At 39.7% G+C, this 52,098-nt stretch carries 47 protein-coding genes (1 of these 47 running past the window's edge); 21 read left to right on the top strand and 26 right to left on the bottom strand.

Annotation, left to right across the window (positions count from 1 at the left end; genetic code table 11):
- The 5 genes from B9Y87_RS17980 to B9Y87_RS17960 form a co-directional block, all read right to left on the bottom strand.
- Nucleotides 1-553, bottom strand: a 553-nt coding sequence (locus B9Y87_RS17980) for a DUF7133 domain-containing protein (RefSeq protein WP_449371715.1), incomplete at its 3' end; no start/stop codon positions are given.
- Between the two features lie 79 nt (nucleotides 554-632).
- On the bottom strand, nucleotides 633-1,043 hold the full coding sequence (locus B9Y87_RS17975) for a cupin domain-containing protein (protein ID WP_085500347.1): 411 nt from the start codon (nucleotides 1,041-1,043) through the stop codon (nucleotides 633-635).
- A 7-nt stretch (nucleotides 1,044-1,050) separates the two neighbouring features.
- Entirely contained in the window at nucleotides 1,051-1,911 is an 861-nt protein-coding gene (locus tag B9Y87_RS17970; protein WP_085500346.1) for a phosphoenolpyruvate hydrolase family protein, read from the bottom strand.
- Nucleotides 1,912-1,959: 48 nt separating this feature from the next.
- Nucleotides 1,960-3,099 carry a glycerate kinase gene (locus tag B9Y87_RS17965; protein ID WP_085500345.1) on the bottom strand — a complete coding sequence of 380 codons (1,140 nt, stop codon included), beginning with the start codon at nucleotides 3,097-3,099 and terminating at the stop codon, nucleotides 1,960-1,962.
- A gap of 110 nt (nucleotides 3,100-3,209) precedes the next feature.
- A complete protein-coding gene (locus B9Y87_RS17960) occupies nucleotides 3,210-4,028 on the bottom strand; it encodes an alpha/beta hydrolase (RefSeq protein WP_085500344.1) in 819 nt (272 codons plus the stop codon).
- Between the two features lie 669 nt (nucleotides 4,029-4,697).
- Between B9Y87_RS17960 and B9Y87_RS17955 the strand changes: the two genes are divergently transcribed.
- Genes B9Y87_RS17955 through B9Y87_RS17940 form a run of 5 tightly spaced genes read left to right on the top strand, consistent with a single transcriptional unit; the run spans nucleotide 4,698 to nucleotide 8,269 of the window.
- On the top strand, nucleotides 4,698-5,663 hold the full coding sequence (locus B9Y87_RS17955; RefSeq protein WP_085500343.1) for a D-2-hydroxyacid dehydrogenase: 966 nt from the start codon (nucleotides 4,698-4,700) through the stop codon (nucleotides 5,661-5,663).
- 37 nt (nucleotides 5,664-5,700) lie between these two features.
- The gene (locus B9Y87_RS17950; protein ID WP_085500342.1) at nucleotides 5,701-6,513 is read left to right on the top strand and encodes an HpcH/HpaI aldolase family protein; all 813 of its coding nucleotides are present in this window, start codon (nucleotides 5,701-5,703) and stop codon (nucleotides 6,511-6,513) included.
- Between the two features lie 55 nt (nucleotides 6,514-6,568).
- Nucleotides 6,569-6,733 (top strand): hypothetical protein, encoded by a 165-nt coding sequence (locus B9Y87_RS22010; RefSeq protein ID WP_176225666.1) that lies wholly within the window; start codon nucleotides 6,569-6,571, stop codon nucleotides 6,731-6,733.
- A gap of 13 nt (nucleotides 6,734-6,746) precedes the next feature.
- Nucleotides 6,747-7,709 carry a metallophosphoesterase family protein gene (locus B9Y87_RS17945; protein WP_085500341.1) on the top strand — a complete coding sequence of 321 codons (963 nt, stop codon included), beginning with the start codon at nucleotides 6,747-6,749 and terminating at the stop codon, nucleotides 7,707-7,709.
- 47 nt (nucleotides 7,710-7,756) lie between these two features.
- Complete coding sequence (locus B9Y87_RS17940) at nucleotides 7,757-8,269, top strand: MepB family protein (RefSeq protein WP_085500340.1); 513 nt, start codon at nucleotides 7,757-7,759, stop codon at nucleotides 8,267-8,269.
- 96 nt (nucleotides 8,270-8,365) lie between these two features.
- Here the strand turns inward: B9Y87_RS17940 and B9Y87_RS17935 are convergent, their stop codons facing one another.
- Both B9Y87_RS17935 and B9Y87_RS17930 read right to left on the bottom strand, forming a co-directional pair.
- Entirely contained in the window at nucleotides 8,366-10,864 is a 2,499-nt protein-coding gene (locus B9Y87_RS17935; RefSeq protein WP_085500360.1) for an ABC transporter permease, read from the bottom strand.
- Nucleotides 10,865-10,911: 47 nt separating this feature from the next.
- Entirely contained in the window at nucleotides 10,912-11,601 is a 690-nt protein-coding gene (locus tag B9Y87_RS17930; RefSeq protein WP_085500339.1) for an ABC transporter ATP-binding protein, read from the bottom strand.
- A 71-nt stretch (nucleotides 11,602-11,672) separates the two neighbouring features.
- Here B9Y87_RS17930 and B9Y87_RS17925 point away from each other — a divergent pair, with 71 nt between their 5' ends.
- Both B9Y87_RS17925 and B9Y87_RS17920 read left to right on the top strand, forming a co-directional pair.
- Nucleotides 11,673-12,362: an arylesterase gene (locus B9Y87_RS17925; protein ID WP_085500359.1), complete on the top strand. Its 690-nt coding sequence runs from the start codon at nucleotides 11,673-11,675 to the stop codon at nucleotides 12,360-12,362.
- A 391-nt stretch (nucleotides 12,363-12,753) separates the two neighbouring features.
- Complete coding sequence (locus tag B9Y87_RS17920) at nucleotides 12,754-14,604, top strand: Xaa-Pro dipeptidyl-peptidase (RefSeq protein WP_085500338.1); 1,851 nt, start codon at nucleotides 12,754-12,756, stop codon at nucleotides 14,602-14,604.
- A 343-nt stretch (nucleotides 14,605-14,947) separates the two neighbouring features.
- On the opposite strand, the gene carB is transcribed toward B9Y87_RS17920, so the two are convergent.
- Both carB and rpmH read right to left on the bottom strand, forming a co-directional pair.
- Nucleotides 14,948-17,800, bottom strand: a complete 2,853-nt coding sequence (carB, locus tag B9Y87_RS17915; RefSeq protein WP_085500337.1) for a carbamoyl-phosphate synthase large subunit — start codon at nucleotides 17,798-17,800, stop codon at nucleotides 14,948-14,950.
- 103 nt (nucleotides 17,801-17,903) lie between these two features.
- A complete protein-coding gene (gene rpmH, locus B9Y87_RS17910; protein WP_026809253.1) occupies nucleotides 17,904-18,065 on the bottom strand; it encodes a 50S ribosomal protein L34 in 162 nt (53 codons plus the stop codon).
- A 206-nt stretch (nucleotides 18,066-18,271) separates the two neighbouring features.
- Here rpmH and B9Y87_RS17905 point away from each other — a divergent pair, with 206 nt between their 5' ends.
- Both B9Y87_RS17905 and B9Y87_RS17900 read left to right on the top strand, forming a co-directional pair.
- Nucleotides 18,272-19,156 carry a DUF6263 family protein gene (locus tag B9Y87_RS17905; RefSeq protein ID WP_085500336.1) on the top strand — a complete coding sequence of 295 codons (885 nt, stop codon included), beginning with the start codon at nucleotides 18,272-18,274 and terminating at the stop codon, nucleotides 19,154-19,156.
- 1 nt (nucleotide 19,157) lies between these two features.
- Nucleotides 19,158-19,673, top strand: coding sequence for a hypothetical protein (locus tag B9Y87_RS17900; protein WP_085500335.1), 516 nt, complete (start codon nucleotides 19,158-19,160; stop codon nucleotides 19,671-19,673).
- A 42-nt stretch (nucleotides 19,674-19,715) separates the two neighbouring features.
- Here the strand turns inward: B9Y87_RS17900 and cls are convergent, their stop codons facing one another.
- The 3 genes from cls to B9Y87_RS17885 form a co-directional block, all read right to left on the bottom strand.
- Complete coding sequence (gene cls / locus B9Y87_RS17895; RefSeq protein ID WP_085500334.1) at nucleotides 19,716-21,179, bottom strand: cardiolipin synthase; 1,464 nt, start codon at nucleotides 21,177-21,179, stop codon at nucleotides 19,716-19,718.
- Complete coding sequence (locus tag B9Y87_RS17890; protein ID WP_085500333.1) at nucleotides 21,179-22,135, bottom strand: lytic transglycosylase domain-containing protein; 957 nt, start codon at nucleotides 22,133-22,135, stop codon at nucleotides 21,179-21,181. The genes cls and B9Y87_RS17890 overlap by 1 nt, the downstream gene beginning before the upstream one ends.
- A 128-nt stretch (nucleotides 22,136-22,263) precedes the next feature.
- Complete coding sequence (locus B9Y87_RS17885; protein WP_245808741.1) at nucleotides 22,264-22,941, bottom strand: alpha/beta fold hydrolase; 678 nt, start codon at nucleotides 22,939-22,941, stop codon at nucleotides 22,264-22,266.
- Nucleotides 22,942-23,091: 150 nt separating this feature from the next.
- On the opposite strand from B9Y87_RS17885, the gene B9Y87_RS17880 reads away from it, so the two are divergent.
- Nucleotides 23,092-23,385: a GNAT family N-acetyltransferase gene (locus B9Y87_RS17880; protein WP_085500332.1), complete on the top strand. Its 294-nt coding sequence runs from the start codon at nucleotides 23,092-23,094 to the stop codon at nucleotides 23,383-23,385.
- A 99-nt stretch (nucleotides 23,386-23,484) separates the two neighbouring features.
- Here B9Y87_RS17880 and mtaB read toward each other — a convergent pair whose 3' ends face one another.
- The 3 genes from mtaB to B9Y87_RS17865 all read right to left on the bottom strand — a co-directional run bounded on the left by mtaB (nucleotide 23,485) and on the right by B9Y87_RS17865 (nucleotide 26,434).
- Entirely contained in the window at nucleotides 23,485-24,813 is a 1,329-nt protein-coding gene (gene mtaB, locus B9Y87_RS17875; protein ID WP_085500331.1) for a tRNA (N(6)-L-threonylcarbamoyladenosine(37)-C(2))-methylthiotransferase MtaB, read from the bottom strand.
- A 126-nt stretch (nucleotides 24,814-24,939) separates the two neighbouring features.
- A complete protein-coding gene (locus B9Y87_RS17870; protein WP_085500330.1) occupies nucleotides 24,940-26,115 on the bottom strand; it encodes a GlmU family protein in 1,176 nt (391 codons plus the stop codon).
- A gap of 67 nt (nucleotides 26,116-26,182) precedes the next feature.
- Complete coding sequence (locus tag B9Y87_RS17865; RefSeq protein WP_085500329.1) at nucleotides 26,183-26,434, bottom strand: type B 50S ribosomal protein L31; 252 nt, start codon at nucleotides 26,432-26,434, stop codon at nucleotides 26,183-26,185.
- Between the two features lie 168 nt (nucleotides 26,435-26,602).
- On the opposite strand from B9Y87_RS17865, the gene B9Y87_RS17860 reads away from it, so the two are divergent.
- The 4 genes from B9Y87_RS17860 to B9Y87_RS17845 are packed head-to-tail and all read left to right on the top strand — an operon-like array spanning nucleotide 26,603 to nucleotide 31,694.
- On the top strand, nucleotides 26,603-27,127 hold the full coding sequence (locus B9Y87_RS17860) for a DUF4199 domain-containing protein (protein ID WP_176225665.1): 525 nt from the start codon (nucleotides 26,603-26,605) through the stop codon (nucleotides 27,125-27,127).
- Between the two features lie 35 nt (nucleotides 27,128-27,162).
- Nucleotides 27,163-28,119: a glycosyltransferase family 2 protein gene (locus B9Y87_RS17855; protein ID WP_085500327.1), complete on the top strand. Its 957-nt coding sequence runs from the start codon at nucleotides 27,163-27,165 to the stop codon at nucleotides 28,117-28,119.
- A gap of 45 nt (nucleotides 28,120-28,164) precedes the next feature.
- A complete protein-coding gene (locus tag B9Y87_RS17850; protein WP_085500357.1) occupies nucleotides 28,165-29,874 on the top strand; it encodes a phospho-sugar mutase in 1,710 nt (569 codons plus the stop codon).
- A complete protein-coding gene (locus B9Y87_RS17845; RefSeq protein WP_085500326.1) occupies nucleotides 29,874-31,694 on the top strand; it encodes an ABC transporter ATP-binding protein in 1,821 nt (606 codons plus the stop codon). Before B9Y87_RS17850 ends, B9Y87_RS17845 begins: the two co-directional genes overlap by 1 nt.
- A gap of 73 nt (nucleotides 31,695-31,767) precedes the next feature.
- Here B9Y87_RS17845 and B9Y87_RS17840 read toward each other — a convergent pair whose 3' ends face one another.
- Nucleotides 31,768-32,817: a DUF6340 family protein gene (locus tag B9Y87_RS17840; RefSeq protein WP_139827280.1), complete on the bottom strand. Its 1,050-nt coding sequence runs from the start codon at nucleotides 32,815-32,817 to the stop codon at nucleotides 31,768-31,770.
- Between the two features lie 298 nt (nucleotides 32,818-33,115).
- Nucleotides 33,116-34,165, bottom strand: a complete 1,050-nt coding sequence (locus B9Y87_RS17835) for a DUF6340 family protein (protein WP_085500324.1) — start codon at nucleotides 34,163-34,165, stop codon at nucleotides 33,116-33,118.
- Nucleotides 34,166-34,408: 243 nt separating this feature from the next.
- Between B9Y87_RS17835 and B9Y87_RS17830 the strand changes: the two genes are divergently transcribed.
- The 3 genes from B9Y87_RS17830 to fumC all read left to right on the top strand — a co-directional run bounded on the left by B9Y87_RS17830 (nucleotide 34,409) and on the right by fumC (nucleotide 38,497).
- Nucleotides 34,409-36,580, top strand: a complete 2,172-nt coding sequence (locus B9Y87_RS17830; protein ID WP_085500323.1) for an endonuclease MutS2 — start codon at nucleotides 34,409-34,411, stop codon at nucleotides 36,578-36,580.
- 23 nt (nucleotides 36,581-36,603) lie between these two features.
- Complete coding sequence (locus B9Y87_RS17825; RefSeq protein WP_085500322.1) at nucleotides 36,604-37,008, top strand: thiol-disulfide oxidoreductase DCC family protein; 405 nt, start codon at nucleotides 36,604-36,606, stop codon at nucleotides 37,006-37,008.
- Nucleotides 37,009-37,099: 91 nt separating this feature from the next.
- Nucleotides 37,100-38,497, top strand: a complete 1,398-nt coding sequence (fumC, locus tag B9Y87_RS17820) for a class II fumarate hydratase (RefSeq protein WP_085500321.1) — start codon at nucleotides 37,100-37,102, stop codon at nucleotides 38,495-38,497.
- 74 nt (nucleotides 38,498-38,571) lie between these two features.
- Here fumC and B9Y87_RS17815 read toward each other — a convergent pair whose 3' ends face one another.
- Nucleotides 38,572-39,459, bottom strand: a complete 888-nt coding sequence (locus tag B9Y87_RS17815; protein WP_031443886.1) for a hypothetical protein — start codon at nucleotides 39,457-39,459, stop codon at nucleotides 38,572-38,574.
- A 170-nt stretch (nucleotides 39,460-39,629) separates the two neighbouring features.
- Between B9Y87_RS17815 and B9Y87_RS17810 the strand changes: the two genes are divergently transcribed.
- Nucleotides 39,630-40,094, top strand: coding sequence for a GNAT family N-acetyltransferase (locus B9Y87_RS17810; protein WP_085500320.1), 465 nt, complete (start codon nucleotides 39,630-39,632; stop codon nucleotides 40,092-40,094).
- A gap of 51 nt (nucleotides 40,095-40,145) precedes the next feature.
- The gene (locus B9Y87_RS17805; RefSeq protein WP_139827279.1) at nucleotides 40,146-40,907 is read left to right on the top strand and encodes an MBL fold metallo-hydrolase; all 762 of its coding nucleotides are present in this window, start codon (nucleotides 40,146-40,148) and stop codon (nucleotides 40,905-40,907) included.
- Between the two features lie 102 nt (nucleotides 40,908-41,009).
- Here B9Y87_RS17805 and ettA read toward each other — a convergent pair whose 3' ends face one another.
- From ettA to B9Y87_RS17790, 3 genes are all read right to left on the bottom strand, one after another.
- The gene (gene ettA, locus B9Y87_RS17800) at nucleotides 41,010-42,701 is read right to left on the bottom strand and encodes an energy-dependent translational throttle protein EttA (RefSeq protein ID WP_085500318.1); all 1,692 of its coding nucleotides are present in this window, start codon (nucleotides 42,699-42,701) and stop codon (nucleotides 41,010-41,012) included.
- Between the two features lie 137 nt (nucleotides 42,702-42,838).
- On the bottom strand, nucleotides 42,839-43,021 hold the full coding sequence (locus tag B9Y87_RS17795) for a CAL67264 family membrane protein (RefSeq protein ID WP_031443882.1): 183 nt from the start codon (nucleotides 43,019-43,021) through the stop codon (nucleotides 42,839-42,841).
- A gap of 229 nt (nucleotides 43,022-43,250) precedes the next feature.
- Nucleotides 43,251-44,234 carry a Gfo/Idh/MocA family protein gene (locus tag B9Y87_RS17790; RefSeq protein ID WP_085500317.1) on the bottom strand — a complete coding sequence of 328 codons (984 nt, stop codon included), beginning with the start codon at nucleotides 44,232-44,234 and terminating at the stop codon, nucleotides 43,251-43,253.
- A 73-nt stretch (nucleotides 44,235-44,307) separates the two neighbouring features.
- On the opposite strand from B9Y87_RS17790, the gene B9Y87_RS17785 reads away from it, so the two are divergent.
- Nucleotides 44,308-45,936, top strand: coding sequence for an acyl-CoA carboxylase subunit beta (locus B9Y87_RS17785; protein ID WP_085500316.1), 1,629 nt, complete (start codon nucleotides 44,308-44,310; stop codon nucleotides 45,934-45,936).
- 219 nt (nucleotides 45,937-46,155) lie between these two features.
- On the opposite strand, the gene B9Y87_RS17780 is transcribed toward B9Y87_RS17785, so the two are convergent.
- Genes B9Y87_RS17780 through B9Y87_RS17770 form a run of 3 tightly spaced genes read right to left on the bottom strand, consistent with a single transcriptional unit; the run spans nucleotide 46,156 to nucleotide 49,218 of the window.
- Nucleotides 46,156-47,241, bottom strand: a complete 1,086-nt coding sequence (locus tag B9Y87_RS17780) for an AMP-binding protein (RefSeq protein WP_085500315.1) — start codon at nucleotides 47,239-47,241, stop codon at nucleotides 46,156-46,158.
- The gene (locus B9Y87_RS17775) at nucleotides 47,216-48,175 is read right to left on the bottom strand and encodes a CPBP family intramembrane glutamic endopeptidase (protein WP_085500314.1); all 960 of its coding nucleotides are present in this window, start codon (nucleotides 48,173-48,175) and stop codon (nucleotides 47,216-47,218) included. Before B9Y87_RS17775 ends, B9Y87_RS17780 begins: the two co-directional genes overlap by 26 nt.
- Nucleotides 48,166-49,218, bottom strand: coding sequence for an o-succinylbenzoate synthase (locus tag B9Y87_RS17770; protein WP_085500313.1), 1,053 nt, complete (start codon nucleotides 49,216-49,218; stop codon nucleotides 48,166-48,168). Before B9Y87_RS17770 ends, B9Y87_RS17775 begins: the two co-directional genes overlap by 10 nt.
- A gap of 48 nt (nucleotides 49,219-49,266) precedes the next feature.
- Between B9Y87_RS17770 and B9Y87_RS17765 the strand changes: the two genes are divergently transcribed.
- The gene (locus tag B9Y87_RS17765; RefSeq protein WP_394334969.1) at nucleotides 49,267-50,061 is read left to right on the top strand and encodes an SDR family oxidoreductase; all 795 of its coding nucleotides are present in this window, start codon (nucleotides 49,267-49,269) and stop codon (nucleotides 50,059-50,061) included.
- Here the strand turns inward: B9Y87_RS17765 and B9Y87_RS17760 are convergent, their stop codons facing one another.
- Nucleotides 50,062-50,742, bottom strand: a complete 681-nt coding sequence (locus tag B9Y87_RS17760) for a metal-dependent hydrolase (RefSeq protein WP_085500311.1) — start codon at nucleotides 50,740-50,742, stop codon at nucleotides 50,062-50,064.
- Between the two features lie 24 nt (nucleotides 50,743-50,766).
- Nucleotides 50,767-52,098, bottom strand: the 3' portion of a protein-coding gene (locus B9Y87_RS17755) for a sensor histidine kinase (RefSeq protein WP_245808740.1). It continues 594 nt past the right edge of the window; only the last 1,332 of its 1,926 coding nucleotides appear in the window; its start codon lies off the right edge, out of view; the stop codon is at nucleotides 50,767-50,769.

Below are 52,098 nucleotides of genomic sequence, written 5' to 3'. Positions count from 1 at the left end.
CATAGCGCAGGTTGGATGGCCCTGCATGGGTGTCCCAGGTTCCGAAACCATCGAACAGCACCGTGCTTTTGTCCATCTTGTCGTCCCCATCGGTGTCCTGCAAAAAGACCATATTGGGGGCTTGGGACACAATGGCCCCGCCTTTTACCAAGGTGATTCCCGTTGTAAGATTTTGCTCGGTGGCGTAATCCGTAAATTTATCTGCCCTGCCATCCCCATTGGTGTCCTCGCAAATAGTGATCCTATCACCGCCAACATCATTGGCCAGCCCGTGTGGATAGTCCTTGGACTGTACCACCCAAAGTCTGCCCCTTTCGTCCCAGGTAAAGGCTATTGGGTTGATGATATCGGGCTCGGCGGCATATAGCTCCGCCTTGAATCCTTCCGGAAGTTGGATATGCTTTTGGGAATCCTCCGGACTTAAAGGATCCTGGACCCTTGGGTTCTCTCCCGTATAGGTCAAAGGAGGGGGCGGTTCCTTTTCCCCTGAACAGCTGGATAAAAGTGCCATTCCACAAAATAGCAAAGTAAGATAAGCGGTTATATTTTTCATTTTTTAAATTTTAATTTAATTGTTCAGTAGGGTCATTTATGAAACAATGTTTTTTTAGATAAAAACAAATGACACCCTATTATATCCTAGGTCGATAGTCCGAATATGGGGTATTTTCGCTTACATCCACGGTGCCGGCTTCCCAGCCCTCTGGAGGTGACAGGATGGCCAAAAATTCCAATTCGCCTTCTCCGGCGTTAAAAGTGCCATGGGCAACATTGGCACCGATATATACCGAGTCGCCCTCCTCCAAAATTTGCATCTCATCCTCTATCCATTGTTCGGCCGTACCTTTGAGTACATAAAGAATTTCATGCATTTCGGGATGAACGTGAAAGTTGTGTCCGCCGCCTTCCGGCATCACTACCTTTACCATATAGGAGTCGGCCTGTTTTATAATCTCGGGATGATAGTGCCAATGATGGTCACGCCCGAAGGCCCTTTCGAACATTTGGTCCTTTTCCTTGACAAATTTCCAATACCTTTCCATACTCGAGCTATAGGGTCAATGCCTTGAATTCCTTGGTCAAATTGGTCAAGGATTGTTCTATGCCCATTCTTTCCAAGGAAGATGCCCCCACAAAGCCGTGTAGGCCGTTGCAATGTTCCAATACGTATTTTACGTCCGCCGGGGTATTTATAGGTCCGCCGTGGGCCAATAAAAATGCATTGGGATTGGCCTTCTTTACGGCATCCACAATTTTTTGTGTACGCTCCAACGCATCGTCCATGGAGGCGGTGGCACTGGTAACCCCAATGGATCCCCCTACGGTTGTTCCTACATGGGCAATAATGGCATCGGCACCCACATCGGCCATTTGTACGGCCTCTTCAGGTTTGCCCACATATACAATGGAAAACAGGTCCATTTTGGTAGCCAGATCCACCATATCCACTTCTTTTTGAAAACTCATTCCCGTTTCTTCAAGGACATTTCTAAAATGGCCATCGATAATGGAATGTGTTGGGAAGTTATTTACCCCTGAGAATCCCATATCCTTTACCTTTCCCAGAAAATGCCACATCCTTCTTCGTGGGTCGCTTCCGTGCACACCGCAGATAACGGGAATTTCCTCCACTACTGGCAAGACTTCGAACTCGCCGATCTCCATGGCCACGGCGTTGGCATCCCCATAGGCCATCATACCGGCAGTGGAACCGTGTCCGGACATTCTAAACCTGCCGGAGTTGTATATTATTATTAGATCCGCGCCACCTTTCTCTATGAATTTGGCACTGATCCCGGTTCCGGCACCGGCCGCAATAATGGCTTTTTTTTGATTTACCACTGCTTGTAATCTATCTCTAACTTCTTGTTTTGTGTAGGGGTTTCCTTTCCCTGTCCATGGATTCGGCATAATTGTTTTATTGTTTGGTTTAATTATTTTTTTATAAATAGTTTGATATTAATTTTTGTTGGCGCACATTATCGTGGCCATTATATTTTTTGAACAGTCCCTAATTAACTCCGGAGCTTGGTCCATAGCCTGCCTTAATTCCATAGGCTGATTTACTATGGAAAACACGGCATTGACGCCTAGATCATATATTTCTTCAATTCCGTCCCCTATTTTTCCAGTAATGACGATTACAGGTACGTTGTGCTTTTTGGACATGGCGGCAATTCCCGAAATAGTTTTTCCATGCAGGGTCTGCCCATCTATCTTACCTTCGCCGGTAAATACTAGGTCGGCTTGTTTTATAAAATCTTCTATTTTAATGGTCTGCAGAATTAATTCTATTCCATTTACCAATTTTCCGTTTAAAAAGGCCATTAAACCGGCGCCAGTACCACCTGCTGCCCCTGCCCCAGGAATGTGGGAGATGTCGATTCCAAGATGGGCCTTAATGCTATTGGCGTAATGGGCAAGGTTGCTATCCAAGAATTCCAAATCTTGCTTACTACCACCTTTTTGGCCACCATAAACCATGGAAGCGCCATTTTCACCGGTAAGGGGATTGGATACATCACAGGCAACTACTACCTCGCAATTTTGAATTCTTTTATCAAAATTGGACAAGTCTATTGTCTTCAATCTTTCCAAGCCTCCACCACCCTCTGGGATTTCTTTACCCTTATCATCCAAGAATTTGGCTCCCAACGCACTGACCATCCCTGCACCACCGTCATTGGTAGCACTCCCGCCAATACCGATAATAATTTTAGTACAACCTTGATTTAATGCATCCTTGATCAATTGTCCAGTACCAAAGGTTGTAGTCGATAAAGGATTTTTTTCAGCTTCCTGGAGCAATTCCAATCCAGAGGCTTTGGCCATCTCGATAACGGCTGTTTTTTCATCCTTTAAAATACCGTATTCAGCCTTTATTTGACGCATAAGGGGATCCATTACTGAAACTGATATTCTACGGCCCCCCACCCCATTTAAAAGAGCTTCTAGTACACCTTCACCACCATCCGATATAGGGATTTCGTAGATTTCAGCACTAGGGACTATATTCCGAATTCCTGAGGCAATATGGCTGGCCACTTCCTGTGCTGATAGACATTCCTTAAAAGAATCGGGGGCAATTACGATTTTCATTATAGTTTGATTGGCTCCGGGTTATTTTTTTGATTCATGAATATCAGGGAATAATGTACAAAATATTGGCATGTGAAAAATTATATCCCTTTTAAAAAGATGAATTCTTTCTACTTCACATTCGCTTTCACTTTTACAAAATCAACCAATAACGGAAAGGCAGGTTCGGTCATATTGTGTCCATAACCGTCCATTTCGTAAAGGGTAATGTCCTGATGGCCGGCAACTTTCATCATCCTATAAAAATAGGCGTTCTCCTCATAACGTCCCAGCATCTCTTTTTCCCTATCCCCCGTAATCAACAAGGTAGGTGGTGCATTTTTTCTTACATGGTACAAGGGCGCTAGCTTATCGATTATAGGTTGTTCCCCCGGAATACCCTGTTCCTTTCTTATGGTAAAATGGGTAATGGTATGCCCACTAAATGGTACTAGTCCCGCAACCAGATCGGAATCCAATTTATATTTTTTTAGCCAGCTTTTGTCCATTATGGCCATTAAGGCCAAATAACCCCCCGCTGAATGTCCGGAAACAAAAATCCGACTTGAATCGCCGTTATAACGACCAATATTCTTAAATACCCAAGCAATGGCTGCAGCAGCATCGGCAATACAGGTTTCGGCCTCTATTTTTGGTGAAAGCCTATACCCTACCCCAACTACACAAAATCCTTTATTTTTTAAAGCCAATGGAATTTCCTTTTGGCCGGCAGTTAAACCTCCTCCATGAAACCAGATAACCACTGGAACTTTGTTGTCCCCTTCCGGATAATATATATCCAAAAGACTCCTTTCTTTCATATATGTGGTCTGATCTGTTGTTTGGGAATCGTAATAATATATATTTTCTATGGTCTTATAATTAAGGGCCTGGGCATTGGCATACAGGGGCAATACAGCGAAAAAAATATAAATGATAAGCTTTTTCATGGCTTAACTTTGGTTTAGGTTGGTTATATGGTTATGAATATTCCTCTAATATCATAAAAACAGATTAAAAAAATTATCCTTTTCTCTGTAAATAACAATATATAGATTTAGAATGGATACCTTATTTGACCGGAAATTAATCATTTTGCAGTAATTCAATCATTTAAAGTGTTATCCCTATTGGATTTTCCGAATGGATAAAACCTAGTGACTTGCAAATGCACATCGATTAAATATTGGGAATGTCAAAATTTAATCTGAATTCGATAAAATAAAGGCTAGTATACCCTAATGATATCTTTTATATTTGTAAGAAACGTCAAGTACTCTAAGGTAAATTTCGTTGGATTGATAAGATTTGGATAGGACGGAGCAAAGTTTGGAGTTAGTGCTGCCCGTACTTATATCATCCTCAGCCCTGGTTTTATAGTTTAAGGGATAAGTGTTGGAGATCGTTGTAAGTAATGCTATGCCTGTTAAATTAAATATATTTTAAACGAATTAATAACCAGATGTTTGTTATTGTTGACTTAAACGTTTAGTTTATACAAAAAATGGTTGTTTGAAGAAGGTGTAGGTTACTTTTTCTCTGAAACTAAAGTGTTGTGAAAAACCCTGGAGCCATTTCTGTGACGTTTAATTAGCTATAAATTAATTAGAACATAAAATATGAAAATTGTTATTCTAGACGGATACACTTTAAACCCAGGAGATCTTAGTTGGAAGGAACTTGAAAAATATGGAGCACTTACCATCTATGATCGAACTGAATATGAAAACAGTAAAATTATTGAAGCTATTGGAGACGCGGAGATAATTTTTACCAACAAGACACCTCTTCCCAAAGAGGTTTTGGATAAAGTATCTTCACTAAAATACATCGGGGTGTTGGCCACAGGCTATAATGTCGTGGATGTGGATGCCGCCAAAAAATTAGGTATTGTGGTCACGAATGTACCTGGCTATGGAACAACTGCCGTGGCACAGATGACTATGGCCCTGCTATTGGAAATGTGCCATCATGTTGGGGAACACAATCGTGCTGTTAAAGAAGGGGAATGGTCCAAAAGCAAGGACTTTTGTTTTTGGAACTACCCACTAATAGAATTGGACGGCAAAACCATGGGCATTATTGGTTATGGCAGAATTGGGCAAGCTACGGCCAAATTGGCCCAGGCATTTGGGATGAATATTTTAACTTCTGGGAGTAGAAGGAAACCTGAATTGGAAAGCGACACTTGTAAACAGGTAGATTTGGAAGAGCTCTTGGCCAAATCGGATGTGATAAGTTTACATTGTCCGCTTACCCCGGAAACCGAAGGTATTATAAGTGCTTCCAATATTGCCAAAATGAAGGAGGGCGCCATGATTATTAATACATCGCGTGGACAATTGATCGTAGAGCAGGATTTGAGTGAAGCTCTGGACAATGGAAAATTAGCTGGTGCGGCCTTAGATGTTGTATCCAAAGAGCCTATCGAGAGGGATAATCCATTATTAAAGGCTAATAATTGTATCATCACACCTCACATCGCATGGGCCTCAAAAGAGGCTAGGAATAGATTGTTGACAACGGCCCATGAAAATTTAGAAGCTTTTTTAATGGGAAATCCGATCAATGTAGTAAATAATTAACCTTATAATTTTTTCATGGAACGCTAAATACCAACTAATGGCACTGAACCTTAAACAAAAGTTGAGCAACAACCAAAATATTTACGGGACCTGTATTTTGTCTACTTCCCCCATTTGGTCCAAGGTGGTAAAGGATACTGGTTTGGACTTTGTTTTTCTGGATACGGAGCATGTTCCCTTGGACAGGACCGAGCTGACTTTTTTATGTCAGGTATATAGCGCTCATGGTATGGCTCCCATTGTCCGTATACCAAGTCCTGACCCCTATGCCGCTTGTATGGCCAAAGATGCTGGGGCTGTAGGTGTCCTTGCACCTTATATTGAAAGTAAATCCCAGGTACAGCAGATGGTAGGTGCTACCAAGTATAGGCCTTTAAAGGGCGATCGACTTCAGAAGGTGCTTACAGGGAAAGAGGAATTATTGTCGGCACTAAAATCTTATTTGCAGAACTTCAATCAGGATAGTCTATGCTTCATAAATATAGAGAGTAGCATTGCCGTAAAGAATTTGGACGAGCTACTTGGTGTTCCCGGTTTGGACGGCATTGTCATTGGTCCTCACGATCTCTCCATAAACATGGGATTACCGGAACAATATGAACACCCTGATTTTGAGCGGACGGTTAAAGAAATAATACACAAGGCAAGGGCAAAAGGACTTGCCGCAGGAATACATTTTCCCGCCCATCCTGAATACCAGATAAAATACGTCAAGGAAGGTGCCAATATTGTATTGCACAGTTCGGATATGCGACTTTTTAGTCAAAAACTCGCTGAAGATATGGGCAATATTAAAAAGGCGGTAGGTGATAGTCACCATTGGTCAACAGGCAGCGAGCTGGCCATTTAATAACATTATTAATATATTTTAAATAATTGATTATTAGATTTTTAAATTGATTTATATGAACAGAATTATTAAGTTATTCATATTCTCAATTCTGTTTGTTTTCACTAATCCTTCCGTTCTTTTGGGACAAATGATCAATTTGTATGAAGCCAACATCATCAGCTTCGAGAGGAAGGTCTCCAAGTTTCCAAGATATGGATTAAAAACCAAGATGAATTAATAAAAAGTAAGTCATGGAGGATAAAAAGAAAGATATAGATGGCAGAAGAAAGTTTTTGCTTCAATCGGGATTGGCAGCTGTAGCCATACCCTTTACGCAGTTGTCCTGTGAAAGATCGAATAAAAAGCAAGCAGCAGAAGAAAATGAGGATGCGTTTGAATTTGTGTTTCTAACGGATATACACATAAAACCGGAAATGAATGCTCCCAAGGGCTTTCAAATGGCCATAGACAAGGTAAATGAATTGAATCCTGATTTTGTACTTACTGGGGGGGACCTCGTATATGACACCATGCGTGGTAATTATGAACAGAGTGAATCCCTGTTTACCCTGTATAAAGAGATGAGCAAGGGCTTTAATATGCCGGTTTATAACTGTATCGGAAATCACGACCTTTTTGCCATCTATGAGGAAAGTCCGGAATCTGAAGATCATCCCGATTATAAATACGGAATGTGGGAAAGACATTTTGGGGACACCTACTACTCTTTTGACCATAAAGGCTGGCATTTTATAACCTTGAACTCCTTGGATGTTACAGAAAACAAAAGATATCAGGGCATTTTTCATGAAAAACAGTTGGCGTGGTTAAAGGAGGACATTGCAAAGGTGGATGAAAGCACTCCCATCATCATTACCACCCATATCCCTATGATATGCACCTATTCCCAATTAAACGGCAGTGAAGGCAGTAGAACGGTCAATAATGCTTCCGAGGTATTCAAGATATTGGAAGGCCATAATTTAAAGCTGGTTCTGCAAGGACATATTCATTGGAAGGAATACGGCTTCATCAATGATCGATTTCATTTTTTAACGGGAGGCTCCATTGCGGGGAATGGATGGAAAGGTAGAAGGCACAACACCAAGGAAGGCTTTGTAAAAATCAGGGTAAGTGGAAGCGATTTTTCATGGGAATATGTGGACCATGGTTGGGAAGCCGAAAGACTTAAATTGGCGAAGAACAACATATAGTGTTAAAATGCTTGCCAAGTAGTTACGAATTGGGGTAATTTATCAAAATGAAGATTACTACAAATACGGATTGGACCACTATTATTGAGGAAGTCTATACGCCTTGCGGTCTAAAAGTTTCAAACCACCTGCTGGATAAGGAAAGTATAGAATATGAAGCCTGTTCATTTCAATTAAATGGGTTAAAAGTTGTGGCTAGAAAGGCTAAAATCACTCCAAAGAAAATAGGACAATTTGTAACCTTGTGGAAAAGAAATGTCAATGGCATAACAACGCCATACGAAGCCTCCGACGAGGGAGATTTATTCGTAATAAATATCCTAGAAGGGCCACATAAAGGACAATTTATTTTCCCTAAGGGCGTCTTAATGGAAAAAGGAATAGTATCCCACCATAAAAAAGAGGGGAAGCGAGGTTTTCGCGTTTATCCTCCTTGGTCCATGCCCACCAACAAAACAGCCCAATCTACCCAGAAATGGCAAATGGAATATTATTTGGGAATTGGGCAACATTCAAAAACGGACCTCGACAAAGCTAAAGTCCTTTATCAAGTTCAGTGAAAATAACCAAGCGATAAACTATGTTCTGTTATCTGCAACCATCTCCATTCCTACTAGTTAGATTACCAAAAAGGGCATAAATCGTTCCTGTCTGGGCTATCTAACCTCCTTTCGCAATACTTCCAATGGTGGACTTTTAATGACACTTCTGCTATTGGTTAATCCTATGATCAAGACCAGTAATGTAATTCCTGGGAATAACACTAAAAATGGGAATAAGGAAGGTGTAAAAGCTGATTCAAATACGAAATAAGCTAGTAACTGGCTACTTGCCAAGGAGAGCAAAATTCCGGACAAACCTCCCAAAATTCCCAAATAGAAGTATTCCAATGCCACTATTTTAAGTATCTGTTTGCTCCTGGCTCCAATTGTCCTTAGTAGCACACTTTCACGTATTCGTTGATATTTACTGGTTCTAACCGCACCCATTAGTACGATTATTCCCGTAAGGATGCTGAAGAATGCCATAAAATTAATTATCCAAGATATTTTGTTCAACAAGCCTTCGATTACCACTAAAATTTGTCTTATATCCAAAATGGATACATTGGGAAATACCCTAACCAATTCCTTCTGTAACTTTGCCGATGATTTTTCATCGGGCACATTGGTAGTGAGCACAGTAAATTGTGGAGCCTCTTCCAAAATACCCAAGGGAAATACAATGGAAAAGTTTAGCTGCATCCTGCCCCAATCCACCGTTCTAATGCTGTTTACAACGGTATTCATAATTACCCCCTGTACATTAAAGCTTAGCTCATCCCCCACTTCCACCTTGGCATCCCTGGCAAAATTATCACTCACGGAAATTGGTATATTCTCTCTAGAGGTTACTTTTGGGACCCATTCCCCAAATTCCAATTTTTCGGAGGCGATAAGGCTATCCCTATAGGTTACCCTAAACTCATGGTTCAATATCCAAGAGTTTATCGTGGATGTTGTATCCTTTCTGATCTCGTTTACAGATTTTCCTTCTATACTGTTTACCCTCATCGTAACAATAGGGATATCGGTCAATACAGGATGACCATCGCGCTTTATGGTATTGGCTACGGCCTCTTTCTGTTCCGTTTGAATATCCAGAAGAATTATATTGGGGCTATTGGCATCTGTCCCCATGGAAGATTTTGCCAATAAGAAGTCTTTGGTGAAATATAGGGTACTGATCAAAAATGTACCTATACCAATGGCCAAGACCAAGGTCAAGGTTTGGTTCTGTGGCCTAAAGAGGTTGGATAAGCTGTGACGGGCAGTAAAACCCCAAGAAGTTGGAAAGTATTTTTTTACAGCCTTCATAGCCAATGCGGACAAGCCGGCCATTATAGCAAAGGTAACTACAATGCCAACAACAAATGACAAGGAATATTTCCAATCCTTTAATAACCAATATGAAAAGAGAAATAGGAATGATAAAATGGCCAAAGAGACCAAAATCAGTCCCCGTCTAGACCTTGATCTATCGACCTCCTGTACTCTCAAAGCTTGAAGTGGCGAGACATATAAGGTGCCCATTAATGGGTATAAGGCGAAAAGGACGGACATGAAGAGACCCAATAGAAGTCCCATGGCTATAGCCTTCGGAGCCAAGGTCAATTGTACATCTACCGGTAATAGGTCCCCCAGAAGTAATGGAAATAATTGTTGTAAAATTATTCCTATTGCGGTACCTATGGCTCCCCCGATCAATCCAAGTGCAGCAATTTGTAGTAAATAAATTAAAAAAGTTTGCTTTTTGGTTGCTCCCAGGCATTTAAGAACAGCCACCGATCTCAATTTCTCCTTTATGTAAATGTTGATGGCACTTGCAATTCCAATACACCCCAGAAGGAGGGCAATAAAAGCGACCAAATTGAGAAATTTTCCAAAATTTCCGTATCTCCTACCTAAATTGGCACTTGTAGAGGTATGGGTATCCAAATCGGCCCCCTCGGCGTCCAATATAGGGTCCAATTTTTTATCCAGTTTGTCTAGATCTGTATTTGGCTGGAAGAAATAGTATTCGTAATCCAACCTACTGCCCTTTTGTATCAATCCGGTTTCCTGAATGAACCTGTAGGGAATCACTACGGGCGGTGCCACTGAACTGAACAGCCCAGAGCTACCGGGTATCGATTTTAATGATCCGGAAATTGGAAAGGTAACTTCCCCAATTTTAATACTGTCTCCTACCTGTAGGTTATATTGCAACATAACAGTAGCATCTACCAAAGCTCCACCATTTTGTTGGTAGTTGTCCGCTGCTGATATTGGTAATGTTTCCAGTGTTCCATAAAAAGGAAATCCTCCTTCAATTCCGCGAACTTGTACCAATTTGGAAGCTCCTGTTTTTATAAAAGCCGCCATGGACGGAAAATTTATTTCTTTGGCATCAGGACCACCAAGGGAATCCATTATTCCCAAAACTTTTTCATTTGGTGGATTTCTACTGTCGATAATATAATCGGCCCCCATTAAGGATTTGGACTGTAAGGAGATATTTTTTTTAAGATTATCACCAAAAGACTGGATAGAGACTACTGCGGCAATCCCCATAATAATTGAAGCCATAAAAAGAAAAAGTTTCCTTTTACCTGCCTTTCCATCGCGCCATGCCATTTTTAGCAGCCATAGGAACCCGGACTTTGAATTGATATTATGTTCGCTCACAATGCCGTTGTTTCTTGGTTGGCAATAATTCTACCACCCTTTAACCTTAATATGTGTTTTGTTTTGGCTGCTAATTCCAGATCGTGGGTAACTATTACCAATGTGGTGCCGGCATCCGCATTGAGTTGAAAAAGTAATTGTATTACCTTTTCCCCTGTTTCCGCGTCCAAATTACCGGTAGGCTCATCGGCAAATAATATGGATGGATTGTTGGAAAATGCCCGGGCTAAGGCAACACGCTGTTGCTCCCCACCTGAAAGTTGGGAGGGGTAATGATGAAATCGATTTTGAAGACCTACCTTGTCCAGTAGTTCCATCCCGTTCTTCATGGCATTCTTATCTCCCCTTAATTCCAACGGAATGGCCACATTCTCAAGAGCGGTAAGTGTTGGTAAAAGTTGAAAATCCTGAAAAACAAAACCTATATTCCTATTGCGCAGTATGGCCCTCTCATCTTCGTTTAAACTTCCAAGTTCGGTACCGCACAAGGTTACCGTACCCGAATCTGGCTGGTCCAGTCCCGCACATATACCTAACAAGGTAGTTTTTCCACTCCCAGAAGGGCCCACTATGGAAAAAGTTTCCCCTTCCTCTACGTCAAAAGTAATATCTTGCAATACCGTAAGTTTTTTAGAGCCACTCGTATAGATTTTCCCTAAATTGTTTACGTTTAATATCTTTGCCATATAATTTCTATTTCGTGATTTTCCTAAGTAGGCAAAATACTGAAATGATTTTGATTTTAATCCAATATCCCATGCGAACCTTGTTAAGATTTTCTTATTTATTATTCATTTTTTTTACTTCTTGTGGAAATACGGCAACCAAGAAGGCCGATGCTGGTGAAAAAGAGGAAAAGGCCATTGAAAACAAGGTGGAGACCAAAAGTGAAAGCAAGGTGATTTTGTTCTTTGGAAATAGTCTTACTGCCGGCATGGGCCTTGACCCTAATGAAGCTTTTCCCGCTTTGATCCAAGAAAAGGTAGATTCCCTTCAACTGCCCTATAAAGTAGTTAACGCAGGCTTAAGTGGTGAAACAACGGCTAGCGGCAAAAATAGGCTTGGCTGGGTACTTAATGCCGATATAGAGGTTTTTGTCCTGGAACTTGGGGCCAATGATGGTCTACGCGGCATATCCCTGGAAGAAACCCGTGGAAACTTACAGGAAATCATAGATGTGGTGCAAGAAAAAAATCCCAATACGACCATTATTTTGGCTGGAATGCAAATTCCTCCCAATATGGGTCAGGATTATACCAGTGAATTCAAGGATATATTTCCAGATCTTGCCACAAAGAATAATGTAGGCCTAATTCCTTTTCTCTTGGAGGATGTGGCTGGAAATCCAGAACTAAATCAACCGGACGGTATTCATCCAACAGCCGAAGGACAAAAGATTATAGCCAATAACATATGGCCTATAATTGCCGAAATCATTAATGAGTAGGGTTTATTTGTGGGTTTGAAGTAGATCCTAACTGCCTTTAGGAGAATAATCCATTTACCGAGTGAAGCTATAGGAGGTAATAAATCATATAGATCGGCTAACTTATTGGAAGCTTCTTGGTACAGTTTTTGGGTATATTCGCCTCATATAATTCCTATACAGTGCGAGTCTACATGTGGGTTAAAAATTCCTTTTCGGACAAAATATCTATCACTTTTGGGGCAAATGTAACCAGTCCATTGTTTGGTGTGGGGATTAAAACCTCCAATAAATTGCCTACCCAAAAACATCTGTCTGGATTATTTTTATTTCTAACATTAATTGGATGAATCAGCCTACTGACCTCTCGAACGTTATAACCTAAATTCTATATATTAATTTAAAGTCGATTATGATTAAAAACAAATTTACATTTTTACTCTCATTTTTATTTGGAGTACTGACCATAGTTAGTGCTCAAAAAAGTGAAACTTTATTGGAAAAAAAATCTGTTCCGATTTTTGAGAACGGGGAAGCCCAGGTGGTACCTGGTTTTAGTGATGAATCCTCTTGGATAACCCATGATCTTTGGGTTGAAACAGAATTTGATACTGATGGCGATGGCAAGAAGGATAGGATGCACGTTTCTGTTACACGACCAGTTCAAACTGAAACGGAAGGACTTAAATTGCCGGTCATATACATCAGTAGTCCATATTTTGCTGGTGTGGCTTCCAATTTGAATGAGATTTTCTGGGATGTACGGCATGAATTGGGAGCTACTCCCAAAGAGCGATTGCATCCCGAAGTAGTCAGGACAGGGGAAAGACCTTATATTTCAAAATCACATATACAAACCTGGGTTCCACGAGGTTATATTGTGGTGCATTCATCCTCTCCAGGTACAGGATTATCCCAAGGTTCCCCCACTGTGGGTGGGGACAATGAGTCCTTGGCTCCCAAAGCCGTCATAGATTGGCTATGTGGAAGGGCTAAGGGCTACACGGAACCTTATGGCAAGGAAAAGGTGAAAGCCTATTGGTCTACGGGAAAAGTTGGTATGACCGGTACTTCCTATAATGGAACCATACCCTTGGCCGCCGCTACAACTGGAGTTAAGGGATTGGAGGCCATAATTCCGATTGCTCCTAATACTTCCTATTATCACTACTATAGATCCAATGGCCTTGTACGTTCTCCCGGGGGATATTTAGGTGAGGATATAGATGTACTATACGACTTCATACACAGCGGTGACGAGTCCAAACGTGCTCATAACAATAAAGTTGTAAGGGATACCGAAATGAAAAACGGTATGGATAGGATTACCGGCGATTACAACGAATTTTGGGCTGGTCGTGATTACTTGAATGATATAGAGCCCATGAAGGCCGCTTTATTAATGGCGCACGGGTTTAACGATTGGAATGTAATGCCGGAACATAGCTATAGAATTTATAAGGCAGCTAAGAATAAAGGCTTGCCGACCCAAATTTATTATCATCAGAACGGTCATGGAGGAGAGCCTCCGCTTACATTGATGAATAGGTGGTTTACCCGTTATCTACACGGCATTGAAAATGGTGTTGAAGAAGATGCCAAGGCTTGGATTGTTCGTGAAAATGATGACAAACTAAATCCAACGCCCTATAAAGATTATCCAAATCCGGAAGCAGCTCCCGTAACGCTTTATCTTGAAGGAGGTGCACCAGAGAAAGGCGGATTAAGCACTAAAAAGAAGCTTGCTCAAGGCGTGGAAACCCTAGTGGATAATTTTTCCTTTTCTGGAGAAACATTGGCCAAGGCAGAGAATACCAATCATCGTCTCCTTTATGTTACACCTACCCTTACCAAGGATATCCACCTTTCTGGAATCCCTAAAATCAGTATTTCCGTAGCAAGTAACAAAGCTGCCGCCAATTTATCGGTTTGGTTGGTCTCCTTACCATGGAATGAAAGTAAGAAGGTAAAAATAACCGATAACATCATCACCCGTGGTTGGGCAGATCCCCAAAACCATAGTTCCATTACTGAAAGTGAACCTTTGGTGCCAGGACAGTTCTATAATTTAACCTTTGATTTGATGCCGGACGATCAGATTATACCCAAAGGCCAACAAATTGCACTTATGATTTTCTCAAGTGACAGGGAATTTACGCTTTTGCCCGATCCTGGTACAGAATTGTCGGTTGATTTGGACGTAACCACTTTAACCTTACCAGTTGTTGGAGGTGTGGTAGCCTTTAAAAGTGCTGTAGAGTAGTTTGCTTATAAGGAAGATTGTTGTTAATTAGTGGTCTTCCTTGCTTGGTTATGGTATTATTAGGCAGAACTGATATTTATTAGTGAAACTCAATTTTGAGAAGTCAGTAAGACGCACTGAAAATTGCAAGTTGAACTAATCCCGCCTTTTTCGGCGGGATATAGGTTCAATACCTCGACCCTAGGGTCGATTCCTATTATTGGGTTCAGGGCTTGCCCTGAGGTTTAATACCTTTTATCTACCAGTATCAATAAATGAAAACTCCTTTTTCCAATAATTTGGAAAAAGGAGTTTTTTTTATTTGTTGGAAGGGAATCTCTTCCAGTATCCATACTTTTTGGAACTATTTGCTCAAATACATCTTACGCCTCGAATATAGGTTATAGAATTCGTCATCCTTAAGACTGTCTATAAACAATATGCTCTCGCCGGTACTCTTCATTTCAGGTCCTAAATTCTTATTAACATTAGGGAATTTATTAAAGGAAAATACCGGTTGTTTTATGGCATAGCCTTCCAATTGCGGATTAAAGGTAAAGTCCTTTACCTTTTTGGCGCCCAACATCACCTTGGTCGCATAATTTACATATGGTTCCTTGTAGGCCTTGGCAATAAACGGTACCGTTCTGGAAGCCCTAGGGTTGGCCTCTATGATATAAACGATGTCATCCTTTATGGCGAACTGAATATTTATGAGTCCCACAGTATTTAGTGCCAAGGCAATTTTCTTGGTGTGGTCCTTTATTTGTTGCATCACAAATTCGCCCAAATTAAAGGGAGGCAAGGTAGCATTGGAATCTCCGGAGTGAATACCACATGGTTCTATATGTTCCATAATTCCGATGATGTAAACATCTTCCCCGTCACAGATGGCATCGGCCTCGGCTTCTATGGCGCCATCCAAATAATGATCCAGCAATAATTTGTTATTTGGTATTTTTCTAAGAAGATCTACCACATGTTCCTCCAATTCTTCCTTGTTGATCACTATCTTCATTCCCTGACCACCCAAAACATATGATGGCCTAACTAACAGTGGAAAGTCCAATTCGTCAGATAGGGCCAAGGCTTCCTCGGCCGTTTCGGCTACACCAAACTGAGGGAATGGGATATTGTTCTCTGCCAATAAGTTGGAGAAACTACCTCTGTCTTCCGCCAAATCCAAGGCTTTGAAACTGGTGCCTATTATTTTAATACCGTATTTATCAAGCTTTTCTGCCAACTTAAGGGCTGTTTGACCTCCAAGTTGAACAATAACGCCTTCTGGTTTTTCATGTCTGATAATATCATAAATGTGTTCCCAGAACACCGGCTCAAAATAAAGCTTGTCCGAAATATCGAAATCTGTGGAAACCGTTTCTGGATTACAGTTGATCATGATGGTCTCATAACCACATTCAGAAGCGGCCAATACTCCGTGTACACAGCAATAATCAAATTCTATACCTTGTCCAATTCTGTTGGGTCCTGAACCTAGGACAACAATTTTTTTCTTGTCGGTAACAATACTGTCGTTTTCTACATATTTCTTCCCGTCCGGAGTTTCTATTTCTGCCTCAAAAGTAGAATAATAGTAAGGGGTCATGGCCTTGAACTCAGCGGCACAGGTATCGACCAGTTTGTAAACTCTATTAATGTTGAGGGCAACACGTTTATTATATACCTCACTCTCGTAACAATCCAGCATATGGGCAATCTGCCTATCGGCAAAACCTTTTTGCTTGGCCTCTAAAAGCAGGTCTTTGGAAAGTGTTTCTATATTGAAGTTGGATATTTCTTTTTCCAGTTGATACAGTTCTTCGTACTGCTTTAAGAACCACATGTCTATTTTAGTGATCTCATGGATCCTACTCAATGGAATCCCCAACTGAATGGCATCATAAATTACAAAGACACGGTCCCAACTTGGGATGGTTAGTTTACTGATAATCTCATCATAATTGGTATATCCCTTACCGTCCGCTCCAAGTCCGTTTCTTTTTATTTCCAAAGACTGGGTAGCTTTGTGCAGGGCCTCCTGGAATGAACGTCCAATGCCCATTACCTCTCCTACCGATTTCATCTGGAGTCCCAAAGTTCTATCCGAGCCTTCGAATTTATCAAAATTCCAACGTGGTATTTTTACTATTACATAATCCAACGTAGGTTCAAATAAGGCAGAGGTAGATTTTGTAATCTGATTGCTCAGCTCATTTAAATTATACCCAATGGCCAATTTTGCGGCAATCTTGGCAATGGGATAACCCGTAGCTTTTGATGCCAACGCAGAAGATCGGGATACCCTTGGGTTGATCTCTATGGCAATTATATCTTCTTTTTCATCTGGACTAACTGCAAACTGAACGTTACATCCTCCTGCAAAATCCCCTATACTGCGCATCATTTTAATGGCCATATCCCTCATTCGCTGGAAGGTTTTGTCAGACAGAGTCATAGCTGGTGCAACTGTAATGGAGTCTCCTGTATGGATTCCCATGGGATCCATATTTTCAATGGTACAAATTATGACCACGTTGTCATTTTTATCCCTAAGCAGCTCCAGTTCATATTCCTTCCAGCCCATTAGGGCCTTGTCTATCATGACCTCGTGTATTGGTGAAATTTCCAATCCATGACTAAGAAGTTCGTCGAAATCCTCTGGTTTGTACACTATGGACGCTCCTGCGCCACCAAGGGTGTAGGAAGCCCTGATTACCAAGGGAAATCCAAATTCTTGGGCAATTTCCTTTCCTTTAAGAAAGGAGGTAGCCGTAGCTTGAGGCGCCATACCGATACCAATTTTAAGCATCAGCTCACGGAATTTCTCCCTGTCTTCCGTAATATTAATGGCGTCTATATCGACACCTATGATTTTTACTCCATAATCTTCCCAAATTCCTTTAGTGTCGGCTTCAATACAAAGATTTAAGGCCGTTTGCCCACCCATAGTAGGTAATACCGCATCTATATTGGGATGTTTATCCAAAATCTCCCTGATAGATTTTGTTGTTAATGGTTTCAAATAAACATGATCGGCCATAGTTGGGTCCGTCATGATAGTAGCTGGGTTACTGTTGATTAGGATAGTTTCTATGCCATCTTCTCTTAAAGATCTCAATGCCTGTGTACCTGAATAATCAAATTCACATGCTTGACCGATAACGATGGGTCCAGAACCAATAATTAAAATAGAGTTTAAATCTTTTCTTTTGGGCATTTTACTAGTTATTTATATATATGAAAAAGGGAATTGGACAAAAAAAAGGTGCTACTTCGGAAAAAGTAACACCTTGTTATTTTAAACAAAAACAATTCTATCATTATTTTTTGTGCTTCAGCTCCGAGGATACAGATAGTTTCTTTCTTCCTTTAGCTCTTCTTCTAGCAAGAACTTTTCTACCATTGGCAGTAGCCATACGTTCCCTAAAACCATGTTTGTTTTTTCTCTTTCTTTTTGATGGTTGAAATGTTCTTTTGCTCATCGTAGCGTATTTTTATAGTCTCCTTAAATTTCTTATTGACAATGTTTAAATTTTGCTTCTTCGACAGCAAAATCCGGCTGCAAATATACAAAGAGTTTTTGCATTGGCAAATCTAATTAAAAAAATATTTTTTTTGTAATTGCCCACTATGCGGCCCATTGGATTTTACTACTTTTGCAACGGCTTAACCAGTATGATGATTTAACATGAAGCGCTTTATTTTTTTAATGGTTTGCATCCTATGCAATGTGGGTGTCAATGCACAAACCAAATTGCAATATCAATTAAAAAAGGGAGATGTTTTTAAGGTAAAGCAAGATGCCGAGCAGATTATTATCCAAGAATTGGATGGTGCCAACCATGAAATTACGAATTACATAGATGGTATTTTGGAATTTAAAGTGCTTGGAGAACTGAATAATGGATATGAAGTTGCATTGACATTTAAGGATTTAAACCTAAAAATGACCTCTAGTATCCAAGGTGAATTAATGAATGTAAAGGCCAAAGAGATTAAAGAGGACGATGTGCAATCCAAAATATTCAATACTATTTTGAACAATCCGGTGAAAATGGTTTTGGCTAAGAACGGAAATATATTAAAGGTTCAGGGTGGGGATAGTTTGGTGTCCAAAATGGCAAGGGCTTCAGGATTGGAAGATGAATTTTCCATCAACATGATGAAAAAATCCCTGGAAAGTGAGTTTGGATCGGAAGCTTTGTCCAATAGCTATAAGCAAATGACATTCATTTATCCGGATGTAAAAGTCAATATAAATGACCAGTGGGAGAATACTTATAATGGTAAATTAAAGACCAAGAATGTCTGGACCCTTAAGAGTATTGCTGAAGACAAGGCAAAGATTACCGGTAAGGCTACGGTGTTGATGGACGTCACTGATGCCAATACCATTATGAAACTCAGTGGGACGCAAACCACAACCTTGACGGCAGATACCAATACAGGTTTTATTAAACATATGCTGGTAGAGGGTTTGAGTACTGGAACATCCACAATGAAACAAATGGGCGGCGAGGAAATACCGACCACTATTAAATCTAAAATTACGTACGAATTAATTAACAAGTAATATGTTCAATAAAAATTTAAAACTAGTTATAGCTGCATTAATAATAGCTTATGCGGTATATCAATTTGTAGAAGGCAATATTGGCAACGGGATTTCTTTAATTCTCCTTTCCTCTATTTTTATATTCCTCTATTATAGGAATGAGATTATTTTATTGGCATTTCTAAGAATGCGAAAACAAGATTTGACGGGCACGAAAAAATGGCTCGATAAAATTAAAAATCCGGATACCGCCCTTACCAAAAAGCAAAATGGGTATTATAATTACCTAAATGGCATCATTTTTTCCCAGACCAATCTTACCCAGGCCGAAAAATATTTTAAAAAGGCATTGAAATATGGTCTAAACATGGATTATGATGTGGCTATGGCCAAATTGAGCCTGGCAGGTATTGCCATGCAAAAACGTAGAAAAAGGGAGGCCACCACGCTATTGAACGAAGCGAAAAAGCTGGACAAACAAAATATGCTTGCCGAACAGATCAAGATGATGCAGCAGCAATTGAAGAAAATCTAGCTTTGTTAGTCCCGTTCAGCGATTTTAACACCCCAACAACATCTATAGCAAAGGAGCGAAAAGTCGACTAAAGGACTCCTTTAGCCTTCTAGCTATATTTCTGTTTTTCCAACGCTCCAAGGTAACTTCTTCGCAGTCCTGAAGGTCTAAATGGAATTGTTTTCGCATTTGTTGATTGATGTCCTTGTTGTATAGCAAAGCGTTAATTTCAAAATTCATGGAGAAACTTCGGTAATCCATGTTGGCTGTTCCAATGCTGGAGAACATATCATCTATTACCAAGGTCTTGGCATGTATAAACCCCTTTTTGTAGCGATGTATGGAGATCCCAGAATTTAGGCATTCCTCAATATAGGAATCGGTGGCATACTGTGCCACCACCGAATCCGATTCATAAGGCACTATTATCTTCACCTCTACCCCACTTCTAGCTGCAGTCGTCAATGCTGTTAAAATGGCCGAATTGGGCATAAAATAAGGAGTGGTGATCAATATACATTCGTGAGCCGAATTGATGGCACAAAACATGGCTTCCATTATATTGGCCCAATCACTGTCTGGACCACTGGCTGCGATTTGGACCGCTACGGGTTTTTGGGGAGTGGACTTTTGTTTGGGAAGTAGGTTTTTTTCGATTTCCATGGTATCCTTGGCGGCAAAATTCCAACTTAAAACAAATGAGGACTGAAGGGCACCTACGGCGCCTCCCTTAATGCGCAAATGGGTGTCTCTCCAGTACCTTTCATTGTCAAACGTATTGTCGTATTTTTGATCTAAGTTAATACCTCCGACATACCCAATTTTGCCGTCTATGACCACGATTTTCCTATGGTCCCTATAATTGAGTTTGCTGGTGGAATTAGAAAACAAAACAGGCATGAATGGAAAATGTTTCACACCACTGTCCGATAGTTTCTTTTTGTATACATTGGAAATATTGCTTCCAACATCATCATAAATAAGTCTCACACTTATGCCTTCCTGGGCTTTTTTGCAGAGAATATCAATGATTTCACTTCCCAAACCTTTATCGAACAGTACAAAATACTCCAGATGAATGTGGTGTTTGGCCTTTTCTAGGTCTTCCCTCAAATAGGTAAACTTTTCCTCCCCGTTAATCAAAATGTCAACCTCGTTGTCAAAGGTGAGCACGGCACTTTCGTTATTCCCCATTAAGCGGTATATCTTAAAAATGCCTTCTCCTAAAAATTCCTTTAAATCTTCCCTTTCCGAACGGTTGAGGCTGAAGCTATTGCGCCATTTTTTTAATCGGTCGTTATCTTCTACATATTTTTTTTCAAAAATCTTGTCCTTCCTATAATCTTGGCCAAATAAATAATAGACCAGTAACCCAATAAAGGGCAAGGTTGCCAAAACAAATATGTAAGATAAGGTCTTAACCGGATTCCTATTTTTAAGAACGATTAAGACCGAAAATATGATGACCAATAAATAATTTATTCCTAAAAGTACGGACCAAATATTATCTTTTAGGAAAGGAAGCATTATTTGGAAATCTTGTAGTATCCCTTATTCGGGATTTCTATGGTATATTTCTTTTTGGAGGAATTGTTTAAATGTGCCTCCCTCAGCCAAGGATTATGTCTCTTTAATATTTTGTAGTTGATTTCATATTGTTTTGCAAAATCGGCAAAATTGCTCACTGGTTCGGTGATTTCAACATTAAAGGTCGGGACTGCTGTATACATATCCTCTTTTTCCAGATGAAAACCGTACTTCTCAGGATTGGATAGTATTTCTTTAATGGCCAAAATTCTAAAGACATAGCGACCTGTTTCTTCGCCCAACAGAAGATCATAGTAGCCGTCCGCTTTTTGTATCCCCATATACTTTTGGATTCCTCCTGCCCCGGCATTGTATGCAGCTGCAGCTAAGGTCCAACTACCAAACTTTTCCTTGGACTTTTTGAGATATTTACAGGCCACTTCGGTCGATTTTTCAATATGGTACCTTTCATCAACATTACTGTTAATTTCCAAGCCGTACTCTTTTCCTGTGGCGCTCATAATTTGCCAGAAGCCAGTTGCTCCTGCCGGAGAAACCACGTTTTGAAGCCCACTTTCCGCTAAAGCCAAGTATTTAAAGTCGTCCGGAATTCCATTTTTGGCCAAAATAGGCTCTATAATTGGAAAGAATTTATTGGCTCTTTTCATCAGTAAAAGCGCATTGGATTGCCAATATGTATTCACCAAAAACTCACGATCTACACGTTCCATGATCTCTGGATCGTCAAAAGGAACCGGCTCCCCCGAGAAGTTTAAATCGTCCGGTATCTCAATTGCGGTGATACGATAACCGTTTTCCTCTCCATCATTGGTTTTGGGCTGTGACTCCTCTACAAGCATGGCCGTTTCCTTGTACTGATTTTGCACGGCAAATATTAAGGTGCTTCCTACAAAAAAAACTCCCAAAATCATTAAAATATTTTTTATAACCTTCATCTCTTCAATTTATTTTTAAAAATTCCTTGTTTTATTATGTGCCTTTCCGCAATGGTGCACAGTATTACCTCCAGGTTGGCCAATACCATAAACCTATTTCTACATCAAATATATTAAATAGAACTGCCTTATTGCAAAATAATTGTGGGTAAGTGTTCATTAAACCATTTTGACCGGTGAATAATCATGGTATGGGTCCCATTTTTTACTATAATGCAATTTTTTATATGGCCAATGGGAAAGACCGGGTCATTTTCGCCATGAATGTGAATAATATTTTCCTGGTATTGCGTTTGTTTCCAGTTTACTATAGCATCAATGGACCAATCGATATAATATTTATCACGGACGGATAAATACTGTTCGTAAAGTGCCAGGCGCTTAGGAATGGTTTCACCAAAGGCATATTTTGCCAATAATTCCATATTGTTTACAAGGCCCGTGGGCAATAGTTTATGGGCTTTGGTATACCTCGCAAAAATCATTCTTTTGGGCAGTTCCGATTTGCTTTTGACACTCGAAATTATAATGACCTTTGCTACTTTAATGTGTTTAGCCATCTCCTGGACCAGAATACCTCCAAAGGATACCCCGATTAGGACGGCATCCTCGTGTTTGATGTGCCTGGACATAATTAGGGCATAATCCTCCAGACTAATGTTCTTATCGGGAACAGACCAATCCAAGAAATGTTTTTCAAAAATGTTCGCAGGTAGGTCTATATTGTCAAATATGGAGGGATTGGCTGCCATACCGGGCATGAAATAAACATGTTTTTTGTTTTGGACCTTTTGGTATTCTAGCATACTATTTTAATAGGATAAGAACTATTTTTTCGCTAACTTTGTATTCTTGGCTTTTTCGTCCCTGCTTATGCGTTTATTTAGTTTACGAGCCTAGATTGTAATTTGAGAACGTTATGATCCAAAATTAGTCATTATTTAAAATCAAACTATATGAATGAAGTAGAAATTAAGGACAATGGTTTCTTGAGACAATTTGAAGCCAGGGTTGACGGCCACTTGGCTAAAATTGAGTATTCTTCCCAAGAGCGCAAAGTTTTTTTAACAAAACTTGTTATTCCTGAGGAAATAACTAAGGAAGGTTTTAAAGAAGAGTTCATTAAAAGTGTATTGGGTCATATCCAAGAACAAAATTTAAGAGTGGTGCCTACCAGCCCTCAAATTGCTGGTTTCTTGAGAAAGAATCGACAATACAAGGAAATGCTTCCTGTAGGTATAAGAATATAGTGATAAGCAAAAAAACCTCTCCATTACGAGAGGTTTTTTTTTGTATTACTGTGCTTTATACGTAATTGACTTTGTCAAAGGAGGTGATTCATTGTATTTCTAGGTAGTTACCATACTTCCTAGATGGACACCCCTTACCATACCATCATCATCAATTTCCGTAAGTTTTATTTCGTGCAAAGTATTCACCAAGTCCGGGTTCCATGGTGTTTTTACCTTTACGTAATTTTCGGTAAATCCGTGGATATAGCCCTCCTTGTTTTCGGCTTCGTACAAGACAGTTCTGGTAGATCCCAATTGGCCTTCATAAAAAGCCCTTCTCTTTTTTACAGAAAGCCCCCTCAGCATTTTACTTCTTTTGTTCCTAACTTTTTTGGGAACCACTCCCGCTAATTCCGTTGCCTTGGTGTTATCCCTTTCCGAATAGGTGAACACATGCAGATAGGAAATATCCAGTTCATTCAGGAAATTATAGGTTTCCAAAAAATGTCCTTCGGTTTCCCCAGGAAATCCAACTATAACATCGACTCCTATACAGGCGTCTGGCATAATTTCCCTTATTCTTTTAACCCGATCCACATACAAATTGGTCAGGTATCTTCTACTCATCAATTTTAAAATAGCATCGCTACCGCTTTGTAGGGGAATATGGAAATGCGGTACAAAGGAATTGCTTTGTGCTACAAAATCTATAGTTTCGTTTTTTAATAAATTGGGTTCAATCGAAGAAATTCGCAAACGGTCTATACCCTCTACCCTATCCAATGCTTTTACAAGATCCAAAAAGGTATGTTCGTGTTTTTTATTACCAAATTCCCCTTTTCCGTAATCGCCGATATTAACGCCGGTAAGCACAATTTCCTTGATGCCCTTGGATGAGATTTCGGATGCATTTTTTAGAACATTCTCCAGGGTGTCACTTCTTGAAATCCCCCTGGCCAATGGAATGGTGCAATAGGTGCATTTATAGTCACAGCCATCCTGTACTTTTAAAAATGCCCTGGTGCGATCGCCTATGGCATAGCTGCCCACATAAAAGTCGGCCTCTTCTATTTCGCAGGAATGGACCTGACCAAAATCATTTTTGGAAAGATCATTGACATAATCCGCAATCTTAAATTTTTCAGTGGCTCCCAGAACAAGATCAACTCCGTCTACTGCTGCCAATTCTTCCGGTTTAAGTTGTGCATAGCACCCAATAGCCGCTACAAAGGCGTTCGGATTGTTTTTTTGTGCTTGCTTAACGATCGATTTAAATTGCTTATCTGCATTTTCCGTAACGGAACAGGTATTGATGACATACATATCCGCATTTTCGGAAAAATCAACACGCTCAAAGCCCTCCTCTACCAAATCCCTAGCTATGGTTGAAGTTTCTGAGAAATTGAGCTTGCAACCCAACGTATAGAAAGCGACTTTTTTCTTCATCATTGTTCTTCTTTAACCAACTAGCAGTCGGTTTCTTGTACATTAATCCAAAACGTTTGCAAATATACCAATAATTGGGAACCCTTTAGTTATAGCTTTGGGTTTGGTTTATTCAGCAAACAAAAGTTATTCCTTGCGCCATCGCTTGGTTTCCTCAAATACGTGATTCAATATCTTGGCATCCATGTCATTGAACTCCACTCCCCTACGCGCCATCATTACCTTTGCGGCTTCATAAGCCTTTTGGGGTTGGTATGTAGTGAAGCCGGAGGCACCTCCCCAACTAAAACTGGGGACAAAATTCCTCGGAAATCCAGGTACATAAATATTGCAATTTACACCTATTACCGTTCCAGTATTGAACATGGTATTTATGGCCGTTTTGCTATGGTCGCCCATCATTAGGCCGCAGAATTGAAGTCCGGTCTGTTCAAATTTCTCGGTAGCATAGTTCCATAGGCGCACCTTGGCGTAATTGTTTTTTAAATTGGAATTATTGGAATCGGCTCCTATGTTGCACCATTCCCCTAACACAGAATTCCCAAGATAACCTTCATGGCCCTTACTGGAATACCCTATAAGCACAGAATTGGAAATTTCCCCACAAACTTTGCTGTAAGGGCCCACGGTAGTGGGACCATAGATTCTGGCTCCCATTTTTACCACTGCTTTTTCGCATAGGGCGAAACCACCTCTTATTAGGTTACCCTCCCATACTTCTGAATTCTTGCCCAAATAAATGGGGCCTTCGGAAGCATTTAAAATACTGTATTCAACACTGGCCCCTTCCTCCAAGAATATATTCTCCGGGTTAACCAAACTATTGGTCTTGGAAATGGGAGCACTTTTTCTGCCTTTGGTCAACAGGTCAAAATCTGCCTGCATGGCCTCTCCATTTTTTGAAAAGATATCCCAGGTATTTTCAATGCGCAGTACATGACCTTCAAATTCAATATGTCTGTAGGTTGAAAAATCAACTTCTTCCTGGGTTTCCTTCGAGTAAAAGGCGATAACCTCCTCTCCCAAGAACACCGCTTCGTTTTCGTTTAAGTTGGCCACAAGCTCCACTAATTCGGCATTGGGCAAAAAGGACGCATTTATAAGCACGTTCTCGTCCATTTCAACCATTGGGAATCTTTCCGAAAGATAATCCTCTGTTATAGTGGTAATGGTATTGCCAAGGTAGTTTTCCCACTTTTCCCTGATAGTGAGAATTCCGATCCTAATATCTGCAACCGGTCTGGTGAAGGTAAACGGCAACAAGGCCCTTCTCACCGTTCCGTCAAAAAGAATATAGTTCATACAACTAAATTAAAACAAAAAAAGTCACGCTACTGCGTGACTTAATAACTCTTTTGTAAAGAAAATATTATTTTTTGAACTTCTCGTACTTGCTTTTAAATTTATCGATACGACCTGCAGTATCCAAAAATTTGGCCTTACCAGTATAGAATGGATGTGAAGTTCTTGAAATTTCCAATTTAACCAGTGGATATTCAACGCCATCAACATCTAAAGTTTCTTTGGTATCGGCTGTGGATTTGGTAATAAAAACCTCTTCATTGGACATGTCCTTAAAGGCTACCAATCTATAATTCTCTGGATGTATATCTTTTTTCATTGTAAAAACGTTTGTTCCTGCTTAATTTCGAGGTGCAAATTTAAATATTTTTCTCAAAACAACAACTTAAAACTTCAAAAAAGAAAAAATAAAAATAGCTTATCTTTAAATGTAACAAATATATGTTCGATAATACTAACCATTAAAACTATTAAATTTTCAATCAACATGGAAAAAAACCAACCAAAAACAGGAAAGTATGCGTTAACCTATGGCCTTATCCTTGGCGCCATAAGTGTAGCGTTTTTATTAATGTTATATTCGTTGGATATGCATTATCAGGGTGGCACTATGGTAATGGGCGTTAGTCTTTTGATAACCATTGCGGTTATCGCTATCGGCATGGTGCAGTTTAAAAAGGACAATGGAGGTTTTATGTCCTTTGGCCAAGGATTAAAAGTTGGTGTGGGCATTGGATTGATCGCTGGTATCGTTGGGATTATTTTTAATCAGATCCTAGTAGGGGTAATTGACCCTGAAATGATGAACAAGGCCATGGAATACCAAAAGGGCTTGCTTATGGAAAATCCTAAAATGACTCCAGCGCAAATCGATGCCCAAATGGAAATGGCCAAAAAATTCTCAACACCATCCATGCAAATCGTTTTTGGATTGGTTTATATAGTAGTGTCAAGTTTCATTTTATCACTTATTCCAGCTTTAATTTTAAAAAAGAAAGAAACTATTCAGTAATTTGTACTTTTGAAAAGATTTTCCATTAGTACCGAATGAATATATCTATTATAATTCCCTTACTTAACGAAGAAGAATCGTTGACAGAACTGCATGATTGGATTGTACGTGTAATGCAATCCAATCATTTTTTATATGAAATACTTTTTATAGATGATGGGAGTACCGATGGTTCTTGGAACCTTATCACCAAATTGGGTAAGTCCAACCCCAATGTGAAAGGTATACGGTTCTTAAAGAATTTTGGAAAATCGCAGGCTCTTCATGCTGGATTTAAGGCAGCGCAAGGCGATGTGGTCATCACTATGGACGCGGACCTACAGGACAATCCCGAGGAAATTCCGGAATTATACCAAATGATCAAACAAGAGGGCTTTGATCTAGTTTCGGGATGGAAGAAAAAAAGATATGACTCCATACTCAGTAAAAATCTTCCCTCCAAGTTATTTAATTGGGCCGCTCGCAAAACTTCCGGTGTAAGGCTGCACGATTTTAACTGTGGTTTAAAAGCCTATAGGAAAGAGGTGGTAAAAACAATTGAAGTCTCAGGGGAAATGCACCGATATATTCCGGTTTTGGCCAAAAGCGCCGGATTTCATAAAATAGATGAAAAGGTAGTTCAGCATCAGGCTAGGAAATATGGGAAGACCAAATTTGGGATGGACCGTTTTATTAATGGCTTTTTGGACCTGATTACCATCTGGTTCGTTTCCAAATTTGGAAAAAGACCCATGCATCTTTTTGGTGCTTTGGGTGTCCTTATGTTTACTATTGGTTTTGGATTTGCCCTTTATTTGGGCATAGATAAAGTATTCATCAACCCTTTTGGGCGACTCATTACGGAACGTCCCCAATTTTATATTGCACTGACAGCCATGCTTATAGGAACCCAGCTTTTCCTTGCAGGATTTTTAGGGGAAATAATGGTAAGGTCCCGTAAAAATGAAACCCGTTACAATATCACGGAAGAAATAAATATCACCGAAAAATAAAAGAATATTCTTTGTATTTTTAAGAACATATAATACCAAATGACAATGGAAGCCATACTAGAAAATGCCAAAAATTGGTTGACCGATTTTTTTGACGATAAGACCAAGAACGAGATTCAAAAGTTAATAGATACTAATACCGAAGAGCTAAAGGACCGTTTTTATAAGAACCTGGAATTTGGAACTGGAGGGATGCGGGGAATTATGGGTGCCGGTACCAATAGAATTAATAAATACACTCTGGGAAAAAGTACCCAAGGCCTTAGTAATTACTTGAACCAGGTATATAAGGATGAACAGGTTAAAGTGGTCATTGCCTATGACTGTAGACATAATAGTGATACCTTGGCCAGGACAGTGGCCCAAGTTTTTTCTGCCAACGGTATTAAAGTGTTCCTGTTTTCGGAATTACGTACTACTCCGGAACTCTCTTTCGCCGTAAAATATCTCAATTGCCATGCAGGTATTGTTTTAACGGCTTCCCATAACCCACCGGAATACAATGGATACAAAGTGTATTGGACCGATGGAGGACAAATAGTACCCCCGCAGGATGTCGCCATAGTTAGCGAAATAAATAGCCTTTCCTTTGAAGATATCAAATTCAAGGCCGATGAGAGCTTAATAGAATTAATAGATAAAAAGGTGGATGAGGCCTTTATTGAAGCTTCTGTTGAAAATGGTAGTTTCAATGCCAAGGGCAAGGACGATTTTAAAATTGTCTTTACTTCCCTTCATGGTACTTCTATAACTGTAATACCCGAAGTGCTTAAAAGGGCCGGGTATAAAAATGTTACTGTTATTGAGGAACAGGCTAAACCAGACGGTAATTTTCCAACGGTAGTATCACCAAACCCCGAAGAGCCCGAGGCCTTATCCATGGCGATTAAAAAGGCAGAGGAAATTGGGGCGGATATGGTAATTGGTACCGATCCGGATAGTGATCGTCTAGGAGTAGCTGTTCGTAACCTTGAGGGAGAAATGGAGATTTTGAACGGCAACCAGGCCATGATCATGATGACCAAATTTTTGCTGGATCAACGCAAGAAAAAAGGAATTACAGGTAAAGAATTTATAGCCTCTACCATTGTCTCTACACCAATGATGGATTCCTTGGCCAAGGGTTATGGGGTGGAATGCAAGACCGCCCTAACAGGTTTTAAGTGGATCGCCAAAATGATCAAAGATTTCGCGGACCAGCCTTTCATTGGTGGTGGCGAGGAAAGTTTTGGATTTATGGTGGGCGATTTTGTACGGGACAAGGATGCGGTAACCTCTACCCTATTGGCCTGTGAAATTGGTGCCAACGCCAAAGCAAATGGCAGCTCCTTCTTCAAGGATCTTATAGATTGCTATGTGGACTACGGATTCTTTAAGGAAAAATTGATTTCCTTGACCAAGAAAGGGATGTCGGGAGCGGAAGAAATTAAACAAATGATGATCGATTTTAAGGATAATCCCGTTAAAAGCATAGACGGTTCCAAAGTTGTTATAGTAGAAGATTACAATACTGCGACCTCTAAAAACGTAATTACAGGTAAAGTGACCCCAATAGATATTCCAAAATCCAATGTTTTAATCTACATAACGGAGGATGGCACCAAAATGGCGGCCAGACCAAGCGGTACAGAACCTAAGATCAAGTTTTACTTTAGCATCAATACCAAATTGAAGAACGCCGCCGATTATAAAAAAGTAGACGCAGAGCTGGATGCGAAAATTGAAAGAATCCTTAAAGAACTGAATATAGGTTAATGGAGTATTTTAAAAAGATTCTTCGCTTTGCGAACCCCTACAAAAAATATGCTTTTTTAAATATTATTGCCAATGTACTTTACGCATTGTTTAGTACTCTTGCAATGCTTTCTTTGTTCCCAATGCTAACCGTACTTTTTAAACAAACGGAAGCGGTTACTGAAAAACCAATTTGGACGGGTATTGGCGATGTTCAAAAGTATTTGGACTCCTATCTTAATTATTATGTTACGGAGAATCTAAGTGAAGACCAAGGACAGTTACTTATGACTATGGTCGCTTTGGTTATAGGTATGTTTTTCTTAAAAAACCTTTTTGGATATCTAGCTATGTACTTTATCACCTTTCTTAGAAATGGTGTTTTAAAGGATTTACGAAATGCACTCTATGCCAAAACAATAGACCTGCCAATTGGATTTTATTCAGAAAAAAGAAAAGGGGATACAATTGCAAGAATTACTTCCGATGTATTGGAAATTCAACATTCCTTTCTATCCATTTTGGAACTAATAGTTAGAGAACCACTTACCATTGTTTTTACAATAATCGCTATGGTTGCCCTTAGTCCTAAATTAACTCTATTTGTCTTTATTTTTCTACCTCTATCAGGTTTTCTTATCTCCTTAATTGGAAAATCATTAAAGCGTAAGTCAGATAGGGTTCAGAAAGAGCAAGGTTATTTTTTATCCATTCTTGAAGAAACTTTGGGAGGTTTAAGAGTTATAAAGGCTTTTAACGCTGAAGTTCGTTTCAATTCTATTTTCCAAAAATCAACCTCAAGATTTTATAGATTTTCAAATAGTCTTCTAAATCGGCAAAATTTGGCTTCCCCGTCAAGCGAATTTCTGGGTATAACTGTCATAGGTATTTTATTATGGTATGGTGGAAGAATGGTTTTGGTGGAAAAATCATTGGAAGCGAGTGTTTTTATTACTTATATGGGTCTGGCATATCAAATTCTTACCCCTGCAAAAGCCATTAGTAAGGCCTCCTACGGCGTGAAAAAGGGAAATGCGGCAGCAGAGCGGGTATTGGAAATATTGGAAACAGAAAATCCAATTGTTGAAAAGAAGGAAGCTGTAGTGAAACCCACCTTCGATAAGGGAATTGAGATCAATGGTGTTTCCTTTAAATATGAGGATGAATATGTATTGAAGAATTTTAATCTTAAAGTTCCCAAGGGTAAAACCGTGGCCTTGGTAGGCCAATCTGGAAGTGGAAAAAGTACCATAGCCAATTTAATGACCCGGTTTTATGATGTTAATGAGGGGGAGATAAAAATTGATGGCGTTGATATTCGGGATTTCACCAAAAATTCACTTCGCAATTTAATGGGACTTGTAACCCAGGATTCCATTTTGTTCAATGATACCGTAAAAAATAATATTGGCCTCGGAAAGGAAAATGCTAAGGAGGAAGATGTAATTGAAGCTGCCAAAATAGCCAATGCCCATGATTTTATCAGTGAGCTGCCCCTTGGGTACAATACCAATATTGGGGATAGTGGAAATAAATTAAGTGGTGGACAAAAACAAAGGTTGTCCATCGCCAGGGCCGTTCTAAAAAATCCACCCATTATGATTCTGGATGAGGCTACCTCTGCCTTGGATACGGAAAGTGAAAGATTGGTGCAGGATGCTTTGGAAAAAATGATGCAAAATAGGACTTCCATAGTTATTGCCCACAGGCTTTCCACCATACAAAATGCCGATACCATCGTAGTTTTGCAAAAGGGGGAGATTGTGGAACAAGGATCCCATTCCCAACTTATGGATAAAAATGGGGTCTATAAAAAGTTGGTTACCATGCAGTCATTTTAAGACTGGTCCATATCCTTAAATAATGTGCTGATCCATATGTAGATGGTACTTTGGATTTATTGGATTGGTGCAATTATCTAGACACCTGCTGTTCCAAAATTTGATTTTGGAACAGCCTATGTTCAAGTATATCAAGGTATTCCATGGCATCCTTTATGTCATGGTCCTTATAGGATTTGGACGCCCAATCCATTGCTGCCCTGAAGTCGCCATTAATTTCGTTCAATATTGCCATATTGTAACAGGCGCGACCTGCAATTTTGGAATTGGCATTATCCAATTCCTTTTGCCAAAGTTGTGATGCTCCCTGCCAGTCCCCACTTTCCACCAAAACACTGGCTTGTTCAAAATTAGTGGTACCACGTGCAAAATATGATCTCTCAACACTGTTTTCAAAAGGTAATAGTCGCTGCCCATAATTGCTGCCCGAGGCCTTGCTCTGCTCTACAAGGGTCTCCTTTCTGTCCTCTATGGCCTTATAGGCCTCTATAGGATTGGTGCCTTTGCCTTTGGATATAACTTGATCGTTAAAAACTATCTCATCAATTATTTCCTTGGAATTGGGATAATATATTTTCCATCCATTTTCAATAAGGGTTTCCAAGGTAAGCTCTTGGGCCGGAACCTTTACCTTCACCCTCATGAGGTTGGGCTGCATCATGGATGTTTTCTTTAAGGTTATTTTGGTTTCCGTATCAAAAAAGGCCATTGAAAAAATGGCATCCACATCGTAAGTATTGCAAATATTTTCAACAGAGGTCCAGGATATTGAATCGTTCCCCATCTCCAACTGTAAAATATCTTGGGGTATCGAATCCAAGATTTTCACAGTCTCAAAACGGTTGTCCTTTAGCAACTCGTTAAACAATCCAGTAAGGGCTGCATTCCTTCCCTGCTCCGAGAGCCATTGCTCTTCTGCAGCCACCATTCTGTTGAGGCCTGTTTCATCCTCATCTGCCTCCGGTCGTATACTTCTATGGACAATGCCTATTCTTTTAATTTTATGCGTAATATGTACAGGTGAAGGTTCTAAAGTTTGAAGAACAATTTCTTTAGTGGATCCACAGCCTACAAATGAAGCTAAAAGGCCTAACAAAAAAAACCAGGCACAAAACTTTCGCATGCTTTGTAGATTTATTTGAAATGAAATATAAATTGAACGTAATATCATAACCTTTGTAAAACTCATTTTATAGGGGAAATATTGTCCTTTTAGCACAAAACCATTGAATTTCAGGCTTGTTTTGTGTTTTTTTTCATTAAAAACATAATTAAAAAAATGCTTGTGATATAGTTTTAAGAACTAGTATTGTTGAAGGAAAATGCACTACACCAAAAAAAAGTCCGTTTCCTTTCTTTTGGAAAACGGACTTTTTTTAGTTTTGTTCCTATAAAAAGTGCTTTAAAATAAGCAGTTAGGGTTATCGGGATGCTTGTTGCTCCAAGATTTCATTTTGTGATAATCGGTATTTAAGGATATTCAAATATCTAAGTGCATCCTTGTTGTCGTAATCCGCATACGATTTGGAAGCCCAATCCATAGCGGCATTCAAATCCCCGTTTATCTCATTTATTATCGCCATATTGTAACAGGCCCTTCCGGCAATTTTTGCCTTGGAGTTATCCAATTCTTTTTCCCAAAGTTGGGCAGCACCTTGCCAATCCCCTGTTTGAGCCCTTCTTTTGGCCACTACAAAATTGTCGGTGCCTCTTACAAAATAGTCTCTTGAGATTCTGTGCTTATATGGTGAAAGTCTAGATCCATAGGCATAGCCAATATTCCTGCTCAATTCCTCAACAGCCTCGTTTCTACGTGCTACAGCTTCGATTGCTTTTACCGGATTAATGCCTTTTCCTGAGGATACTAGGTGATCGGTGTACATAAATTCGTCCACAATTTGCCTAGTACTGGGGTTATAAATTCGCCATCCATTTTTAATAAGGGTATTTAGGGTAACCTCATGGGCTGGAACCGACACTTTAACACCCAAAGTGTTGGGAAGTTGCATTACGGATGGTTTATAGGAAACCTGTGTGTCCGTATCGTAAAAAGACAAGGAAAATATAGCATCGACCCCGTTGGCTGCACAAATCTCCTCTATAACCTCCCAAGACAGGCTGGCGGGAAAGACATCCAAGCCTTTCCTAATTTCCGTTTCGTTATCCAAAATAAGGATCTCTTCAAACCTTCCCGTACCGGCCAATTTATCCGATAGGGCATTAATGGCAACTTCGGCCCCTTTTTTATCCAGATGTAGACCTTCGGCAGACAATATTTGATCTATTTTGTCAATTTGCTTATTGCCTTCAGAGGGTAAACTTCTATTGATGATACCTATTCTTTGGACATCCTTGGGAAGATGCACTATGGCCGGTTCAGTGGCACCCATCGTTAAGTTGTTGGTGGCACTGCAGGACACTAATAAAATGCCTATAACAATATATCCGAGTATTGATTTATGGTTTTTCATATGCTGGTTTTAACTGGTTTCTTAATAAAACTATGGTAATAGCCTAGCTATAAAACATATACTGTGCCAAAAATATTGTTCATGTAACCAATATTCCTCTAATTTTACTTACTTAGGCTAGGTCCTTGAGTTAAAAAAAAGGTGCATCATAGTAATAAATACATCCTTTTACAGTCCTCCCATATAGTGCCTATTCCTTACCTTTGAAGGTTGTAAATCCTCATGGAAAGGAAAATTGATTAAATGAATAAAATAAGTTCAAAAACGCTTCAAGATCTCGAGTTTAATACTGTTCTTTCACAATTGGCAGCTCGTTGTACCACAGAGTTGGGAAAGGAACAGGTGGCTAATCTGGAACCAATTTCCATCAAATCCGAATTATTGGACGTTTTGGGACAAACTTCCGAGTATTTGGCCTCCTATTCCAATGACAATAGGATTCCCAATCATAATTTTGATACCATTAATCCGGAGTTGAAACTCCTTAAAATTGAGAATACCACTTTGGAAGTAGGTGGGTTCAAGAAAATAGGTTCCATATGTACAACAGTAGCTACCCATATTAAATTCCTTATAAAATTTAAAGAGTATTATCCCCTTCTTTTCGCTGTTTCCGATAAAATAATCCTTAACACTGAAATTCCGCGAAATATAGAGGCTGTGATTGATAAATTTGGGGAAATAAAGGATAATGCTTCCAGCAACCTTCAAAGTATCCGTTCCCAAATGGTTGTGGTGAAGGGTAAAATAAATCAAAGTTTTGCCACAGCGCTCAATACCTACCATGCCTCGGAACTTTTGGATGAAATCAGGGAATCGGTGGTAGATAATAGAAGGGTACTTGCCGTAAAGAGCATGTATCGAAAAAAAGTGAAGGGAGCCGTTATGGGAACTTCTAAAACCGGGAGCATTGTCTATATAGAACCGGAGGCGACGCTCAGATATAGTAGGGAACTCGGAAATCTGGAATTCGAGGAACGGGAAGAGATACAAAAAATATTGAACGATCTAACCAATCGTATACGGTCATTTGCACCTGAACTATATGCCTATCAAGATTTTTTGGTTCATATAGACATTACGGCGTCCAAGGCAAAATATGCTCTGGAAATGGATGCCCTATTGCCCGAAATTAGTGATAATAGGGAGCTTTTTCTAAGGGATGCCTACCATCCCTTGCTGTTTTTGAGCAATAAGTATAAAAAGGAAAAAACATACCCCCAAACAATTACCCTGCATCCTGAAAACAGAATTATAGTTATTTCCGGACCCAATGCAGGGGGGAAAAGTATTACACTAAAAACAATTGGTCTTTTACAGGTAATGCTACAGAGCGGTTTATTGATCCCTGTACATGAGAGGTCCAAGGTATGTTTGTTTGACAATATCCTAACGGATATTGGTGACAACCAATCCATTGAGAACCATCTTAGCACCTATAGCTATCGCTTGAAGAATATGAATTACTTCTTGCGTAAATGTAATGACAAAACCTTGTTTCTAATAGACGAATTTGGAACAGGAAGTGATCCGGAACTGGGCGGTGCCCTAGCCGAGACCTTTCTGGAGGTTTTCTATGAAAGGGGTGCCTACGGAGTTATTACCACCCATTATGCCAATCTTAAATTATTGGCCAATGAATTGCCTCATGTTACCAATGCCAATATGCTTTTTGACGGAAAATCCTTGGAACCCACTTATCAGTTGGTATTGGGACAGGCCGGTAGTTCCTTTACTTTTGAAGTGGCGCAAAAGAATGGTATTCCCTATAGCCTCATTAATAAAGCTAAAAAGAAAATAGAGCGTGGGAAGGTTCGTTTTGATGCCACTATAGCCAAACTACAAAAGGAGCGTAGTAAAATGGAGAAAACCGGGTCCAGGCTTCAAGAAGAGGAATCCAAGGCCAGAACGGAAGCCCAAAAATTGGAGGACCTTAATTCCAAGATCAAATCCAAATTGGAAAATTATCAGGAACTCTATGATCATAACCAACGGATGATCTATTTGGGAAATAAGGTAAACACGGCCGCGGAAAAATATTTTCAGGATAAAAAGAAGCGTAATTTGGTTTCCGAATTAATACGTATTGTGGAAACGGAGAATAGTAAACGCAAAAAACAATCGGCAAAAGAAGTAAAGGCTCAAAAAGAAAGGAAGGCCAAAGTAGAACAAGAGGTGATCAAAAAGGTGGAGGTAATCCGAGAAAAGAAAAAAGTTGAGAAAAAGAAGGCCGAGGTAAAGGAAAAAAACAAGCCACGCCCCGTATTTAAGGTGGGCGACCGTGTGCGTTTAATTGATGGAAAGTCAGTGGGCAGTATAGATAGTTTGGAAAAGAATAAAGCTATTGTTAACTATGGTATTTTTACCACCAATGTTGCTGTAGACCAATTGGAATTGGTAGAAAGAAAAATATAAAATGTGGTTGGACCACTTGGAAAATGATTCAAGACAATAAAATAATACTCTTTGATGGGGTTTGCAATCTTTGCAATAGTTCCGTACAGTACGTTATAAAGCGAGATAAAGGAAATGTGTACAGGTTTGCGGCACTACAAAGCGAAATCGGAAAGAAATTAGTGGAAGAGCGCGGTATAGATACCTCCCAAATCGACAGCATTATTCTTATAGAACCCGGTGTGGCCTATTATACCAAATCTACCGCTGCCCTTAAAATTGCCCAGTCTTTTGGGGGAGTCTGGCAGTTGGCAAGTGTGTTTGAATGGATACCTGAAAAAATAAGAAATTGGGTGTACGACTATATAGCCAAAAACAGATATAAATGGTATGGTAGAAAGGATGCCTGTATGATTCCGACACCAGAACTAAAATCAAAATTTTTATGATAGTTGAATTTCCTTTCTGACCCATTTGGAAATTTTACTACTTAAGTAGATAAATGTAAATTTGTAATTATCAATAAACTCAATTTAAATTATGGAATACCGCATTGAAAAGGATACCATGGGCGAGGTTAAAGTGCCGTCCAACAAATACTGGGGAGCTCAAACCGAACGCTCTAGAAATAATTTTAAAATTGGTCCGGCGGCATCAATGCCCATGGATGTAGTTTATGGATTTGCCTATTTAAAAAAAGCGGCGGCCTACGCCAATTTTGAATTAGGCGTACTATCCAAAGAAAAAAGAGATCGTATTGCCCAAGTATGTGATGAAATATTGGAAGGCAAACACGATGACCAATTTCCTTTGGTAATATGGCAAACCGGATCGGGAACCCAAAGTAACATGAACGTTAACGAGGTAATCGCCAATAGGGCCCATGAATTGGCCGGAAAAAAAATAGGGGAAGGTGAAAAAACCATTCAGCCCAATGATGATGTAAACAAATCCCAATCTTCCAACGATACTTTTCCTACCGGGATGCATATTGCAGCCTATAAGAAGATTGTTGAAGTAACCATACCTGGAATTACGCAACTAAGGAATACGTTGGATAAAAAGGCTAAGGAATTTGCCAAGGTGGTAAAAATAGGTAGAACGCATTTAATGGATGCCACTCCCCTAACCTTGGGACAGGAAATATCCGGTTACGTTTCCCAATTGGACCACGGGCTAAAGGCTTTGGACAATACCTTGGATCATTTGAGTGAATTGGCACTTGGTGGTACTGCCGTAGGCACCGGTTTAAATGCACCCAAAGGTTATGATGTATTGGTTTCACAATATATTGCCAGATTTACGGGATTGCCGTTTAAAACTGCGGAAAATAAGTTTGAGGCTTTAGCTGCCCATGATGCCATTGTAGAAACCCATGGTGCCTTAAAGCAGTTGGCGGTATCCTTGAACAAAATTGCCAATGATATAAGAATGATGGCTTCCGGACCAAGATCTGGGATCGGTGAAATTATTATTCCCGCAAACGAGCCAGGTAGTTCCATTATGCCTGGAAAAGTTAATCCTACACAATGTGAGGCCCTGACAATGGTCTGTGCCCAAGTGATGGGGAACGATGTAGCCATTAGCGTAGGTGGTACGCAAGGGCATTACGAACTCAACGTTTTTAAGCCCATGATGGCGGCGAACATTTTGCAATCTGCCCAATTGATCGGAGATGCCTGTGTTAGTTTTGATGAGAACTGTGCCGTAGGCATAGAACCCAATCACGATGTTATTAAACAACTTTTAAATAATTCCTTGATGTTGGTTACGGCATTGAATACTAAAATAGGATATTACAAGGCTGCAGAAATTGCCAATACGGCCCATAAAAATGGTACTACATTAAAGGAAGAGGCTATTAATTTAGGATATGTAACCGCAGAAGATTACGATGAATGGGTAAAACCTGAGGATATGGTAGGTACCTTGGATTAATACTTGAAGTCGATAATTATAAAAGGCCAATCCCGAAAGATTGGCCTTTTTATTTTTTTAATGGATAGTGTTCCTTATTTTAATTGAAACTTGGAAGTTCCCAATAATTTTAGATTGTTATCATAAACATTTACCATATAGTTTCCTTTTTGGAATTCACTTGCCGGCTTGTTAATGAAATCACATACGTCCAAAGAGCGGTTCTCATAGTAGAATTCAGTTCCTTTGCTGTAAGTAACAGAAGCTCCCGAATCACTTGTCTTAGAGAAGCTTTCTCCCAAAACATTTCCTTGTGGATCCAATACCTCAATAAAGAATTGTCTGTCGCCAGCTTGGGCAATTACGTTGTCCGCAACGGTGAAACAAACTTTTAATTTGTCGGTAGCCTTAGCTCTAGAAGTAGAAACCAATTTACCGCTTGTTCTTTCCTTAACTGCATCTACAGAGAATTTGGATAAATTTAAAGCTGAACCTTTTTCAACTACATCTGCCAATTGGGTATTCTGCACAACTAAAGAATCGTTGAAAACAGTTTGTTTTTCCAATTCAACATAGGTACTGTCCCTTTGCATGGCCAAGAAAGTATTGGATCTGGTTAAAGAATCAACTTTTCTTATCAATTGCTCCCTTTCTTTGGTTAAGATGCCTACTTGCTTTCTGTAACGATATAGACTAGCAATATCGGCTTTCATGGTCTTAACGGAATCAATGTATTTTGCAATGTTATCCCTAGCAGAAACCAATTCTTCATTGGTGGCATTGCTTTCCAAGATAGCTTTGTCATACTCGGATTTCAAACTGGTCAAATCTTCAACAACCAATTCTTTTTCTTTTGTAAGTAATGCAGTGTTCTTTTGTTTATCCTGATATAAACTTACTGTGTAAATGATTACCCCAAGTAAAATTACACCTAATAAACCTGCAATAACCTTCAATCCATTATTACTTTTTGTTTCAGTCATAATTGTAATTATTAATTATTTAATTTTTTTAACCTTAAATTTATTTGTTTGTAACACTCTATATACGATCAGGTTTGGATTTTAGATTTTTTTAGTTAAAAAAAATAAATTTCCTTCCTAAAAATACAAAATGATTACCGTAAATTTAGTAAAATAGTGATCGTACCAACATGTCATTAAGTATTGTACCTTTCGAATCGCACTATGCAACAAGGTTTAAAGACCTTAATGTGGCATGGTTGGAAAAATATTTTTATGTTGAGCCTATGGACACCATTCTCTTGGAGAATTGTGAAGCCAACATAATGGATAAAGGTGGATATATATTTTTTGCACAGTACAATGAGGAAATAGTAGGTTGCTTTGCTTTTTTAAAAGTGGGGGACAGAACGTATGAACTGGGCAAAATGGCCGTGGACCCTAATTATCAAGGTTTGAAAATTGGCCAAGCCCTTTTAGTTTTTGCCATTGAACATGCCAAACAAAACAAATGGGGTAAATTAATTTTGTATTCCAGCACCAAATTGGAGAACGCCCTTTATATTTATAGAAAGTATGGTTTCAAAGAAGTTGAAATCGAAAAGAATCTCCCCTATGCGAGGAGTGACATTAAAATGGAATTATTACTAATTTAAAATACTCTAATTATGTGCCATTCAAAATACCTTATAATAACAGCTGTATTAATGGGTCTATTAACTATGGGCTGTAAAGAAAAATCAAAATCCCTACCGGAAAAAGCGGAGGCTGTTGGCCTCAAAACGGATAATACGATTTCCGATTTGGAAATTACGCCGATAGAACATGCCACTGCGGTTCTGGATTGGGATGGAACCATTATCTATATAGATCCCGTTGGAGGAAAGGATGCCTTTACCGCTGAAAAGGAACCGGACCTGATCTTGATTACGGACATCCATGGGGATCACTTCAGTTTGGAAACCTTACAGGCCTTAAATACCCAGAAGGCGAAAATTATTGTTCCCCAGGCGGTGGCCGACAAAATTCCTACAGAATTTACGCCACAACTGGATATTTTAAATAATGGGGAATCCAAAGAACGTTATGGCATTAACATAGAAGCAATTCCCATGTACAATCTTAGGGAGGAAGCCAAGGACTTCCATGTTAAGGGAAGAGGTAACGGTTATGTACTAAGCAAGAACAATGAACGCATTTACTTTTCAGGGGATACAGAGGATATTCCTGAGATGCGGGCATTACAGAATATAGATAAAGCTTTTGTATGTATGAACCTTCCCTATACCATGACCGTAGAAAGTGCGGCAGATGCTGTGCTGGAATTTAAGCCAAAAAAGGTATATCCCTACCATTATAGAGGAAAGCCCGATGTTGGGGATGTGTCAAAATTTAAAACGTTGGTAAACGATAAGAATCCCAATGTTGAAGTAATACAATTGGACTGGTATCCCTCGGAAGATTATTAAGGGGACTAGAGCAGACTAGTTACTTCAATTAGTAAAAAAAATACGCTGTTGTCCTAAATCTAGTGTCAACAGCGTATTTTTATTTAATTAGGATGGGACGGATTAGCGTACCAATTTTTTATATTTTAGTCGCTTGGGTATTAAATCTCCTCCCAAACGTTTCTTCTTATTTTCTTCATATTCAGAGAACGATCCTTCAAAGAAATACACTTGGGAATCCCCTTCAAAAGATAGGATATGGGTACAAATCCTATCCAGGAACCACCTGTCGTGGGAAATGACCACGGCACAACCGGCAAAATTTTCCAAGCCTTCCTCCAAGGCCCTTAACGTATTAACATCCAAATCGTTGGTAGGCTCATCCAAAAGAAGAACGTTGCCCTCTTCTTTAAGGGTCATGGCCAAATGCAGACGGTTGCGCTCCCCACCGGAAAGCATATCCACCTTTTTATTTTGCTCACTTCCAGAAAAATTGAACCTGCTTAAATAAGCTCTGGAATTTACTTGTCTACCTCCCATCATGATCAATTCCTGCTCATCGCTAAAATTCTGCCAAATGGTCTTATTGGGATCAATATTGGAATGACTTTGGTCTACATAAGCAATTTTTGCCGTTTCCCCTACAACAAACTCCCCTTTGTCCGGTTTTTCCTCACCCATTATCATTCGGAAAATAGTGGTTTTACCAGCCCCGTTAGGGCCAATAATACCTACAATGCCCGCCTGTGGTAATTTAAAATTAAGGTCCTCATAAAGCAATTTATCCCCGTAGGCCTTACTTACACCCTTCGCTTCTATTACATTGGTCCCCAATCGAGGTCCGTTCGGGATATAGATCTCCAGTTTTTCATCCAATTGTTTTTGGTCCTGGCTCATCAATTTGTCATAGTTCTGTAAACGGGCCTTTTGTTTGGTCTGTCTACCTTTTGCTCCTTGTCTTACCCAATCCAACTCCCTTTCCAATATTTTTTGTCTTTTGGAGGCTGTTTTACTTTCTTGGGCCATACGCTTCGATTTTTGATCCAACCAACTGGAGTAGTTTCCTTTCCATGGTATACCCTCTCCCCTATCCAATTCCAGGATCCATCCGGCAACATTATCCAAGAAATACCTATCGTGGGTTACAGCAATAACAGTGCCTTTGTACTCGGCCAAATGATGTTCCAACCAATGAACGGATTCAGCATCCAAGTGGTTTGTTGGCTCATCCAACAATAGAATTTCGGGTTCTTGCAACAACAGTCTACACAGTGCTACACGCCTTCTTTCACCTCCGGACAGTATGCCGATTTTCTTATCGGAGTCCGGGGTACGCAAGGCATCCATGGCAACTTCCAACTTGTTGTCCAGTTCCCAGGCATTGGTGGCATCTATCTTGTCCTGAAGCTCGGCCTGCTTGTCCATGAGTTTTTGCATTTTATCTGCATCCTCATATACCTCCGGAAGCCCGAACATATCATTGATCTTATTGTATTCATCCAGGATGGCCACAGTATCTGCCACGCCTTCTTTGACTACCTCCAAAACGGTCTTGTTCTCGTCCAATTGCGGTTCCTGCTCCAGATAACCTACCTTATATCCAGGAGAAAAAACTACATCTCCCTGAAAGTTTTTATCCACCCCGGCAATAATCTTGAGCAGTGTAGATTTACCAGAACCATTAAGCCCTAGAATTCCAATCTTAGCTCCGTAAAAGAAACTTAAATAAATATTCTTTAATACTGGGGTATTGGCAGTTTTGTATGTTTTAGTAACCCCAGACATGGAGAAAATGACTTTCTTATCGTCTGACATATAGTATTTGTATTATTAGTTGTGATTATTTGAATTATAAGTGGAAGGGCAGAAACCTCCCGTCTTTAGCTATTAATTTTTCAATATGATGCCAGGGCAGCCTACAATTCTTAAAACGCCAAATCTCCTGTGGCCGTTTATACCCTACCTTTTAAGGCATTAAATACCCATGCAATTGCAAAGAAACCTATTCCAACCGAGGCAAATCCCCATCCGGCAACATCATCATATCTAAATGCACCCAACGCTATTAGCGAAAGGCCTACAATTATCATTATAAAGGTTGCCCATGCAAGCACTGTATTCTTATTCATTCCCATTTTTTTAATTGGTTTGGTTTGTAGTGCCCCAAATATCGTAAATTTTACAAGAATTTATCACCTACAAAAAAACTTTATTCGTGAAACACGTATTTCAGAAGCCACAGGCGCATTGAAATACGATAGTTGAACGAATCCCGCCTGTTTAGTGGGGTTATTGGTTTAATACCACTATCCTTGGACTGTCTCCTAATAGGAGTTCAGGTCTTGCCTTGGGGCTTAATACCTTTTATTCTTCAAACGGAAATGTAATTTCATTTTGTATTCTCACAGTGTCCATTAAGCTTATTAAATCCTGACTGTTCCTATGGCTCCAGAGACTGCTTTCCAACTTCCCTTGGTCCAGACAGTCGTGAACCTCTTTTATTTCATAGAAATACCCTCTACCTGTAGTTGGCATGCTAAACACTTCCTTTTCTCCATTTCTTTCAACTGTATATCCCTGCGCTTCATGCCATCTGGGAGGTATAAAGATTGTTCCCTTTTCTCCTGATATTTCGGCCTTCATTTCGGAGCGACTTGTAAACCCAGAATATAGAATTGCCTGGGCCTTGGGATAATTAAAGATCATTGAAGTCTGGAGCTCGGCACCATTGTCATGAAAGTTGGAGGTGGATAAAATCTGGTCCGGTTTACCAAGAAGCAAATAGGAAAGGAAGATGGGATAAATCCCAATATCTAATAAGGATCCACCAGCGAGTTCAGGATTTAACACCCTTCCGTTAAAATCCCTATCCAAGGCATAAAAAGCAAAATCTGCATGTAAATAAGCCAAGGGACCAATATCCCCAGAATCTACCATTTGTTTTACCTTTCTAATGGAAGGATTAAACCTACTCCATAGGGCTTCCATTAAAAAAACCTTGTTTTCTTGGGCTGCCGCAATCATTTTTTCGACCTCTGCCCTATTTATACCCATTGGTTTTTCACATAACACATGCTTGCCATGTTCCATGGCCATTATGGATAGCTCACAATGTGAAGTGTGCGGTGTGGCAATGTAGACCACGTCTACCTCCTTGCACTCCAATAGTTCCTTATAGCTGCCAAAGGCATTTGGAATATTATATTCCTTGGAAAATCCTTTGGCCTTTTCCAAATTTCTTGAAGCCGCTGCGTAAATTTCAGCCTCCTTGACCAGAGCAAGGTCCTTAACAAAATTACTGGCAATATTGCCCAATCCAATAATTCCCCATCTTACTTTTTCGCTCATTTAGAATATAATTTAGTTAAAGTTAATAAATATAACTCCTTATCTTTATTGCGCAAAAGAAAGGCGTCTCAACATGGATATCAACTTCAACAAGAACGAAGACCACAATAAATTACTACTATCGGCATTAAAACATAAACTGGCCAAGGTAAAACTTGGAGGCGGGAAAAGCAGATTGGAAAAACAGCATGCCCAAGGTAAATTAAGTGCCAGGGAGCGTATTGCCTATCTTTTGGATCAGGACAGGGAGTCGATTGAAATTGGGGCCTTTGTAGGTGATGGCATGTACGAGGCCCACGGCGGATGCCCTTCAGGAGGCGTTGTAGTAAAAATTGGCTATGTACAGGGCAAACAATGCATTGTGGTGGCCAATGATGCCACAGTAAAAGCAGGAGCTTGGTTTCCTATCACCGCAAAAAAGAACCTAAGGGCCCAAGAAATTGCCATTGAAAATCGCTTGCCCATTATTTACCTAGTGGATAGTGCCGGCGTATACCTTCCCATGCAGGACGAAATATTTCCAGACAAGGAACATTTTGGCAGGATTTTTAGAAACAATGCGGTTATGAGCAGTATGGGAATTACCCAAATTTCGGCCGTTATGGGCAGTTGTGTAGCAGGTGGGGCCTATCTGCCCATCATGAGCGATGAGGCATTGATAGTGGACAAAACGGGGAGTATTTTTTTGGCAGGTAGTTATTTGGTAAAGGCTGCAATAGGAGAAGTTATTGATAATGAAACTTTAGGAGGTGCCACTACCCATTGTGAAATTAGTGGAGTAACGGATTATAAGGCGAAGGATGACAAAGACGCTTTGGATACGATAAAGAACATCATGGGCAAAATTGGCGACTATGATAAGGCGGGATATAACAGGATCCCAGCGGTAAAACCCAAGGAAAAGGAAGATGATATTTATGGGATAATTCCAAAATCGAGGGCCGAGCAATACGATATGTTGGAAATTATTAATCGTCTGGTAGATAATTCCGATTTTGAACAATACAAGGAAGGTTACGGAAAAACTATTCTTACAGGTTATGCCCGTATAGATGGATGGGCCGTAGGTATTGTTGCCAACCAGCGCAAAGTGGTAAAGACCAAAAATGGGGAAATGCAATTTGGTGGGGTCATTTATTCCGATTCTGCTGATAAGGCCACTCGTTTTATTGCCAATTGTAACCAAAAGAAAATTCCCTTGGTATTTTTACAGGACGTTACCGGTTTTATGGTAGGTAGTAAAAGTGAGCATGGGGGTATTATTAAGGATGGGGCAAAAATGGTGAACGCGGTCAGTAATTCCGTTGTGCCTAAATTTACCATTATTATAGGCAATAGTTATGGTGCGGGAAATTATGCCATGTGCGGCAAGGCGTACGACCCAAGATTGATTGTGGCTTGGCCCAGTGCCGAATTGGCGGTAATGAGCGGTAATTCGGCGGCCAAGGTGTTACTACAGATAGAAACCGCTTCGCTGAAGAAGAAGGGCGAGAAAATTACGGAAGCCCAGGAAAGCGAACTCTTTAATAAAATAAAAGAGCGATATGATAATCAGATATCGCCCTATTATGCAGCCTCCCGTTTATGGACGGACGCAGTAATAGATCCTCTGGACACGCGTAAGTGGATATCTATGGGGATTGAGGCCGCCAACCATGCCCCTATTGAAAAGCCATTTAATATGGGGGTGGTGCAGGTTTGATAATTTGAGGATTTAGAAAAGGGAGAATTTGGAAATCTACCAATGTGCAAATGTATTAATGTAGCAATGAGTTAATTTGGTGATTGGAAGATTTGGAAATGGGATAATTTGGGAATGTAACAATGCACCAATTTGTTAATTTGATGATTTTTGAATTTGACAATGAACCCCCTGGTTGATTGGAGATTTGGAAATTCTTAAATGCGCCCTTCATATAAACTATTTCAAATGGAGTAGTCTTAATGTTTCTACCCTATTTACCTTGCCACTGCCCGTCTCTACAAACTGGGGGACACTAAATATTTCTTTGGGAATTTCATATTTGGAAATTGAGTTTAGGGATTTTATGTCTTGGGACAATTGATTACCATCTATATCACCTTCGACTACCAAGATTAATTTTTGGCCTAAATAGGCATCAGGGATGCCCGCCACAAAAAATCTGGATTTGATCAATATAGATAACTTGGACTCCAGTTGTTCCGGGATTAATTTAACTCCCCCGGAATTAATTACGTTGTCATACCTGCCCAGCCAATGGAACTCATTGGGAGATATTAAGTTAATTACATCGTTGGTTACTATAACGGCATCGGAAACTTTTGGAGCTTCAATCACCAAGCAATCCCTTTCATCCCTGGAAAGAACAACATCCGGAAGGGTCTTAAAATTGTGGTCTTCAGGACCTTTCGCATGCTCTTTTACGGCAATATGCGTAACGGTTTCGGTCATACCATAAGTTTCGAAAATCCGTGTATCTACCTTGTTCAGATCTAATTTCAACTCAGGGGAAATAGGTGCCCCTCCAATAATTAATGTGCCAATTTGCTTTAAATATGGAAAAGCGCCCTGTACCTGCATGGGCACCATGGCAGCAAAGTCGTAATGTTTGGAAGTGAATTGCAAAGGATTGGAAGAAGGTTCCACCAAGTCTATTTCCCAACCCAGTACTATGGCCCGGACCAACATCATTCTCCCTGCTATATGGTCGGTGGAAAGACATAGAAGGGCTTTTGTTCCAGGTCCCATTTTAAAAAAAGCTCCTGTGGCCCAGGCGGAATTAACCATATGTTCCTTTTTCAACAAAACTGTTTTGGGGACACCCGTAGATCCTGAAGTTTTTACTAGAATGGTATTGGTATCATCCAGCCAATCCATTAGAAAATTTCCAACGGACTTTTCATAGTCCTTACCTTCCTTGACAAGACTGTAGGCCAACTCTTTTAAAACTCCAAAATCGTAATGGATTCCGTTGTATTTAAATTTAGGATGGATGTTTTTAAAGGTTGAAATCACTTTCTTCATCTAGTCGTACAGTTTCTGGACTTTGTACATCACCTGTAAGTCGCTCCTTCCAATTGGTCCAGCCATATTTTTTGGAGAATACGAACAAGAGAATTGGATAGATCACCAATACCGGTAAAAACACATCCCAGCCCAACTCTGGTTCCGATATATCCCTGTATAGCGATTCGGTTTGGAAGGCGGTCCAATCTGCGGTCACCAAGAGGGCGGTCAATAAATTATTGGCTGCATGAAAACCTATGGCCAATTCCAATCCCTCATCCATTAGTGTCAAAATCCCAAGGAAAAACCCGGTACCTATATAATAAACCATTATTCCATAGCCCAATTTTTCAACCTCAGGATTAAAAAGGTGCAACAAACCAAAAATCATGGAAGTGATTACCAATGGCACCCATCTTTTGCCCGTCATTAACCCAATGCCCTGCATTAGATACCCTCGCATAAAATACTCCTCAAAACTGGTTTGGAGCGGAATTAATAAAACGGAAATAAGGCATAATAAGACAAAGGGCATTACATTAAAATTAAAAACATAATCCTCTGGGGACAAAAAGATGTCCAGCCCGGTAATCAAAATTGTTATTAGTCCCCAAAGTCCAAAAGCAAAAAGCACTCGTTTCCAATCTATTTTTTTTCTACTGGTGGTAAGGGAGGTTATAGTTTGGCTATGAACAAATTGAACGGTAAGAAATGTTGCCACAAGGCCAAATACAAATGAAATAAGCATTAAAAAGAGAAATAGATTGCTACCTACCATTTTCGACATTCCTGCAACATCCGAGGGAAAGGTTTCCCCGCCAAGAGACTTAACGATTATTACTCCAAGTAGTGGAATGGACCCCAAAAGTTGCCAGCCAATGAATATGATCAAAATTCCGACTAGGTATCTCCAAGATTCATGGTTTCCTTTATATCCCTGTTCTATATACATAAATTCTCTATTAAATTGTTTTCCCAACTCCCGGTTTGTTCATAGGAAATTGTTCCATTTTTTACTTTTAGTGGGCATTTAAAATTATTGGTATATAACCCACCGGTACCCAATCCCTGAGGTAGAGGGTTGTTTAAGGTAGAGGTCCATTGTGCAATGGCATTTAGGCCTATATTGCTTTCCAATGCACTGGTAACCCACCATTTTATATTTAATTTCTCGGCAATTTTGATCCATTCCATACTTCCTTTAAACCCTCCAACCAAACTTGGTTTTAGGATGATATACTGCGGCCTTATAATTTGTAGAAGTTTCTCCTTTTCCGTTACATCGGTAATTCCTATTAATTCCTCGTCCAAGGCTATGGGGATGGGAGTATTTAGGCATAATTCCTTCATTTCATTTGTGTTGCCAGCCTTGATGGGTTGTTCTATGGAGTGCAGCCCATAAAGGGAAAGTCGTTCCAGTTTAGCCATGGCTTCTGAAGGAAGGAATGCACCGTTGGCATCGACCCTTAATTCAATTTCTTTTTCACTGTATGTATTTCTAATGGATTTTAAAAGCGCTATTTCCTTCTGGAAATCGATGGCTCCGATTTTTAATTTAATACACTTGAAACCTTCCTCAAGTTTCTTTTGGATCTGTTGATGCATAAAACGTTCATCCCCCATCCAAATCAATCCGTTGATGGCTATGGGGCTATTGTTTTGCGTAAATTCTGAAGGATAAAGTAAATAGGGATCCTTGGAATTAAGGGATAAAAAGGCTTGTTCCACTCCGAACTGAATACTAGGATAAGGCATCAAGGCTTTCCACAGCCGGTCTTTTCCCAAATGAATATTGCTACAGGTCCATTTCAGCTTGTCCTCATAGCCCGGAACATCATCAACACTCAACCCCCTTAAAATACCGCATTCCCCAATTCCATATTTATTATCCTGTTCCAAAATAATAAAGAAGGTTTCTTTATGGGTCATTATTCCCCTGGAAGTACCACTGGGGCGTTTAAATTCTAAAATGTATTTTTTGTAGGTTGCTTTCATGAAATATAAAATCAAATTTAACTATCTTTTTTTCTAAATATGAAAAAATTGAAAACAAAAGTCGATAGGGTTGTCTGGATAACTGGAGCTTCCTCCGGTATAGGGGAAGCCCTGACCTTTGAACTTAACCGCAAAGGCTATAAGCTTATTATTTCTTCCAGAAAATTAAGTGATCTACAATCAGTTAAGACCCGTTGCCCAAAAAGCGAACTTATATCCCTACTGCCATTGGATTTGATGGATAGGGATACCATGTCTGAAAAAGTTACGGAAGCTATGTCGTTTTATGGGTCTATCGACTTATTGATAAATAATGCCGGTATTAGCCAACGTTCCTTAATTATGGAAACCGATTTGCAGGTTTATCAGAAATTGATGGACGTTAATTACATGGGTACTATTGCCCTTTCCAAAGCAATCCTTCCCTATTTTGTAACCCAACAAAAAGGACATTTTGTGACCGTAACTAGTCTAATGGGAAAATTTGGCTCTCCCTTTCGCTCTGGATATTGTGGGGCCAAGCATGCGCTACATGGTTTTTTTGACGCTTTACGCATGGAACATGAAATTGACAATATTAAGGTTACCATGGTATGTCCAGGCTTTGTAAATACCAATGTGGCCATAAATGCCCTTACAGCTGATGGCAGTCCCCAAGTTGACAATGATGTGGCCACTAAAAATGGATTATCCCCACAAGTCTTTGCCAAAAAAATGGTCAAGGCCATAGAAAAAGAAAAATTCGAAGTTTACATTGGCCAAAAAGAGGTATTCGGAATCTATTTGAAAAGATTTTTCCCTAAACTGCTCCATAGGCTAGTACTGCGAAGTAAGGTGCGATAATTAAACCGTTAAAGCTCCTCCTATTTCCAGTAGAATTAGCTCTTTACCCTTTTTTGAAAATTTTTGAATGGCTTGGTCATGATCAATTACAATATACCCAAAAGTATCATAATGACAACCTAATACCCTAGAACATTCAACAAAATCCGATGCTAGGAGGGCATCATCGACCCCCATCGTAAAATTATCGCCAATGGGCAATACAGCAAGATCCAAATGAAAGGACATAGGAATAAGTTTCATATCCATGGTCAAAGCAGTGTCACCGGCAATATAAATGTGCTTTCCTTCAGAAGAAAGGATAAATCCCCCTGGCTGACCACCATAGGTTCCATCGGCAAAGGAAGAGGTATGAATGGCATTTACATATTTAAGGGTACCAAAGTCAAACTTCCAGTTCCCACCGTGATTCATAGGATGAGCCTTTAGGCCTTTGTTTTCATAGTAGGTGGCAATTTCAAAATTGCTTACCACTGTGGCATTGCTCATTTTACCAATTTCTTCAACATCCAAGGTGTGGTCTTGATGGGCGTGGGTTACCAGGATATAATCGGGTTTTAATCCTTTAATATCAATTTTACCATCTACTTGCTCATTTCCTGAAATAAAAGGATCTACCAATAATCTTTTTCCAGCTGTTTCAATGAGTAAAGTGGCATGGCCTAGAAATGTAATCTGCATAAGTTGAACTGTTTTTATTCAAATTTATTTAAAATTGAACCAAAAACGAACTCCTTCGGATGTTTTATCGATATTTAAAGTAGATTGAAGTTGGTTTACCAAACGATTCATTAGCCTTATTCCCATGGAGGAATTGGCCCTATCATCCGTATCCTCTGGCAGTCCTATACCGTTATCCGTGTACTCAAAATAGCCTTGTCCCCCGTTCTTTCTCAAATGAATATAAATCTTTCCGTTCTCATCATCTTCCGGGAAGGCATATTTAAATGAATTGGATACCAGTTCATTTAGTATAAGACCAAAAGGAATGGCCCTATCAATATCCAGCTCTACACCTTCGGCATCAATGGTAATATTTATATTATGACCTCCTTTTTTATAAACTGATTGTACGCTATTAATAAGACTTTCAATATACCCCTGCATTTCTATCACTGAAAGATCGTCGTTCTGATATAATTTTTGATGGATAAGGGCCATGGCCTTTACCCTACTCTTACCCTCTTCCAACGCTTCGATAGCTGCCTTACTACGTGTATTTTTTGTCTGCAGGCTAAGCAGGCTGGAAACCATTTGCAGGTTATTTTTTACCCTATGGTGAATTTCTTTTAAAAGGGAATCCTTTTCTACCAATGAAGCCTCTATGATGCGCTTCTGATCGGCAATAAGCCGCTGGTTCTTAATACTTTTCAAGTAGGCGAAAACTAAGCCTGCAAATCCCAAAAGTGTAAAGATCAAAGAAATAAAAACAATATTAATTCTTTCCTCTTTGGCCTGTAAATCGCTTCGGGATTGCTCTAGGTCCTTTTTCTGCTGCTCCATCATTTTCTTGGAGTACTCTATCTCTTGCCCAGCTACGGCAGCCAACTGTTGTTTTTTCATGGAGGATTCGTTCCTATTCAATGAATCCCTAATACGTACGTTTCTTTTTAAATAATCGACCGAATTTTTATAATCGCCTATTCGGTCAAAGTAGGCCGCTAATAATCTATTTCTTCTAAGGATATTTTCAATTTTCACAGGATTTTGTCCATCCAAAAGATACTCTTGGGCCTTTTCATAGTCTTCTTTCTGCAAATAACAATCCGCCAACTCCAAGGTGTTTTCTACCTTTTCCGACGAGAACTTACCCTTATTGTATTCATTGATCAGGTTAATGGAATTCTCCAAATAAGGAATGGCAATATCATATTCCTTAAGCAGCGCATGACATTTACCAATGTTCCCTTCTATAATGGCTTTCAATAAATTGCCTTTGCTAATTTCTTGTTCTGTTTTTTCCCTGCTAATATCATTGAGATATACATCAATAAATCCCTTTGCCTTCTTGTAATAGGTTAGGGCTGTTGGTATGGA

The organism is Arenibacter troitsensis (assembly GCF_900177645.1).
Lineage (GTDB): Bacteria > Bacteroidota > Bacteroidia > Flavobacteriales > Flavobacteriaceae > Arenibacter > Arenibacter troitsensis.
This window is presented reverse-complemented; position numbering and strand designations above follow the sequence as displayed.

Coding starts and splice junctions, on each gene's coding strand:
- B9Y87_RS17975 (WP_085500347.1), bottom strand. CDS start 1,043: ATGGAAAGGTATTGGAAATTTGTCAAGGAAAAGGACCAAATGTTCGAA.
- B9Y87_RS17970 (WP_085500346.1), bottom strand. CDS start 1,911: ATGCCGAATCCATGGACAGGGAAAGGAAACCCCTACACAAAACAAGAA.
- B9Y87_RS17965 (WP_085500345.1), bottom strand. CDS start 3,099: ATGAAAATCGTAATTGCCCCCGATTCTTTTAAGGAATGTCTATCAGCA.
- B9Y87_RS17960 (WP_085500344.1), bottom strand. CDS start 4,028: ATGAAAAAGCTTATCATTTATATTTTTTTCGCTGTATTGCCCCTGTAT.
- B9Y87_RS17955 (WP_085500343.1), top strand. CDS start 4,698: ATGAAAATTGTTATTCTAGACGGATACACTTTAAACCCAGGAGATCTT.
- B9Y87_RS17950 (WP_085500342.1), top strand. CDS start 5,701: ATGGCACTGAACCTTAAACAAAAGTTGAGCAACAACCAAAATATTTAC.
- B9Y87_RS22010 (WP_176225666.1), top strand. CDS start 6,569: ATGAACAGAATTATTAAGTTATTCATATTCTCAATTCTGTTTGTTTTC.
- B9Y87_RS17945 (WP_085500341.1), top strand. CDS start 6,747: ATGGAGGATAAAAAGAAAGATATAGATGGCAGAAGAAAGTTTTTGCTT.
- B9Y87_RS17940 (WP_085500340.1), top strand. CDS start 7,757: ATGAAGATTACTACAAATACGGATTGGACCACTATTATTGAGGAAGTC.
- B9Y87_RS17935 (WP_085500360.1), bottom strand. CDS start 10,864: ATGGCATGGCGCGATGGAAAGGCAGGTAAAAGGAAACTTTTTCTTTTT.
- B9Y87_RS17930 (WP_085500339.1), bottom strand. CDS start 11,601: ATGGCAAAGATATTAAACGTAAACAATTTAGGGAAAATCTATACGAGT.
- B9Y87_RS17925 (WP_085500359.1), top strand. CDS start 11,673: ATGCGAACCTTGTTAAGATTTTCTTATTTATTATTCATTTTTTTTACT.
- B9Y87_RS17920 (WP_085500338.1), top strand. CDS start 12,754: ATGATTAAAAACAAATTTACATTTTTACTCTCATTTTTATTTGGAGTA.
- carB (WP_085500337.1), bottom strand. CDS start 17,800: ATGCCCAAAAGAAAAGATTTAAACTCTATTTTAATTATTGGTTCTGGA.
- rpmH (WP_026809253.1), bottom strand. CDS start 18,065: ATGAGCAAAAGAACATTTCAACCATCAAAAAGAAAGAGAAAAAACAAA.
- B9Y87_RS17905 (WP_085500336.1), top strand. CDS start 18,272: ATGAAGCGCTTTATTTTTTTAATGGTTTGCATCCTATGCAATGTGGGT.
- B9Y87_RS17900 (WP_085500335.1), top strand. CDS start 19,158: ATGTTCAATAAAAATTTAAAACTAGTTATAGCTGCATTAATAATAGCT.
- cls (WP_085500334.1), bottom strand. CDS start 21,179: ATGCTTCCTTTCCTAAAAGATAATATTTGGTCCGTACTTTTAGGAATA.
- B9Y87_RS17890 (WP_085500333.1), bottom strand. CDS start 22,135: ATGAAGGTTATAAAAAATATTTTAATGATTTTGGGAGTTTTTTTTGTA.
- B9Y87_RS17885 (WP_245808741.1), bottom strand. CDS start 22,941: ATGCTAGAATACCAAAAGGTCCAAAACAAAAAACATGTTTATTTCATG.
- B9Y87_RS17880 (WP_085500332.1), top strand. CDS start 23,092: ATGAATGAAGTAGAAATTAAGGACAATGGTTTCTTGAGACAATTTGAA.
- mtaB (WP_085500331.1), bottom strand. CDS start 24,813: ATGAAGAAAAAAGTCGCTTTCTATACGTTGGGTTGCAAGCTCAATTTC.
- B9Y87_RS17870 (WP_085500330.1), bottom strand. CDS start 26,115: ATGAACTATATTCTTTTTGACGGAACGGTGAGAAGGGCCTTGTTGCCG.
- B9Y87_RS17865 (WP_085500329.1), bottom strand. CDS start 26,434: ATGAAAAAAGATATACATCCAGAGAATTATAGATTGGTAGCCTTTAAG.
- B9Y87_RS17860 (WP_176225665.1), top strand. CDS start 26,603: ATGGAAAAAAACCAACCAAAAACAGGAAAGTATGCGTTAACCTATGGC.
- B9Y87_RS17855 (WP_085500327.1), top strand. CDS start 27,163: ATGAATATATCTATTATAATTCCCTTACTTAACGAAGAAGAATCGTTG.
- B9Y87_RS17850 (WP_085500357.1), top strand. CDS start 28,165: ATGGAAGCCATACTAGAAAATGCCAAAAATTGGTTGACCGATTTTTTT.
- B9Y87_RS17845 (WP_085500326.1), top strand. CDS start 29,874: ATGGAGTATTTTAAAAAGATTCTTCGCTTTGCGAACCCCTACAAAAAA.
- B9Y87_RS17840 (WP_139827280.1), bottom strand. CDS start 32,817: ATGCGAAAGTTTTGTGCCTGGTTTTTTTTGTTAGGCCTTTTAGCTTCA.
- B9Y87_RS17835 (WP_085500324.1), bottom strand. CDS start 34,165: ATGAAAAACCATAAATCAATACTCGGATATATTGTTATAGGCATTTTA.
- B9Y87_RS17830 (WP_085500323.1), top strand. CDS start 34,409: ATGAATAAAATAAGTTCAAAAACGCTTCAAGATCTCGAGTTTAATACT.
- B9Y87_RS17825 (WP_085500322.1), top strand. CDS start 36,604: ATGATTCAAGACAATAAAATAATACTCTTTGATGGGGTTTGCAATCTT.
- fumC (WP_085500321.1), top strand. CDS start 37,100: ATGGAATACCGCATTGAAAAGGATACCATGGGCGAGGTTAAAGTGCCG.
- B9Y87_RS17815 (WP_031443886.1), bottom strand. CDS start 39,459: ATGACTGAAACAAAAAGTAATAATGGATTGAAGGTTATTGCAGGTTTA.
- B9Y87_RS17810 (WP_085500320.1), top strand. CDS start 39,630: ATGTCATTAAGTATTGTACCTTTCGAATCGCACTATGCAACAAGGTTT.
- B9Y87_RS17805 (WP_139827279.1), top strand. CDS start 40,146: ATGGGTCTATTAACTATGGGCTGTAAAGAAAAATCAAAATCCCTACCG.
- ettA (WP_085500318.1), bottom strand. CDS start 42,701: ATGTCAGACGATAAGAAAGTCATTTTCTCCATGTCTGGGGTTACTAAA.
- B9Y87_RS17795 (WP_031443882.1), bottom strand. CDS start 43,021: ATGGGAATGAATAAGAATACAGTGCTTGCATGGGCAACCTTTATAATG.
- B9Y87_RS17790 (WP_085500317.1), bottom strand. CDS start 44,234: ATGAGCGAAAAAGTAAGATGGGGAATTATTGGATTGGGCAATATTGCC.
- B9Y87_RS17785 (WP_085500316.1), top strand. CDS start 44,308: ATGGATATCAACTTCAACAAGAACGAAGACCACAATAAATTACTACTA.
- B9Y87_RS17780 (WP_085500315.1), bottom strand. CDS start 47,241: ATGAAGAAAGTGATTTCAACCTTTAAAAACATCCATCCTAAATTTAAA.
- B9Y87_RS17775 (WP_085500314.1), bottom strand. CDS start 48,175: ATGTATATAGAACAGGGATATAAAGGAAACCATGAATCTTGGAGATAC.
- B9Y87_RS17770 (WP_085500313.1), bottom strand. CDS start 49,218: ATGAAAGCAACCTACAAAAAATACATTTTAGAATTTAAACGCCCCAGT.
- B9Y87_RS17760 (WP_085500311.1), bottom strand. CDS start 50,742: ATGCAGATTACATTTCTAGGCCATGCCACTTTACTCATTGAAACAGCT.